The sequence below is a fragment of the Salinibacillus aidingensis genome, from assembly GCF_055393355.1.
Window position 1 is genome coordinate 2,234,740 of the sequence record NZ_AP043759.1, and the last position, 57,671, is coordinate 2,292,410.

54 protein-coding genes, 2 tRNA genes and 1 other annotated feature (2 of these 57 only partly in view) are annotated in these 57,671 nt (G+C 40.0%); of the genes, 5 read left to right on the forward strand and 51 right to left on the reverse strand.

All coding sequences use genetic code 11. The features are described 5' to 3' along the window. The 12 genes from asnB to ACZ5OK_RS12100 form a co-directional block, all read right to left on the reverse strand. Positions 1 to 1,282: the 5' portion of an asparagine synthase (glutamine-hydrolyzing) gene (gene asnB / locus ACZ5OK_RS12045; protein ID WP_343837316.1), read on the reverse strand. 563 nt of this gene lie to the left of the window's left edge; the window shows 1,282 of its 1,845 coding nt (coding positions 1-1,282); it begins with the start codon at positions 1,280 to 1,282; its stop codon lies off the left edge, out of view. Between the two features lie 294 nt (positions 1,283 to 1,576). Beyond that, entirely contained in the window at positions 1,577 to 2,377 is an 801-nt protein-coding gene (minD, locus tag ACZ5OK_RS12050) for a septum site-determining protein MinD (RefSeq protein ID WP_343837317.1), read from the reverse strand. Next, complete coding sequence (minC, locus tag ACZ5OK_RS12055; protein ID WP_343837320.1) at positions 2,370 to 3,056, reverse strand: septum site-determining protein MinC; 687 nt, start codon at positions 3,054 to 3,056, stop codon at positions 2,370 to 2,372. The genes minD and minC overlap by 8 nt, the downstream gene beginning before the upstream one ends. Before the next feature lie 54 nt (positions 3,057 to 3,110). Further along, complete coding sequence (gene mreD, locus ACZ5OK_RS12060) at positions 3,111 to 3,638, reverse strand: rod shape-determining protein MreD (protein ID WP_343837322.1); 528 nt, start codon at positions 3,636 to 3,638, stop codon at positions 3,111 to 3,113. Next, the gene (mreC, locus tag ACZ5OK_RS12065) at positions 3,635 to 4,534 is read right to left on the reverse strand and encodes a rod shape-determining protein MreC (RefSeq protein WP_343837323.1); all 900 of its coding nucleotides are present in this window, start codon (positions 4,532 to 4,534) and stop codon (positions 3,635 to 3,637) included. Before mreC ends, mreD begins: the two co-directional genes overlap by 4 nt. A 31-nt stretch (positions 4,535 to 4,565) precedes the next feature. Continuing rightward, positions 4,566 to 5,591 (reverse strand): rod shape-determining protein, encoded by a 1,026-nt coding sequence (locus ACZ5OK_RS12070; RefSeq protein WP_343837325.1) that lies wholly within the window; start codon positions 5,589 to 5,591, stop codon positions 4,566 to 4,568. Between the two features lie 166 nt (positions 5,592 to 5,757). Continuing rightward, positions 5,758 to 6,435, reverse strand: coding sequence for a RadC family protein (gene radC, locus ACZ5OK_RS12075; protein ID WP_343837767.1), 678 nt, complete (start codon positions 6,433 to 6,435; stop codon positions 5,758 to 5,760). Between the two features lie 50 nt (positions 6,436 to 6,485). After that, positions 6,486 to 7,064 (reverse strand): Maf family protein, encoded by a 579-nt coding sequence (locus ACZ5OK_RS12080; RefSeq protein ID WP_343837328.1) that lies wholly within the window; start codon positions 7,062 to 7,064, stop codon positions 6,486 to 6,488. 264 nt (positions 7,065 to 7,328) lie between these two features. After that, on the reverse strand, positions 7,329 to 8,312 hold the full coding sequence (locus tag ACZ5OK_RS12085) for a hypothetical protein (RefSeq protein ID WP_343837330.1): 984 nt from the start codon (positions 8,310 to 8,312) through the stop codon (positions 7,329 to 7,331). Positions 8,313 to 8,657: 345 nt separating this feature from the next. After that, entirely contained in the window at positions 8,658 to 10,394 is a 1,737-nt protein-coding gene (locus ACZ5OK_RS12090; protein ID WP_343837332.1) for a sensor domain-containing diguanylate cyclase, read from the reverse strand. Between the two features lie 107 nt (positions 10,395 to 10,501). Beyond that, on the reverse strand, positions 10,502 to 11,815 hold the full coding sequence (locus tag ACZ5OK_RS12095; RefSeq protein ID WP_343837334.1) for a bifunctional folylpolyglutamate synthase/dihydrofolate synthase: 1,314 nt from the start codon (positions 11,813 to 11,815) through the stop codon (positions 10,502 to 10,504). 91 nt (positions 11,816 to 11,906) lie between these two features. Then, on the reverse strand, positions 11,907 to 14,549 hold the full coding sequence (locus ACZ5OK_RS12100) for a valine--tRNA ligase (protein ID WP_343837336.1): 2,643 nt from the start codon (positions 14,547 to 14,549) through the stop codon (positions 11,907 to 11,909). Positions 14,550 to 14,714: 165 nt separating this feature from the next. Further along, positions 14,715 to 14,946: a binding site (T-box leader), on the reverse strand. Between the two features lie 125 nt (positions 14,947 to 15,071). On the opposite strand from ACZ5OK_RS12100, the gene ACZ5OK_RS12105 reads away from it, so the two are divergent. Continuing rightward, a complete protein-coding gene (locus tag ACZ5OK_RS12105; RefSeq protein WP_044158395.1) occupies positions 15,072 to 15,260 on the forward strand; it encodes a hypothetical protein in 189 nt (62 codons plus the stop codon). Between the two features lie 8 nt (positions 15,261 to 15,268). On the opposite strand, the gene ACZ5OK_RS12110 is transcribed toward ACZ5OK_RS12105, so the two are convergent. The 8 genes from ACZ5OK_RS12110 to hemA form a co-directional block, all read right to left on the reverse strand. Further along, the gene (locus ACZ5OK_RS12110; RefSeq protein ID WP_343837340.1) at positions 15,269 to 16,267 is read right to left on the reverse strand and encodes a phosphotransferase; all 999 of its coding nucleotides are present in this window, start codon (positions 16,265 to 16,267) and stop codon (positions 15,269 to 15,271) included. A gap of 17 nt (positions 16,268 to 16,284) precedes the next feature. Further along, positions 16,285 to 17,472: a stage VI sporulation protein D gene (spoVID, locus tag ACZ5OK_RS12115; RefSeq protein ID WP_343837342.1), complete on the reverse strand. Its 1,188-nt coding sequence runs from the start codon at positions 17,470 to 17,472 to the stop codon at positions 16,285 to 16,287. 395 nt (positions 17,473 to 17,867) lie between these two features. Continuing rightward, the gene (gene hemL, locus ACZ5OK_RS12120; protein WP_343837345.1) at positions 17,868 to 19,157 is read right to left on the reverse strand and encodes a glutamate-1-semialdehyde 2,1-aminomutase; all 1,290 of its coding nucleotides are present in this window, start codon (positions 19,155 to 19,157) and stop codon (positions 17,868 to 17,870) included. A 24-nt stretch (positions 19,158 to 19,181) separates the two neighbouring features. Continuing rightward, positions 19,182 to 20,159 carry a porphobilinogen synthase gene (gene hemB, locus ACZ5OK_RS12125; RefSeq protein ID WP_343837347.1) on the reverse strand — a complete coding sequence of 326 codons (978 nt, stop codon included), beginning with the start codon at positions 20,157 to 20,159 and terminating at the stop codon, positions 19,182 to 19,184. Further along, positions 20,152 to 20,946: a uroporphyrinogen-III synthase gene (locus tag ACZ5OK_RS12130; protein WP_464758194.1), complete on the reverse strand. Its 795-nt coding sequence runs from the start codon at positions 20,944 to 20,946 to the stop codon at positions 20,152 to 20,154. The genes hemB and ACZ5OK_RS12130 overlap by 8 nt, the downstream gene beginning before the upstream one ends. Next, complete coding sequence (gene hemC / locus ACZ5OK_RS12135) at positions 20,943 to 21,875, reverse strand: hydroxymethylbilane synthase (protein WP_343837352.1); 933 nt, start codon at positions 21,873 to 21,875, stop codon at positions 20,943 to 20,945. Before hemC ends, ACZ5OK_RS12130 begins: the two co-directional genes overlap by 4 nt. A 17-nt stretch (positions 21,876 to 21,892) precedes the next feature. Further along, entirely contained in the window at positions 21,893 to 22,717 is an 825-nt protein-coding gene (locus ACZ5OK_RS12140) for a cytochrome C assembly family protein (RefSeq protein WP_343837769.1), read from the reverse strand. 20 nt (positions 22,718 to 22,737) lie between these two features. Further along, complete coding sequence (hemA, locus tag ACZ5OK_RS12145; protein WP_343837354.1) at positions 22,738 to 24,117, reverse strand: glutamyl-tRNA reductase; 1,380 nt, start codon at positions 24,115 to 24,117, stop codon at positions 22,738 to 22,740. A 284-nt stretch (positions 24,118 to 24,401) separates the two neighbouring features. On the opposite strand from hemA, the gene ACZ5OK_RS12150 reads away from it, so the two are divergent. Then, positions 24,402 to 24,875, forward strand: a complete 474-nt coding sequence (locus ACZ5OK_RS12150; protein WP_343837357.1) for a LiaI-LiaF-like domain-containing protein — start codon at positions 24,402 to 24,404, stop codon at positions 24,873 to 24,875. Positions 24,876 to 24,957: 82 nt separating this feature from the next. Here the strand turns inward: ACZ5OK_RS12150 and yihA are convergent, their stop codons facing one another. The 6 genes from yihA to ACZ5OK_RS12180 all read right to left on the reverse strand — a co-directional run bounded on the left by yihA (position 24,958) and on the right by ACZ5OK_RS12180 (position 34,109). After that, positions 24,958 to 25,545, reverse strand: coding sequence for a ribosome biogenesis GTP-binding protein YihA/YsxC (gene yihA / locus ACZ5OK_RS12155; RefSeq protein ID WP_343837360.1), 588 nt, complete (start codon positions 25,543 to 25,545; stop codon positions 24,958 to 24,960). Beyond that, the gene (lon, locus tag ACZ5OK_RS12160; protein WP_343837770.1) at positions 25,532 to 27,871 is read right to left on the reverse strand and encodes an endopeptidase La; all 2,340 of its coding nucleotides are present in this window, start codon (positions 27,869 to 27,871) and stop codon (positions 25,532 to 25,534) included. The genes yihA and lon overlap by 14 nt, the downstream gene beginning before the upstream one ends. A 132-nt stretch (positions 27,872 to 28,003) precedes the next feature. Further along, positions 28,004 to 29,677 carry an ATP-dependent protease LonB gene (lonB, locus tag ACZ5OK_RS12165; protein ID WP_343837362.1) on the reverse strand — a complete coding sequence of 558 codons (1,674 nt, stop codon included), beginning with the start codon at positions 29,675 to 29,677 and terminating at the stop codon, positions 28,004 to 28,006. Between the two features lie 399 nt (positions 29,678 to 30,076). Then, a complete protein-coding gene (gene clpX / locus ACZ5OK_RS12170; RefSeq protein ID WP_343837365.1) occupies positions 30,077 to 31,354 on the reverse strand; it encodes an ATP-dependent protease ATP-binding subunit ClpX in 1,278 nt (425 codons plus the stop codon). Between the two features lie 316 nt (positions 31,355 to 31,670). Then, positions 31,671 to 32,957 (reverse strand): trigger factor, encoded by a 1,287-nt coding sequence (tig, locus tag ACZ5OK_RS12175; RefSeq protein WP_343837368.1) that lies wholly within the window; start codon positions 32,955 to 32,957, stop codon positions 31,671 to 31,673. 162 nt (positions 32,958 to 33,119) lie between these two features. Beyond that, positions 33,120 to 34,109 (reverse strand): tetratricopeptide repeat protein, encoded by a 990-nt coding sequence (locus tag ACZ5OK_RS12180; RefSeq protein WP_343837370.1) that lies wholly within the window; start codon positions 34,107 to 34,109, stop codon positions 33,120 to 33,122. Between the two features lie 293 nt (positions 34,110 to 34,402). Here ACZ5OK_RS12180 and sda point away from each other — a divergent pair, with 293 nt between their 5' ends. Next, positions 34,403 to 34,588 (forward strand): sporulation histidine kinase inhibitor Sda, encoded by a 186-nt coding sequence (sda, locus tag ACZ5OK_RS12185; protein ID WP_343837372.1) that lies wholly within the window; start codon positions 34,403 to 34,405, stop codon positions 34,586 to 34,588. A 30-nt stretch (positions 34,589 to 34,618) separates the two neighbouring features. Here sda and ACZ5OK_RS12190 read toward each other — a convergent pair whose 3' ends face one another. Together ACZ5OK_RS12190 and ACZ5OK_RS12195 are read right to left on the reverse strand one after the other, a co-directional pair. Continuing rightward, positions 34,619 to 35,314, reverse strand: coding sequence for an abortive infection system antitoxin AbiGi family protein (locus ACZ5OK_RS12190; protein ID WP_343837374.1), 696 nt, complete (start codon positions 35,312 to 35,314; stop codon positions 34,619 to 34,621). 80 nt (positions 35,315 to 35,394) lie between these two features. Continuing rightward, complete coding sequence (locus tag ACZ5OK_RS12195) at positions 35,395 to 35,544, reverse strand: hypothetical protein (protein WP_343837376.1); 150 nt, start codon at positions 35,542 to 35,544, stop codon at positions 35,395 to 35,397. 210 nt (positions 35,545 to 35,754) lie between these two features. Between ACZ5OK_RS12195 and ACZ5OK_RS12200 the strand changes: the two genes are divergently transcribed. Beyond that, complete coding sequence (locus ACZ5OK_RS12200; RefSeq protein ID WP_343837378.1) at positions 35,755 to 36,963, forward strand: S8 family peptidase; 1,209 nt, start codon at positions 35,755 to 35,757, stop codon at positions 36,961 to 36,963. Positions 36,964 to 37,118: 155 nt separating this feature from the next. Here the strand turns inward: ACZ5OK_RS12200 and ACZ5OK_RS12205 are convergent. The 13 genes from ACZ5OK_RS12205 to ACZ5OK_RS12265 form a co-directional block, all read right to left on the reverse strand. Continuing rightward, positions 37,119 to 37,192 (reverse strand) — tRNA-Arg (locus ACZ5OK_RS12205). A 1-nt stretch (position 37,193) separates the two neighbouring features. Beyond that, positions 37,194 to 37,267 (reverse strand) — tRNA-Gly (locus ACZ5OK_RS12210). A 118-nt stretch (positions 37,268 to 37,385) separates the two neighbouring features. Beyond that, positions 37,386 to 37,904 carry a metallophosphoesterase family protein gene (locus ACZ5OK_RS12215; protein ID WP_343837381.1) on the reverse strand — a complete coding sequence of 173 codons (519 nt, stop codon included), beginning with the start codon at positions 37,902 to 37,904 and terminating at the stop codon, positions 37,386 to 37,388. Positions 37,905 to 37,910: 6 nt separating this feature from the next. Next, the gene (locus ACZ5OK_RS12220; RefSeq protein ID WP_343837383.1) at positions 37,911 to 38,516 is read right to left on the reverse strand and encodes an XTP/dITP diphosphatase; all 606 of its coding nucleotides are present in this window, start codon (positions 38,514 to 38,516) and stop codon (positions 37,911 to 37,913) included. Continuing rightward, entirely contained in the window at positions 38,513 to 39,286 is a 774-nt protein-coding gene (gene rph / locus ACZ5OK_RS12225) for a ribonuclease PH (RefSeq protein WP_343837385.1), read from the reverse strand. The genes ACZ5OK_RS12220 and rph overlap by 4 nt, the downstream gene beginning before the upstream one ends. Before the next feature lie 184 nt (positions 39,287 to 39,470). Beyond that, positions 39,471 to 40,574, reverse strand: coding sequence for a GerMN domain-containing protein (locus ACZ5OK_RS12230; RefSeq protein WP_343837387.1), 1,104 nt, complete (start codon positions 40,572 to 40,574; stop codon positions 39,471 to 39,473). A gap of 130 nt (positions 40,575 to 40,704) precedes the next feature. Continuing rightward, positions 40,705 to 41,499 carry a glutamate racemase gene (racE, locus tag ACZ5OK_RS12235; protein WP_343837389.1) on the reverse strand — a complete coding sequence of 265 codons (795 nt, stop codon included), beginning with the start codon at positions 41,497 to 41,499 and terminating at the stop codon, positions 40,705 to 40,707. Positions 41,500 to 41,535: 36 nt separating this feature from the next. Next, positions 41,536 to 41,991, reverse strand: a complete 456-nt coding sequence (locus ACZ5OK_RS12240; protein WP_343837391.1) for a MarR family winged helix-turn-helix transcriptional regulator — start codon at positions 41,989 to 41,991, stop codon at positions 41,536 to 41,538. 168 nt (positions 41,992 to 42,159) lie between these two features. Then, on the reverse strand, positions 42,160 to 42,384 hold the full coding sequence (locus ACZ5OK_RS12245; protein WP_044158440.1) for a helix-turn-helix domain-containing protein: 225 nt from the start codon (positions 42,382 to 42,384) through the stop codon (positions 42,160 to 42,162). Between the two features lie 163 nt (positions 42,385 to 42,547). Continuing rightward, the gene (locus tag ACZ5OK_RS12250; RefSeq protein WP_343837394.1) at positions 42,548 to 42,991 is read right to left on the reverse strand and encodes an acyl-CoA thioesterase; all 444 of its coding nucleotides are present in this window, start codon (positions 42,989 to 42,991) and stop codon (positions 42,548 to 42,550) included. An 80-nt stretch (positions 42,992 to 43,071) separates the two neighbouring features. Beyond that, positions 43,072 to 43,836, reverse strand: coding sequence for a succinate dehydrogenase iron-sulfur subunit (gene sdhB, locus ACZ5OK_RS12255; protein ID WP_343837396.1), 765 nt, complete (start codon positions 43,834 to 43,836; stop codon positions 43,072 to 43,074). 24 nt (positions 43,837 to 43,860) lie between these two features. Continuing rightward, complete coding sequence (sdhA, locus tag ACZ5OK_RS12260) at positions 43,861 to 45,615, reverse strand: succinate dehydrogenase flavoprotein subunit (protein ID WP_343837398.1); 1,755 nt, start codon at positions 45,613 to 45,615, stop codon at positions 43,861 to 43,863. A 34-nt stretch (positions 45,616 to 45,649) separates the two neighbouring features. Next, on the reverse strand, positions 45,650 to 46,264 hold the full coding sequence (locus tag ACZ5OK_RS12265; protein WP_343837400.1) for a succinate dehydrogenase cytochrome b558 subunit: 615 nt from the start codon (positions 46,262 to 46,264) through the stop codon (positions 45,650 to 45,652). Between the two features lie 598 nt (positions 46,265 to 46,862). Here ACZ5OK_RS12265 and ACZ5OK_RS12270 point away from each other — a divergent pair. Then, on the forward strand, positions 46,863 to 47,300 hold the full coding sequence (locus ACZ5OK_RS12270) for a DUF2507 domain-containing protein (RefSeq protein ID WP_343837403.1): 438 nt from the start codon (positions 46,863 to 46,865) through the stop codon (positions 47,298 to 47,300). A gap of 112 nt (positions 47,301 to 47,412) precedes the next feature. Here ACZ5OK_RS12270 and rpsN read toward each other — a convergent pair whose 3' ends face one another. The 10 genes from rpsN to ACZ5OK_RS12320 all read right to left on the reverse strand — a co-directional run. After that, the gene (rpsN, locus tag ACZ5OK_RS12275; protein WP_343837406.1) at positions 47,413 to 47,682 is read right to left on the reverse strand and encodes a 30S ribosomal protein S14; all 270 of its coding nucleotides are present in this window, start codon (positions 47,680 to 47,682) and stop codon (positions 47,413 to 47,415) included. Positions 47,683 to 47,900: 218 nt separating this feature from the next. Further along, positions 47,901 to 49,694, reverse strand: a complete 1,794-nt coding sequence (gene uvrC / locus ACZ5OK_RS12280; RefSeq protein WP_343837408.1) for an excinuclease ABC subunit UvrC — start codon at positions 49,692 to 49,694, stop codon at positions 47,901 to 47,903. A 176-nt stretch (positions 49,695 to 49,870) separates the two neighbouring features. Further along, positions 49,871 to 50,188 carry a thioredoxin gene (gene trxA / locus ACZ5OK_RS12285; RefSeq protein WP_044158457.1) on the reverse strand — a complete coding sequence of 106 codons (318 nt, stop codon included), beginning with the start codon at positions 50,186 to 50,188 and terminating at the stop codon, positions 49,871 to 49,873. Between the two features lie 218 nt (positions 50,189 to 50,406). Then, a complete protein-coding gene (locus ACZ5OK_RS12290; protein WP_343837412.1) occupies positions 50,407 to 51,387 on the reverse strand; it encodes an electron transfer flavoprotein subunit alpha/FixB family protein in 981 nt (326 codons plus the stop codon). Between the two features lie 41 nt (positions 51,388 to 51,428). Next, positions 51,429 to 52,202: an electron transfer flavoprotein subunit beta/FixA family protein gene (locus ACZ5OK_RS12295; protein WP_343837414.1), complete on the reverse strand. Its 774-nt coding sequence runs from the start codon at positions 52,200 to 52,202 to the stop codon at positions 51,429 to 51,431. 21 nt (positions 52,203 to 52,223) lie between these two features. Beyond that, a complete protein-coding gene (locus tag ACZ5OK_RS12300; protein ID WP_425542178.1) occupies positions 52,224 to 52,994 on the reverse strand; it encodes an enoyl-CoA hydratase in 771 nt (256 codons plus the stop codon). Positions 52,995 to 53,012: 18 nt separating this feature from the next. Continuing rightward, positions 53,013 to 53,594: a TetR/AcrR family transcriptional regulator gene (locus ACZ5OK_RS12305; RefSeq protein WP_343837418.1), complete on the reverse strand. Its 582-nt coding sequence runs from the start codon at positions 53,592 to 53,594 to the stop codon at positions 53,013 to 53,015. 172 nt (positions 53,595 to 53,766) lie between these two features. After that, positions 53,767 to 55,482, reverse strand: coding sequence for a long-chain-fatty-acid--CoA ligase (locus ACZ5OK_RS12310; protein ID WP_343837420.1), 1,716 nt, complete (start codon positions 55,480 to 55,482; stop codon positions 53,767 to 53,769). 233 nt (positions 55,483 to 55,715) lie between these two features. Next, positions 55,716 to 56,117, reverse strand: coding sequence for a DUF350 domain-containing protein (locus ACZ5OK_RS12315; protein ID WP_343837422.1), 402 nt, complete (start codon positions 56,115 to 56,117; stop codon positions 55,716 to 55,718). 24 nt (positions 56,118 to 56,141) lie between these two features. Next, positions 56,142 to 57,671, reverse strand: partial view of an endonuclease MutS2 gene (locus ACZ5OK_RS12320; RefSeq protein WP_343837424.1) — the 3' portion only. 822 nt of this gene lie beyond the right edge of the window; the window shows 1,530 of its 2,352 coding nt (coding positions 823-2,352); its start codon lies off the right edge, out of view; it ends in the stop codon at positions 56,142 to 56,144.

Below are 57,671 nucleotides of genomic sequence, written 5' to 3' on the forward strand. Positions count from 1 at the left end.
AGGTTTTGAGGTCTAATTTTCTTTGCCATTCAGGATGTAACAAGGAAATCCTTGAATCCAGCGAAGTCATCCACGGAAATCCTGCATTTTCATTTGTTTCTGGATGGTGGAACCATGGATATCCTCCAAAAATTTCATCCGCACACTCTCCTGATAAACTTACAGTCGTATGTTTCTTTATTTGTTTACAAAACCATAATAACGAGGAATCAATATCCGCCATGCCTGGCTGATCTCTTAATTCTACCGCTTGTTTCAGTAGACTGGCCAACTCATAACCGCTTATGATCTCATTATGATGGTCTGTAGAGAAATGGCTGACCATCTTTTTAATCCACGGTCCGTCACTGGAAGGCTGGAAACGACTAGATTGGAAATGTTGATCATTCCCTTCATAATCCACAGAAAAGGTGGTTAAAGGTCCATTTCCTTTACGTTCAAAATACTGTGAGGCAATGGCAGTAATTGCACTGGAATCCACTCCTCCAGAAAGAAATGTAGACACAGGGACATCGGCGATTAATTGTCTCGTCACAGCATCGATAAATAGTTCTCTTACCCTTTGAGCCGTTTCTTCAACGGAATCATGATGTTCATAGCTTTTGACATTCCAATAACGGGTAATCTTCACACCATCTTTAGTAAATATCAGCGCATGGCCAGGACGTAATTCCTGTATATTTTTAAAGATGCCATGACCTGGTGTTCTCGAAGGGCCTAAGCCAAAAATTTCACTCAACCCATCTCGATCAACTTCAGTTTTCACGTTTGGATGGGCCAATAGAGCCTTTAATTCAGAACCAAACAAAAACTTACTATTTTCATTTAAGAAAAACAAGGGCTTTACACCCAGACGATCTCTTGCCAGAAAAAGTTGTTCTTTTTCTTCGTCCCAAATTCCAAATGCATAAATGCCATTAAGATACTCCACACAATCTTCTTTCCATTCTATATAGGCTGTAAGCAGCACTTCTGTGTCAGAAGTTGTTTGAAATGAGTAACCCTTTTTTACTAATATCCTTCTTAAATCTTCGGTATTATAAAGCTCCCCATTATAAACAAGCGTATAAAGATTCTCTTTAAATTGCTTAATCATTGGCTGTTTTCCACCTTCAAGATCCACAACTGCCAGTCTTTTATGACCAAGTGCAACATGTCTGTTAATCCACACATTTGAGTCATCTGGTCCTCGTAAGCTTAGCGTATCTGTCATTTTTTTCAACCAGAACCGCTCTGATTCTAAATCCTTTTTCCAGTCAATCATTCCTGTAATTCCACACATAAGAGTTTCATCCTTCCCAAGATGCATAAATATTATTTCTGTATAAAACAAGACTTCAATCTGGCACCCTGATGGGCAGCGAAACTTATCAAGCCATTTACGAGCTGTTGATCCCCCACCCTCAACATTTGTTCTACCAATAATTAGAGGTGATAATATTACAACTCGTTATACTGTTATAAAACTATTCTATGATTTGAAATTACATCATATTCCTTTTCGATAACCTAATATTTTATATAAAGCGCTTTCATTTTATGAAGAAAAAAGAGGACTGGCAGGGCCAATCCTCAATTACGATTTCACTCCGAAAAATTTCTTCACTTTTGCCATGATGCCTTTATCATCCTCTAAGGACATCAAGGGTACTGATTCACCAAGAATTCTTCGTGCTATATTACGATAGGAAATAGATGCTTTTGTATCTGGTTGAAACGCTACTGGCTCTCCATGATGAGACGATTTAATCACCTCATCATCATCAGCCACAATACCCAGCAAATCTACGGCCAGTATCTCTACTATATCGCTTATATCCAGCATATCACCTGATTTGACCATATGGGTACGTATACGATTAATGATAAGATGAGGAGATCCAATTCCCTCTTCTTTTTCCAATAATCCGATGATACGATCCGCATCACGCACACTGGATTTTTCCGGAGTGGTTACAACAACAGCTTTGTCAGCCCCGGCAATTGCATTTTTATATCCCTGTTCGATACCGGCTGGACAGTCAATAAGTATATAATCGTAGTCCTGCTTAAGCTCAGCTACGATTCTCTGAATACCCTCAGGTGTTACTGCCGATTTGTCACTCGTTTGTGATGCCGGAAGGAGATGAAGGCAATCAAACCTTTTATCTCTTACTAGTGCCTGTTTTACACGACAGCGCTCCTGAACAACGTCGACCACATCATAAACAATTCTATTTTCCAAGCCCATGACTACATCAAGATTTCGCAGACCAATATCGGTATCAAGCAGACATACTTTTTTTCCTAATAAGGCAAGACTTGTACCAACATTTGCCGTTGTTGTCGTTTTTCCTACACCGCCTTTACCAGACGTTATTACAATTGCCTCACCCATTGATCATTCTCCTCTCTATTGAACCTAAATCAGGTCGAATGGTAGATAATGACTGCAATCTATCAATTAAAATTTTATCTGTATCCTGATTAACATAAGCGCATTCCATATAAAGACCTTCTGTTTCAAAGTCGGGTGATCGACTTAAAAAGCCGGATATTCTCAACTGGGTAGGATTCATATACGCAGCTGCAATAATTGCTTTAGGATCACCTTCAATACCTGCATGGGCAATCCCGTTCAACTTTCCAAGTATGTAGACGTTTCCTGTGGCTGACACCGTGCCTCCGGGATTTACATCACCAATCAACAACAAATCTCCATGTACATGTAACTGCTGGCCTGCTCGTACAATTTTAGTAATCGCAGAGATTTCTAAATCTTTATACCAGTCTTTTGCTTCCTCTTTGGTTATAACATTGGAATAGATTTCGTTAATAACAAGGTTGGGCTTACTCCTGACAATTTCCTGCATCTGTTCCTTCATTTCACTCGTTAAATATCGGTTTCCTGCATCTATATTAACTTTAATCACCGGCTGATCCTGATCGATTACCTTTGAGGAAAGCTTAGATTTTAATTCCTGAAGAATGTGCTCCATTGAACTTGTCTCATCAATGGTAAACGTTAGTCCATCCTTTGTTCCCTTTATTGTAACTGCTTGTTTTTTGTTTTTCACAGAGGTTCACCTCAATACTACTTTTTCGATAGGCACTGCTTAAAATCCTCTTAACTATGTTGAAAATTGTTCATCAGCCCATTTTTCCAATCTTTGGCGAAATATTGGATAAGTAATTAATAAAAATAACATATTGGTCAGGAGTGTTGGAATTAATCGATCATTCAGGTAAGACATCCATGTCATATCTGCATAGCCAATCATAAAATACATTACGTAAATGAGATGATCAGCAAAACAAATCCCCACAACCGTTAATAGAAGCGTGACAATAAAGTTTGGGTGCAGGAGCTTTTTCAGTCCCAGAATGATAAACAGCGTCAAACCATAAGTGAACATATACACACCTAAAATATCGGTATATGTGAAATCAATTAGAAACCCGAAAATAACAGCATATACTAAACCATAAATGGTATGATCCTGATCAAAAAAGATGGTTATTATGATACTGAATATCAGAATCCAGTGGGGAATCGGCTGAATATCAGCTAATAACCACTGTACTGGAATCAAACTGGTTGCCGTACTTTCCAACACCAACAATATTAATAATATAAGAGGAAGAAATAAATGCTTCATGATTCCTCCTCCTCAGATTGATCCGATTCCGGTGAGTTCATATTCCTGTCCACAACCATTACATGATTGATATCATACAAATCAGCTGCAGACTTGACATAGGCAACCTTCGTAAGGCCATAGGAATCCATTTCAACCGATTCAATTTCACCAATAATTAATCCCCTGGGAAACACTCCGCCCATACCAGAGCTTACCACTAACTGCCCCTTACTAATTTCCTTATCGGTTGATTGAATGGTCAGAATAAGAGCTTCCTTTTCCTCATCATAACCCTCTATAAGGCCGAATACATCCTGCTGATTCTCCTTTTCACCATTACTCTGGACGAGTGCAGAAATCCGATTATTCCGATCAAACCCACTAAGCAGTTGAACATCAGAAGTAAATTGATAGGCGGTTTTCACCTTACCAATCATTCCATTTGCTGTTATAACAGCCATATTTGCACGAACCCCGTGCTGTTTCCCTTTATTAATAGACAACTGCTGCATCCACATTGGTTCAGGGCTTCTAGCATTCACTGTTGCATCGATTAGATTATAGCTTTCAAGTATATCTGAATCTTTTTTCTCCAGTAACGCGCGTAATTCTTTATTTTCCTTTTCCAAAGCCTTAACATCATAAAGCAAATCCTTATACTCTGATAAACGTGACTTCAGGACCTGATTTTCCTCGAAAGTATTGGTTAATTCACTCACATCTTCAAAGATTCCACCAACAAAGTCGATGGGAACCTGAAAAATGGATTGTACCGCTCCAATTGTATCCTTTAACAGCTCCTCAGGTAAACTGACATCGTCTCTGTCTCTGATTGAAAATCCAATTAGTGAAACTAAAAGAATAATGCTGATAAGTATAATAATTAAGGCTCTTTTCCTTAAAAAGGACCACATCTATGACACCTACTTCAATAAATTCTAAATATTAACGTTTCCTGTTTGAAATTTTACGAAAGTGATGAAGAAAATCCAATGATTTACCTGTTCCGATGGCTACACAATCAAGCGGATCTTCTGCCACAAAAACAGGCATTTCCGTTTCCTCACTGATTCTTTTATCCAGGTTAGATAACAATGCACCACCACCAGCCAGAACAACACCTTTTTCCATAATATCAGCTGATAATTCCGGTGGTGTTTTTTCCAATGTACTCTTTACGACCTCAACAATGGAATCTACCGTATCCCTTAAAGCTTCTTCAATTTCAGTATTTGAGATTTTTATGGTCTGCGGCAGGCCAGTAACCAAATCGCGTCCTCGTATTTCTATTTCAACAGCCTCATCCACTCGCATAGCTGTTCCCAGTTCCATTTTTATAACTTCTGCTGAATGCTCACCAATTAATAACTTATACTTCTTTTTAATGTACTGAATAATCGCATCATCCATTTCATCCCCAGCAATACGAATAGACTCACTTGTGACAATGCCACCTAAGGAAATAATGGCTACTTCCGTCGTACCTCCACCAATATCTACTATCATACTACCAGTAGGTTCCCATACAGGTAAACCCGCACCTATAGCAGCAGCAAAAGGTTCCGCTATTGGATAGGCTTCCTTTGCACCCGCCTGTCTTGTCGCATCAATAACGGCCCTTTCTTCAACCATCGTTATACCTGATGGCACACATACCATCACATTTGGCTTTCTTGCAAAAGGGGAGCGCCTGCGAAGGGTTTTTCCCATATAATATTTCATCATCATGGCTGTTGTTTCATAATCAGCTATGACACCATCTTTCATAGGTCTTATTACGGAAATATTGCCCGGCGTCCTTCCAATCATCGTCTTGGCACTGTTTCCTACTGCCTCAGTCTCCCCGGTTGTTACATTTTTAGCCACTACGGAAGGTTCACGTAATACAATTCCCTTTCCCTTAACGAATACTAATGTATTTGCTGTACCCAAATCAATCCCAAGGTCCTGTGCAAACCCAAATCGTGCCACCTGAATCTTCCTCTCTGTAATGGTCTAGGATAAAACATAACCTCTTATGTATAGTGTATTACAAAAAATACACTTAATAAGCGCCATCCAAGAATTAACTTGTACAAATGGCGCCCTTTTTTCTTTATTATTCAATTATACGAAAAAAACCAGAAAATAGATAGTGTTATAAGTAGCCTTTTTCCTTCATAGAAACATATTTTCGATCACCTATAACTAAATGATCCAACAGCTCAATTCCGATCATTTTTCCACACTCTGAAAGTCTTTTTGTCACATGAATATCTTCCTGTGAAGGGCTGGGGTCTCCCGAGGGGTGATTGTGGGCACAGATAATAGATGCAGCGGAGCGTTTAACTGCTTCCCGATAGATTTCCCGGGGATGAACTATGGAGGCGTTTAAACTCCCTATAAAAACGGTTTGCTGATGAACTACCTGATTTTTCGTGTTTAAAAACAAAACAAGGAAATGCTCCTGATTCAGATGTCTAAGTTCTTCCATGACAAAATCTGCTCCATCTTCAGGACTTCTGATAGCATATCGTTCAGATGGCTTATAGGAATATACCCTTTTACCGATTTCAAGAGCAGCCATCAGCACAACTGCCTTTGCTTTTCCAATTCCTTTGATAGCTGTCAATTCTTCTACAGTTGCGTCTTTGAGTAACGGGAGGCCTTCAAAGTGTATAAGTAACCGATGGGATAGAGACATCACAGATTCATTTTTTGTACCTGTACCCAATATAATGGCCAGTAAGTCCTGATTTGATAGATGATCAGACCCTAATTGCATGAGCCGTTCTCTTGGCCGGTCATTTTTAGGGACATCCTTGACAAAAACCATTTCATTAGACAATAAACAAACTCCTCTCACATTTTTATATAAATAATAAATTATTGAAATACAGGGAGAATATCGTATTTTCTCAGTTCTTTAACAACAAGCGAAATAGGAAGGCCAACGACATTGTAATAATCACCGATAATTCTTTTTACAAGTATGGATCCAGGTCCCTGAATTCCATAGGCACCAGCCTTATCGAAGGGTTCCCCTGTAGATAAATAGGACTCAATCTCTTCTTTTGAAAGTGGCCAGAACTCGACCTCCGTCTTTTGGGTAAAAACCTCTTCATGCTTACCCGTCCGAATCATAAAGCCTGTCCACACCTCGTGACGTTTCCCGCTTAATAAGGACAGCATATGGTGTGCTTCATCTGTATCGTTTGGTTTTTCAAAAATCTGCTTATTACAGGATACAACTGTATCAGCTGATAAAATCACTTCCTTCTCATCCTTTAGTACAGTTTCTCTGCCTTTTAGGCGAGCGAGCTGCTTTACTTTTTCCTCTGGCAAAACGGAATGAATGGAAGACTCATCGACTTCCGGCTTTCGGATTATAAAAGGAATATTCACCTGTTTAAGTAATTCCTGCCGTCTTGGTGAAGATGATGCTAAGACAAGTTGAAATGACATAATTAAAACCTCCGGAAAACGAATGAACTTGATGATAAATATAGTTTAATCAATTTTGCTCAGCATTACAAAAAGGTAAAATCCCATATCAGCTGATTAGATATAAATAAAACGATCAAACCGGATTCAAAAATTCATTTATTTATTGAGATATAGAAGAGTTTTTTAATTTCGGGGAGTTTTTAGCGGTGTCTGTCACGACCCGAATTTTGTCGAACGTTAAATTGAGAAATGGCTGAATCAGGGATTTGATTCAGCCATTTCTTATTTATTCAAATACTTCTCATAATCGTGAAGGATGCGAATCAGCTGATGCTGTTGCTGCCATTTTTCATCTTGTGAAAGGTTCAGCAGTGACTGAATGGAAACGGATAATGCTTCAGCCTCTTTGGATATGGACTCAGGCTTCTTTTGATACCATTGTTCCATTTTAGTTTTTAATTCTGAGAGATTACTATCAGGTTGTGAAAAAAGCGGAAGAGCTTCTTCCCAGTAACCCATTCCTTCTTTTACCCAGGCACCCTCCGCTTCAGCAGTCTCATGTTCACCGCCGGCTACGTTCCAGGCCTTTACGTACGTATCCTTCTCCGGATCAAATCCAAGGCTGTCCATGCTTGCCTCCACGTTTTTAATATCATCATCTGTCATAGCTACGCCTGCAAATAAATAATACTGATCTTCTCTTTGCCAAATGTATGGATGTACACCTGATTCCTTAAATATTGTCTGTCTTTCCTCAGCTTTAGCCTGTGTTGAATAAACGCCGACCTGAACAACCTGTGGTTCATAGCCATTAAATTGGACGACTGTCCCCTGTGAAGTTTCAGCATCATTAGCAGCAGCTGATGTTTCTTCGGCTGAAGGATTATCTGTATTTTGTGTACCGCCAGCCTCCTCGTTTTCATCAACTCCAACGCCTGAAAGAACTCGTAACATAATAAATCCTAAAAGCGATCCTACAACAATCGCTGATGCGCCGGCAATTAAGAGCCGTTTCACGCTCGGAATCATTGAGAAAACGGATTTCTTTCCTTTGTAATTTCTTTTTAAAACTTCTATTTTTGGCGGTTCAAAGTCATAGGCCGTTTTTTGACCTTCATTAAAGGAGTCTGTTTCACTTGTTTTATCTAAAGCGGCAGCCATTTCTTCTTTTACGTTCTCGTCAACGGAGGATAAATGCTCTTGATCTTGGTCTTCTTTTTCTTTTCCATTAATTCTTATTGAAATATGGTTCTGTTTCTTGTCCATTTTTTCCCCACCTTGACTAGCAAAATTATACAGCATACAAAACTCATCAAAGTTCTTCTCTGATGAGTTATCTTTTTATGCATCTATTACCTTACCACGTCTATGAAAAAAACGTTGTCGGTGATTGTCTAATCCGATTAGAATTTCATCAAAGATTTTCCTGAAAAATCTACATAAAGTGAGACTTCAATTCGTGGGGGGTTCCTTATCCCCCCGCGGATTGTTAGCGAAACTTACCAGGGCCTTACGAGATGTTCACCCACCTCCCTCATTCATCTTACTAATACTCTGAAGAACAGACCTTATTTTTATGGACAAAAAAACACCTGGTATCTGCACCAGGTGTTACATTTGAATGACTTTCTCATAGGTAGCCACTCTGTTTCGTCCATTATTTTTCGCTCCGACATACATGGCACGATCAGCATGACGGATCAATTCACGTGGATCATCACAATCATTTGGAAATGTTGCAACTCCAATACTCGCTGTAACTTCAATCTTGATAGGCTTTCCAATGTCTGAAATATGCTGCTTAAGTTCAAAAGGTTCCTCACTGATCACGCGCCGGATATTTTCAGCATGAAAGAGTGCTTCATCCTTACCCTTTCCTCTCAAAAGAATGACAAATTCTTCTCCGCCGTATCTGGCAACAATTTCATTCGGAAAGGTATTTTCCAAGCGTGCAGCAAGTTCCCGGAGAACCTCATTTCCACTTTCATGACCGTATGTATCATTTACCTGTTTGAAATGATCCAGGTCCAGCAGGATTAAAGATTGGTCCTCATGCAGACCTTTCGCTTCCATATCCTCAAACAGCTGCTGAATATATTCCTCAAAATATCGGTAATTATAAAGCTTTGTTAATGGACACCGTTCACTCTTCTGTTTTGTCGTTTCATAATGACGGGCATTTTCAATGGCTACAGCAAGATAATTGGCCAATATTTCTACTAACATATACTGATATTTTTCATAAGCTCTTTTCCGCTTTGAAGCAACTGTAATGACTCCTACAACTTTCTCATTTCTCCAGATAGGGACGGAAATGATACTTTCAGCGTCATGTGGCAAAGAAGGATCAGGAAGAATCATATCCCACTTGGCCCGATTTTTATAATATAAACCTTCTCCTCCACCATAAACGGTTCCACTGATTCCCTGAAACTTTTTCAAATGGAATGAAGTATGGTGTCCTTGCGGGGTATCCCCCATTACCCGAATGAGAGTTAAACTTTCATTTGAGTTCAATACATCATAAATGTAAGCATAATCAACATACAACAGCTTACTTACTTCCTCTACAAATATATCCAAGACCTCTTTTACATTCAGTTTCCCCGTTAACTTATGCCCAATTTGACTCGTTCTTCTCATATAATTATTCATTCTTTGGGAAGAGAAATAGTTCTGAATAATGACAGAAAACGTGACAAAGGGAATTCCAACAAAATAGATGGCTCCAGCTCCCAGTTCGATATACAGCAAATACAGTACATATCCAACAGGTATCGTTAATCCGGAAGTCAGCATGTCCCAAAATAAGGACTTGGAAAAAAACCTTTCCCGCTGTGATGTCATATACATTTTGAGCAGGTGCAATAATACCTGATTCGCAAAAATAATCGCTAAAATATATCCAATGATAGGAAACTGCTGCTCAAAAGTAAAATCCACTATTTTTTGATGAGTTCCGCCTAATAAATAATATATGGCCGCCCCAATAATAGAGGTTAATAGAAACAGAGTTAAGTTGGCAGGTATACGAAATAATTGATCCTTACCAGGTCTAAGCTTAGTGAGCAGGACACATACGGCTATTTGTGTTAATACAATTTCTGCAAATAAACCAAAGTGTAAGAAAACCGCAAAGCTTATTCCATGAATGAAGAATATGGGAGTGCCTCCAACAATGATGGGAAAAAGGGATACGATACACATTAGAATGCCAAATGAAACAATATCAAACCATCTGCCATCCAGGTTCATTATGGGGGCAGTTACTTGATAAATGTAGAAAATCAGAGATGGCCAGATAAGGAGCCAAAGAATCCAAATCAATAATTTTTTCTGTTTTGTCATATACAGCATCTCCCAGACCCTTTTTTACAAAACCTTGCTAACAAAACCCCGAATTCGATCCTTTAAATAATCAAAAATCCTGAATTCAATGTTTTCAAATATTAAAATTATTTTATCATATTTTTTGAAAAATGTTCAAAATGTTGTCTAACTTTTGAAATAAAATATAAAGAGCCTGAGATAATGATCAATTCATGAGCCGGATCAATACGGCCGATTTCCTGTCTGATCGCTTCCTTCCAATCTGCTCTATATTCCTTTTTGGGGTGCTGACTCAGATGATATAAATGGTCTGCTTCTGAAGCACGATCAAAAGAAAAGGATGTAAACACGATTTTCTCAAAACTTTTATCCAATAAAGGCATGACAGCATCCAGGGATTTATCCTTCATCATGGAAAAGATCAGATTTTTCTTATGGTTGGGATAAAACCGCTGAAGCGTCTGGATGAGTGAAACCACCCCTTCCCTATTGTGTGCCCCATCAATAATAACAGGAGGTTTACTGACCAGAACTTCAAATCTTCCTGGCCATTTTGTTCTCTTTAAACCCTCTCTAATTAAGGCAATATCCGGTTTAATGGAATTCCTGGAACATACGTTTAAAAACGTCTGTAAAGCAAGGACTGCATTTTGAACCTGATGATGACCTTTCATCTGAATCATTAGCTCAGGAAAGCTGTGTTGTTCTGACTGAAAGGTGAACACTTCTCCTTCCTTATGTACATGATCATTTCCTATATAGGTGAATGCCTCTCCAAGCTGACTTATTGGTGCATTCATACTTTCAGCCTTTTCTTTAATAACCTTAAGTGCTTCTGTTTGATCAACAGAAGATATCAGGGGGACATTCCTTTTTATAATCCCTGCTTTTTCAGCGGCGATTTGTTTATAGGTATCACCAAGGATATGCGTATGATCAAGTCCTATATTCGTTATAACCGTAGCAATTGGTTGCACAATATTGGTCGAATCCAGTCTTCCTCCCAAGCCCGTTTCCCATATTACGAAGTCGAGGGATTGGTCTGAAAAATAACTAAATGCCATTGCCGTAATCACTTCAAATTCGGTGGGAGGACCCCATTGCGTCTTTTCCAGGTCTTCACAAAGTGGCTTTATTTTCTCAACGAGCTTAACCATTTCCTTATCGGTTATCGGGATTCCGTTTACACTTATACGTTCATTAAATTTTATCAGATAGGGTGAGGTGAAGGTTCCTACTGAAAAATGATGTGCTTCAAATAAATTTCGCAAAAATGACAGCGTCGATCCTTTACCGTTCGTTCCAGCGATATGAATACTATTGATGTGCTGTTCAGGATGACCCAATTTCTCCATCAGCCACTCCATTCGTTCAAGACCAGGTCTGATTCCAAACTTTGTACGTTCACGGATCCATTCAATTGCCTCATTATACTCCATGGTCATTCCCTCACTTTATGTGGATTCAGTAACTGCAAAAAAAATAAATAGAAAGCGGGAGCCCCAATAATCGGCTCCCACTGAAGAATAATCAGGATTGCAAGTCCTTTAGTCTTTGTTCAACCTTTTCTCGTTTTTCTTTATAATCTCTGCCCTTTTCTCTTTCCTGGTCCACAATATCCGCTGGTGCGTTTTGAACAAATTTGTCATTCGCCAGTTTCTTTTCAACCCGTTCAACTTCAGAATTCCACTTTTCCCATTCCTTCTTCAGCCGATCGATTTCTTCTTCAATATTAATTAAACCTTCTAAAGGAAGATAAACCTCAGCCCCTGTTACAACTGCACTCATGGCTTTTTCCGGCACATCAACGTCTGTATCAATCGTCAGGTCACTCGGGTTACAAAAACGTTCAAGATAATGACGGTTCTTTTTCAGCCCATCCATAATGTTTTCATCACTTGCTTTAATGAGCATTTGGATTTCTTTGGACATTGGAGTATTTACTTCAGCTCTGATATTTCGAATGGAACGAATAATATCCACAAGCAGCTTCATTTCTGAGGATGCCTGTTGATTTGTAAATTCAGGTTTTACAGATGGCCAATCTGCAACTGTGATGGATTCCCCTTCATGTGGTAAATGCTGCCATATTTCCTCGGTAATAAATGGCATGAATGGATGAAGCATACGCATCGTCTGATCAAGAACATAAACTAAAACCGATTTTGTAGTATGCTTTGCCTGTTCATCCTCTCCATATAAAGGTAGCTTGGCCATTTCAATATACCAGTCACAAAATTCATCCCAGATAAAGTTATACAAATGACGACCCGCTTCCCCAAAATCATATTTATCAATATGCCGGGTTACCTGCTCAATGGTTTCATTCAGACGGGTAAGAATCCATTGATCTGCAACCGATTTTTCTCCGGTTAAATCAACATCTTCATACTGCATATCATCCAGATTCATCAGCACAAAACGGGAAGCATTCCAGATTTTGTTCGCAAAATTCCAGGTAGCCTCAATTTTTTCCCAATGGAAGCGTAAATCCTGTCCGGGTGAAGAGCCGGTTGCTAAGAAATAACGCAGAGAGTCCGCACCATATTTTTCTACAACATCCATTGGATCCACACCATTACCCAAGGACTTACTCATTTTCCTTCCTTCCGCATCACGTACGAGTCCATGAATGAGGACATCTTTAAATGGTCTGCGGTTCATGAATTGCTTGGATTGGAAAATCATACGGGATACCCAGAAGAAAATAATGTCATATCCTGTTACAAGTGCATCCGTCGGAAAATAACGGTTCAGGTCTTTATTGTTTTCATCCGGCCAGCCTAAGGTTGAAAATGGCCATAAAGCTGAAGAGAACCATGTATCGAGAACATCTTCATCCTGCTCCCAGTTTTCTGCATCCTCGGGTGCTTCCTTTCCAACATAAACTTCTCCTGTTTTTTTATGATACCATGCAGGAATGCGGTGCCCCCACCAAAGCTGGCGTGAAATACACCAATCTCGAATATTTTCCATCCAATTTAAATAAGTTTTCTCAAAGCGGCCAGGAACAAAATTGACTTTGTCATCAGTCTCCTGTAAATCAATCGCACCTTTGGCCAGCGGCTCCATATGAACAAACCATTGAGTGGATAAATAAGGCTCAACAACCGCTCCGCTTCGCTCGGAATGCCCAACTGAATGTGTATGTTCTTCAATGTTAAACAATACCCCTTCTTCCTGAAGATCTTTTACCAGCTGTTTCCGGCATTCGAAGCGGTCCATCCCCTGATATTTCATGGCGTTTTCATTCATGGTACCATCTTCGTTCATTACGAGAATTCGCTCTAAATCATGACGGTTGCCGATTTCAAAATCATTTGGATCATGTGCAGGGGTGATTTTAACCGCACCAGAGCCGAATTCCATATCTACATAGTCATCTGCAACAATTTCGATTTCCCGCTCAGTAATTGGTAAAATAACCTTTTTCCCAATTAAATGCTTATATCTTTCATCTTCCGGATGGACAGCTACTGCCGTATCGCCCAGCATCGTCTCAGGTCGAGTGGTAGCAATTTCAATGTGGCCTGAACCATCCTTTAACGGATATTTCATATGATAGAAGGCACCCTGAACCTCCTTGTAGATAACCTCGATATCAGAAAGGGCTGTCTGAGTATCTGGGTCCCAGTTAATGATATATTGTCCGCGGTATATCAGCCCTTTTTCATATAAGGAAACAAATACTTCCCGAACAGCATTGGAAAGACCCTCATCAAGGGTAAAACGCTCCCGGGAATAATCCAGTCCTAAACCAAGCTTTTCCCATTGCTTTCGAATAAAGGAGGCATATTCTTCCTTCCAGTCCCATACCTGGTCAATAAACTTTTCCCGACCAAGATCGTACCGGTTTTTTCCTTCTTCCTTTAATTTTGCTTCAACCTTTGCCTGTGTGGCAATTCCGGCGTGGTCCATTCCCGGCAGCCATAAAACATCGTAGCCCTGCATACGCTTATAACGTGTAATAATATCCTGTAAAGTTGTGTCCCAGGCATGACCCAGGTGGAGCTTACCTGTAACGTTTGGCGGCGGGATAACCACAGTAAATGGATTTTTGCTCTCATCATCCTTTGCTTCAAAGAACTTCCCATTTACCCAGTAATCATACCGGCCTTTCTCCACCTCATTCGGATCGTACTTTGGCGGCATTGAAACCTCTTTCTTCTCCATTTCACTTCCTCCTTACTTTTTATCATCATGAACATAAAAGGGCATCCGTCAGTTTGGAAAGCCCGAATTTCCCCGGCAATAGAGAAAATCGATGCTTTTTCTTTTCCTTTAAGAGGGCAAGCTTATACTTTCTTAAAGGATAATAAAAAACCCTTTTCATCCTGTCAAAAGGACGAAAAGGGTTACTTTCGCGGTACCACCTTTATTTACAGCAGAGCATCATTGTCTGACTGTACACTTCATCAGAATAACGGTTCAACCGGCTTCTTCTACTCATGATTCAAAGAAGCTGCATCCAGGGCGACATTCCAAGGTAAGGATCCTGGAAAGCGTCTCAGCCTATCGCTTTCCTCTCTGAAGGTCTTATCCTTGTACTCCTCCCTATCCAAGCATTTCGAGTATTCATTTTATAGTATATATTTTAGCCATTCAAAACGTAAAAAGTCAAATGTCTTTTAACACTTTTTCCAATATCTATTCATATTATACGAACAAACGGTAAAAAAGTGAAGGAGGATCCATATGGCAAGGTTTTATCGTTACAAGCTTCCACCGTGGCTGAGACACATTATTTTTACAATTGAAAAATGTACATTACCGCTTATGATTTATCAAATTGTACGAACGCTTATCATTCCAACAACGCTCGATGTGTTATTAACCGGTGTATTTGTCGGGTTGTTCTTTGCCTTTTATTTAGAATGGATTTAAGTCAGATTTTAATCATCCGTAAGCATCAGATCATTTTTGATAAACTCCTGAATGTCCAGGACATGTTCAAAATAAAACTGATAGCGCTGGAAAACTTGAATCCATTCTACTTCTGTAAGATGATTTGGGGCTTTCACATATTGCTGAACGTCAAGCAGAAAATCTTTTACATTCAGCAGATGTATCGCTAACAAAGCCATATCGCTTTTCGTATAGCCTGCATCTTTAAAATAAACAGGTAAGCCTTCTTTGATAAGACTCAGTGGTGTATCATGCTCCTGACAAATCGTTGAAAAAAACATGGAAAGGTCTCTGGAAGGATGACCATAAAAGGCTTGTTCCCAATTTATGAACATCACACCGTTTGAAGTCAAAACAAAATGGGAAGGTGATAAATTCCCATGACATAAGCAATATTTCATCTCTTTTTCCTCTTCCATATGAGCCCGCCACTCATCATACCAGTATTCCAGAAGGTGAGACATTTGTCTGACCATACGATAGGAATGACAGATTAATAAAGCAGTGGGAGACATAAAATGCTGGGCCTCGAACAAATCAATCCAATTTTCAAACTGATAAAAGTTTTTCTTAATTTTTTCCTTTTGATTTTGGGACCACTCATTTAATTGCTGAATTTCAATTGGTTTTGTGACGGACGTTTTTCTATGAATATGGGCTAATTCCCCTAAAAAAGGATGAAGGGATGATGTTAATGAACTCCCCTCTTTCTCTTTAAACCAGGGAACTACATAATAAAAATGGTGCCTCCCCTCTATGTACGGCCTGCCCTTCTCTGTTAAATAGAGGGGAGCGATGGAGGTTAAATTTTTCTCCTTTGCTTCATGATATACAAAACCGAACCTTTGAGTCAGATGTTTTTCCCTGGACTGTTTGACGGCAATATACCTGCTTCCTGTAAAAACCTTGATAACCTTTTTTGTTATCTTTTCACCCTGATAAGGATACATCCCATATGGATGTAAAATTCGACTGATTTTAGCCAATGTCGCTCATCCTTAACTTATGTTGTGGATGGATCAATCTGTTTTTTTCTGACAGGAATATAAAGAATGTCGCCTGCATTTAATTCCTGTTCCTCAAGACGGTTATAACGGATTAATTGGGCGGTTGATGTCTCATACCGTTCTGCAATGGATTCAATCGTATCCACTTCCTGTACAATACACATGCGAAGTTTTGTATAAGAATCTTCCTCTTTGTGACTAAACATATTTACTAAATAACCAGCATCTTCACGACTTTCTTCGTTTGAAGACTCAGCCTGTGCATCCACATTATATTCCACCTGAGGGCTTTCATTATGAGCTTCTTCATATGGACTATCCTCGTAGGAGCTTTCCTCCTGCTCTGTGTTTTGTTCCTCCTGTTGGTTTTGACCAAAGAACTCATCAAAGGATTGTGTTTTTTTCTTAAACCATAAATCCCGGCCTTTCTCCTCTTCTCCGGATTCGGTTTCTTCCTCCTCTTCCGGCTGAGGCTGTTCTGTAACTGGTTCCTCGTAGGAAGAATAGGATTCTGTTTCCGGACGGTCTTCTTCGTCTTCTTCGTCTTCTTCGTCTTCTTCATTTATTACAACAGACGACTCGGACTGATAGCTTGAAGCTTCAGACTCTTCCTCTTCTTCATCAAATTTCACATCAAACGAAAACGGCTCATTCATTTCTTCCCAGCTGTTCTTATCCGTTGTTGACTCCTCCGTTTCATTTCGATTTTCCTGAGGTTCCTGTGTTAAAACCTCCTCCTCCTCGGCAATGCCTGAAATCGAGACATTGGACTGAAGTTTAATTTGTGATGGATCAGGAATTTCATAGTCAAAATAATCAATCTCAACCATAACGTCATCTAAATCCGTGATTCGATGTTTCGGAATGGTAATTTCAACCGGAATATTATAATAAAATTCATTTAAGCCATCTTCAAAGGAACGAACGTCATTGATAATGTTTTGGGATGTACGATCCTGAAAATTTAATATATCTTCTTGTTTGTCCTCTTTACTGTCTACTGAAGGCATGTATTCACCGGTTAGTTCTATAACCCCCCTGACCGATACATACTCACCAGAATCCTGAATTGAAATATTCGGTTCAAGGGAAATTCCGATTAACTCTTGCAATTCCTGTCCCTTTTGAAACCATAGCTGCTCATTTAATTCAAACCGAAGTACATTTTCATCATCCTGATTCAAAAAAACTCCTCCTTCCCAAAAAAGTTCCAATCAAATCTATCCCTAAAATATATGAAAAAAAGAAAAGAATTATAACCAGAAAAGCGAAGGGGCCTCGTCCAGACCCGACTGTGTAAGCAAGCCCCATGGAGCGGCTCCAGCCGCGCAGTGGGGATTGCCTACATCAGCGAGGGTCTAGGCCCCGTAGCTGGACAATAGAAAAGCGAAGGCGACCGGTTAGGCCCGACGGCATAAGCAGAATATTCGGAGTGGCCGCTTTTTGGTCACGGAGGAAATTCTGCTTATGACCGCTTGGGCCTGGGAGCCGTAGCTGGACAGAGAAAAGCGAAGGCGACCGGTTAGGCCCACAAAAAAACAGCAAGCACAACGAAATTCATGTGCTTGCTGTTATTCAGTTATTTAGAAATTTTTTCAAATGTCTTTCTGAATGCTTCCAGAGTTTTATCGATATCTTCATCTGTATGAGCCGTTGATAGGAAAATTCCTTCAAATTGAGATGGAGCCAGGAAAACTCCTTCTTCTGCCATCGAACGATAATATTTGGCAAACAAATCAAGGTCCGCTGATTTGGCTGTTTCAAAATTTACAACGTCTTCATTTGTAAAGAATAAGCCCATCATTGCACCTGCACGGTTAATCGTATGCGGGATGTTAAATTCATTGGCCAGCTGTTCGATTCCTTCAGCTAAGCGATCTACTTTTTGGTTTAACTCTTCGTAGGCACTTTCAGTCATCTGTTTTAAGGTTTCATAGCCTGCTGTCATTGCAAGAGGGTTTCCTGATAATGTACCTGCCTGATAAATCGGTCCAGAAGGCGCAATTTGCTCTATGATTTCCCGTTTACCACCATACGCACCTACAGGGAGACCACCGCCAATCACCTTTCCTAAACAAGTTAAATCGGGTGTAACCCCAAAGTGCCCCTGAGCGGAATGATAACCCACACGGAAACCTGTCATCACTTCATCAAAAATTAACAAAGTATCATTTTGTTCCGTTATATCACGAAGCTTCTGTAAAAAGTTGTTCCGTGGAGGTACGACACCCATATTACCGGATACAGGTTCCACTATGACGGCAGCTAAATCATCTCCGTACTGTTCAAATACATATTCGACACTCTCAACATCATTGTAAGGGACCGTAATTGTATTTTTAGCGATAGATTCCGGTACTCCCGGGCTATCCGGCAGACCAAGTGTAGCTACACCAGAACCAGCTTTGATCAATAAGGAATCGCCATGTCCATGATAGTTCCCTTCAAATTTCAGGATTTTGTTACGTCCTGTATATCCCCGGGCAAGGCGTAACGCACTCATCGTTGCTTCGGTACCTGAATTCACCATTCGAACCATTTCAATGGAAGGTACCCGGTCAATAATCAATTGGGCCAGTTTGTTCTCAATCTCAGTTGGAGAGCCTAGACTTGTTCCGTTTTCGACCACACTTTTTAAGGACTCAACCACTTTCTCATGGGCATGTCCCAGGATTAATGGTCCCCAGCTCAGGACATAATCAATGTACTCATTGCCATCGATGTCATAAATCTTTGACCCGTTCCCTTTTTCCATATAAACCGGATTCATATCCACTGATTTAAACGCCCGTACAGGAGAATTCACTCCGCCTGGCATTAACTCAACAGCTTCTTTATAAGCCTGAACCGATTTCTCGTTCTCACGCATGTTAATCATCCTTTCTATTATTTTCTATTCACTCAGCCATTTGGCTACATCTTTAGCGAAGTAGGTCATAATCAGGTCTGCACCTGCGCGTTTCATGGAGAGGAGTTTTTCCATGACGATTGCTTTTTCATCTACCCATCCATGCTGGGCAGCTCCTTTAACAAGAGAGTATTCTCCGCTAACGTTATAGGCGACGACTGGTACATCGTGACGATTCCGAATATCTCTTACAATATCCAGGTAAGATAGAGCCGGTTTTACAATGAGAAAGTCAGCTCCTTCTTCCACATCGGAATCGGCTTCACGGAACGCCTCAAGACGATTGGCCGGATCCATCTGATAAGCCTTGCGATCCCCTTCCTGAGGTGCACTCTGAGCGGCATCACGGAATGGACCATAGAATGCAGACGCATATTTAACAGCATAGGACATAATCGGAATGTTTTCATAGCCTGCTTCATCCAAACCTTTTCGAATTGCAGTAACAAAGCCATCCATCATATTGGATGGGGCGATGATATCAGCACCTGCTTTCGCCTGACTTACAGCGGTATCAACTAAAAGACCTAAAGATGGGTCATTTTGAACATAGCCATTTTCTAATACTCCGCAATGTCCATGTGAGGTATATTCACACAGGCAGGTATCTGCAATAACCATAATCGATGGGGTTTCTTTTTTAATCACACGTATCGCTTCCTGAACAATACCGTGATTATGAAAAGCGCCTGTCCCCTGTTCGTCCTTTTCATTAGGAACACCAAACAAGAGAACAGATTTAATTCCCAGGGCTTCTACCTCTTTCATCTCTTCAACTAAATGATCAAGAGACAATTGATAGATACCGGGCATAGAAGGAATTTCTTTTTTTACGTTTTCTTCTTCAACTACAAATAAAGGATAAATCAAATCTTCTTTATGTAAACGGGTTTCTCTTACCAGGCTGCGCATACTTTCGTTGACGCGGAGTCTGCGGTGACGCTTAAACTCTAAATCATTCATGAGTCTTCCTTCCTTTCTCAACATACGTATTCAGCTTTTTAATCATATTAGCTGCTGTATACTCTTCTGGTGTGATAATGTTTCTGAAGCCTCTGTTTTTCGCTTCTGCTTCCGTAGTAGAACCTATACATACACAAATACTGTCTTCAAGATGATCTTTTCTGATTGCCTCTCCTCCAAGGGAGAAAAAAGCACCGATGGTTGATGGACTTGTAAATGTAATCGCGTCCAGTCGCGTCTCCTTTAAATGAACTTTTAAATTCTTCTGCTCATCTGCTTTAACTTTGGTCGTATAAACCGTGATGGATTCAAAAGGAATGTCATTTTGAGTAAAAAATTCAGGAAGAACATCTCTGGACCGATTTCCTCTTACCAGGAGAACCTTTTCCGGATGATAATCTTTCAGGAATTCTTCCGCCATTGCTTCAGCTGTATAGTGACCAGGTTCAAAGTCAGCGGATAGTTGATACCGCTCTAATGATTCACTTGTTTTTTTCCCCACTGAACCAATGGATGCTTTCTTTAAGTTATCAAAAGCCTCCGGATATTGATGAAGGCTTTTCATAAAGAATCGCACCCCATTCCCACTGGTGAAAAAAATCCAGTCAAATTGCCCTAAATGACGGAAGATTTGATCATGGTTATCAGCATGGGACCATTCAAAAGTTAACAAAGGAACTTCAATCGGAGTCCCGCCTGATTCCCTGATCAATTGTGATAAAAAACCTGCCTTACTCCGCTCCCTTGTTACTAATATATTCATTCCCTCTAATGGATCAGCCATCATTGATCAAGCTCTTCCTTTGCTTCATCAATCAGCTCTTTTCCTCCTTTAGCAAACATGCGTTCAGCAGCTTCATTCCCTACTGATACTGGATCTTTTCCTCTCACCATTTCGTGAAGAACGGTTGATCCATCTGATTTAGCAATTAAGGCACTTAGTACGACTTCTCCACCTTCAAGATAAGCATATCCAGCAATTGGAACCGAACAGCTTCCCTCCATACGGTTTAAAAAAGTGCGCTCTGCTTTGACAGTAAATGCTGTCTTCTCATCATTAATTTTTTCCAGTAACTCTCTAAGCTCCGTATCATCTTCTCTGCATTCAATGGCCAATGCCCCTTGTCCTACCGCAGGCACACAGACATCCGGCTCCAGGTACTCTGTAACAATCTCTCCCGACCATCCCATTCGCTTCAACCCGGCGGCAGCCAGTACAATAGCGTTATAGTCTTCCTCTTTCAGCTTACGTAATCTTGTTTCAATATTTCCCCGGACTGACTTGATCTTTACATCCGGACGGACAGCCTTTATCTGAGCGGCTCTTCTTAAACTTCTGGTCCCGACTATCGCGCCATCTGCCAAATCTTTTAAGCCCGTTTTTCCGTCCTCTGAAATGAATGCATCACGATGATCCTCTCTTTCAGGAACAGAAGCAATAACCAAACCACCTGGCATTTCAGAAGGCATATCTTTCATGCTATGTACGGCCAAATCGATGTCTCCATCATACATTTCTTTCTCAATTTCTTTTACAAATAACCCTTTTCCCCCTACTTTTGAAAGAGTGACATCAAGAATTTTATCTCCTTTTGTCATAATTTTTTTGACTTCAAATGTGTAAGGAAGATTCAGTTGCTTTAATTGTTCAACCACCCATTCCGTCTGAGTTAAAGCCAGGTTACTCTTTCTTGAGCCAATAACAATATTCCTCATTCATTAAGCCTCCAATACTAAAAGTGAAAGTCCGATAGTGTACTAAATAAAAAGTAGTTCACAAGCAAAAACAGGAATGCATAAACGTTAAAATTTGCAAGCTTTCGTCCCTTTAATCCTCTTACTGTTCTAAAAAATAAAATAACGGCATATACCATTAAAACAATAAAAGACCCTACAGTTTTTGTATCCTGCCAAAGAAAAAGTTCACTGGATGAGTACCCCCAGATTATACCCAGGATTATAGCAATTAACAAAGTAGGAACACCAAATAAAATAGAATAAAATGAGAGTCTTTCCAGTTGGTCAAGATTCCCTAATCGTTTCAGGCGTAAGGTCCATTTTTTTCTTTTTAACAATCGATACTGCAAAAGATACATACATGAAAAAATAAATGACAAAGCAAAAAATCCATAAGAAATCATAGCCAGGGTAATATGAGTAATAAGCATTTCACTTACCAGATCAATCGGTTCCGCTGCATACTGATTCTGGGATTTTGAAAAAATATACATCATCATGAAAAAGAAACCCAATACATTGGTAAAAAGGACAAAAAAATCGACACGAAACAAACGATTTATGATTAAAGAAAACGTAATCAAAATCCATGTATAAAAATAAAGACCATCATAAATCGATAAAATCGGGAACCGGTTATTTGATAAAGCCCTACTAAACAAAAAAAAGGTTTGTAATACCCAAACCGTAGTGAGCAACCAGAAGGCCACACGATTGACCCTCCGGTTATGCTGTATAAAATCAAAAAAATAGCCAATAATGCTTAAGGCATAAATTCCTGTTATCAGTTCATACATCCATTTTACATCAAACTGAACCATATCTCTCAAGTCCTCTCATATTATGAGTGATCCGACGATCTCCTTCCTATTGCAGGAAAAGAAAATTTCGTCTTTTGGTCCTTTGATAAATGTTGGTTTAACTTCGCACTTTTCTCTTCTATTTCCTTTTCCACTTCATCTTCTATCCCGAAAATTTTCACAAATAAATCCAGGGACTCTTCACGATCTTCTTCACCTGCAAGTTCTTTCGCCTGAGAAATTGGCTGTTTGAGCAATTGGTTAATAATGCTCTTTGTATGTTTATTCAGCACTTTTCGTTCTCTGTCAGTTAAATCCGGCATTTTTCGTTCAATCGATTTCATCGTCTCGGATTGAATCGATAAGGCCTTTTGTCTCAAGGCTGAGATAACAGGAACGACTCCGAGCGTCTGCAGCCACTCCTCATACTCATCCATTTCACCGGCAATCATAGCTTCAATCTCTGCGGCAGTCTCTTTTCTAGCTTCAAGGTTGGCATCGACAATTCCCTGTAAATCATCGATGTCATAAAGGAATACGTCCTCTAAATCATGTAAAGCAGGATCAATATCACGAGGTACAGCTATATCCATGAGAAACAGCGGTCCTGCCTTCCGATTTTTCAGCATTCCCTGCATGTTTTGATGAGTAAGAACATATCCATCTGCACCTGTGGAACTGATTAGAATATCAGCAGATTGAATGACTTGATCTAATTCATCTAAAGTATAGGACTCACCTTTAACCGTTCTTGCCAAATCCTCTGCTTTTTCTTTCGTACGATTCACAACCGCTATAGAATCAACGCCGGAACCCCGAAGATTTTTTACGGCTAATTCTCCCATTCTGCCTGCACCGAGAATAGCAACTTTTTTCTTCTGCAGATCACCAAAAATCTTCTTTGCCAGTTCAACAGCAGCATAACTGACAGAAACAGCATTTTCGCCGATTTCTGTTTCTTTATGGGAACGCTTAGCCACAGTTACTGCCTGTTTAAATAGTTGATTAAAGATGGTACCTGTTGTCCCGTATTTCTGTGCAGTTAAAAAGGATTGTTTCACTTGTCCCAGAATCTGCGTTTCACCAAGGACCATGGATTCAAGCCCACAAGTCAGCCGGAAGAGATGATCAATGGCTTCATCTGCCTCCCTGATTTCAATATAGGAAGCAACTTCATCCAGCTCCAGTGAAAACCATTCTGCTAAAAAGCGTTTTATATAATAACGTCCAGTATGGAGCTGATCCACAACTGCATAAATTTCCGTTCGATTACAAGTAGAAATAATAACATTCTCCAATATGCTTTTTTCATCCTTAAGCATCGTCATAGCCTTAGGGAGTTTCTCCTCAGAAAATGTCATTTTCTCACGTATTTCAACAGGTGCTGTTTTATAATTTACACTAATGACTAGTGTGTGCATGGAACTCACCCTCCATCATCCAGTCACATTTAAAAATGCCTACTATTTATTAGTATAACACGAAACATCCCATAAAATTTTTAAGTAAAAATGAACATATTTTGAAATATATGATACGATACAAATAACCTTCAAAAATGGTATACTCAATTGCCGGGAAAGAACAGCGACTTCGTGTTACATAGATTTATTAGTCAAATTTTACTACCTTTTGTACCTTACCATATTTCAAACTTTTAAGTAAAGAAAAGTACTGTTTTCAGCATGAAAGGGAGAGATAACGTTTGAAAAAGCAAAATCTTTTTATCAGTACATTTTTAATTGGGATGGGACTCTACTTTTTATTACAGAGTCACTCTGTACCTATGCTGTCCTCTTTCCGCAGCTGGCCGACCATATTGATGATTTTAGGGGCATCCTTTTTGGCCGAAGCATTCATTGGCCGAAAAAAAGATCATATCTTCCCGGGTGTTCTGATTCTCGGTTTTGGTATACATTATCATGGTTTATTAACGTATGAATTCTGGTTTCAACACTGGAGTATTTATTTATTGATTATTGGTCTGGCTTTTTTCTTCAAGAATCAGGGTGGACGCAAGCTTGGCATCTTATTATTGATTATTTCCGGGCTGTTTATTCTCCTGCAATGGCAGCCTGCCTGGTTTCAAAGCCTGCCATCCTTCTCATTAGACGGAATTACACTGCTGCCACTACTTTTAATTGGGTTTGGGCTATATCTTTTGTTTTTCAGTAAATAGTTTGTCATAAAAGGGGGGACTGCTTGTATACGCAGTCCCCCCTTTTATTTCTAAAGCGAATGGATTGGTCCCGGACAACCCTTTATACATTCATGTACGAACGTATGGCCTTCCATGCTTCCTCTTTCCCTTCTCCACTTTCAGCTGAAAATGGAACGATTCGATCTTCAGGTTCAATATCCAGCGTTTCAGAAATAACCTTTAATTGCTTTTGTCGCTTGGACTTCGGTACCTTGTCCATTTTCGTGGCAATGATAAGCACAGGGATGTCATAGTATTTAAGAAAATCATACATGAGAAAATCATCTTCGGTCGGCTTATGCCTTAAATCAACGATGAGCACCGTAAGCTTTAATTCCTCACGACTGGAGAAATAGGTTTCCATCATCGTGCCCCATTTCTCTCTTTCCTTTTTAGAAACCTTTGCATAGCCGTATCCAGGCACATCAACAAAATAAAAATTTTCATTAATAAAATAGAAATTTAAGGTCTGGGTCTTCCCTGGTTTTGCAGAGGTTCTGGCCATACTTTTCCTTTGAATCATCCGGTTAATAAATGACGATTTCCCCACATTAGAACGACCTGCAAGAGCAATCTCCGGGAATGGATCATTAGGATATTGCTGCTCCTTAACCGCACTAATCACAAGTTCTACACTATTTACTTTCATTTTCCGGCTCCTCCATTAGTGCATGCTCCAACACTTGATCCAGATGATCGACTTTAATAAAGTTCAAATCCTTCCGTACACTATCAGGCACATTTTCCAGATCTTTTTCATTTTCTGCTGGAATAAGGATCGTCTTCAGCCCGGCGCGGTGGGCACTTAAGGATTTTTCTTTCAAGCCGCCTATTGGTAACACCCGTCCTCTTAAGGTAATCTCTCCTGTCATACCTACCTCTTTACGTACTGGACGTCCAGTTAATGCGGATACGAGTGCCGTAGCCATGGTAATTCCTGCTGACGGTCCATCCTTAGGTGTTGCTCCTTCTGGTACGTGAATATGGATATCATTTTTATCATGAAACTCAGGGTCAATATTTAATTCCTCCGCACGTGAACGGATATAACTGAATGCTGCCTGAGCAGATTCTTTCATGACATCTCCCAATTTACCTGTTAGGGTAAGCTTTCCTTTGCCTGGATAAATCGACACTTCGATGGATAGCGTATCCCCACCTGCAGTGGTATATGCAAGTCCGGTGGCTGCACCAATTTGATCTTCCTCTTCTGCCTGACCATAACGAAAACGTGGCTTACCCAGCATTTCCTCAAGCATTTTTTCTGTTACAATGACACGCTTTTTCTCATCTGAGACAATCATTTTTGCACCTTTACGGCAAATCGAAGCCAGTGTGCGTTCAAGGTTTCTTACACCTGCTTCTCTTGTATACATACGAATGATTTTGAGCAGGGCTTCATCCCGCACTTGAATTTTACCTTTTGTTAACCCATGCTCCTTAATTTGCTTCGGTAACAGATGCTCTTTGGCAATATGAAGTTTTTCAATCTCTGTATACCCTGCAATCGAAATGACTTCCATTCGATCCAGCAGTGGTCCTGGTACCGTCTGCAGCGTATTGGCTGTAGCAATAAACATTACATTGGATAAATCATAGGTTTCTTCTATAAAGTGGTCACTGAATGTGCTGTTTTGTTCAGGATCCAGTACCTCTAACATAGCTGAAGATGGATCTCCTCGGAAATCATTGGACATTTTATCAATTTCATCAAGTAAAAATACCGGGTTGATGGTTCCCGCTTTCTTCATTCCCTGAATGATCCGACCAGGCATTGCGCCCACATACGTTCTGCGATGCCCTCTTATTTCTGCTTCATCACGAACACCACCAAGTGAAGCACGCACGAATTTCCGGTCAATGGATTTAGCTATGGACTGGGCGAGAGAGGTTTTCCCTACTCCAGGCGGTCCCACTAAACATAAAATAGGGCCTTTGATACTTTCCGTTAATTGCTGTACGGCTAAGTATTCCAAAATACGTTCCTTCACCTTGTCTAAACCATAGTGATCTTCATTCAGAGTTCGTTCAGCTCTTATGATGTCTAAAATATCCTCTGTTTCCTCGGTCCACGGAAGAGCGATTAGCCATTCAATATAATTGCGAATCACAGAGCTCTCTGCTGAATTATTCGGTACCCTTTCATATCGGTCAAGTTCTTTATTCGCAACCTTTTCAATTCGCTCAGGCATGTTGGCTTCCTCAATTTTTTCACGTAATTGAGCGACCTCACCTGTTTTGCCATCCTTATCACCTAATTCTTTCTGGATAGCCTTCATCTGTTCCCTTAAATAGTATTCCTTTTGTGTACGCTCCATCGACTTTTTGACACGCTGACCGATTTTCTTTTCGAGGTTCAGGACTTCTTTTTCGTTATGAATTAATTCAATGAGATGATCAAGACGTTCTTTAACATTGATCATTTCCAGTATGTTTTGTTTATCTTTCATTTTTAATGAAAGATGGGAGGCTACAATGTCCGCCAGACGGCCAGGCTCATCAATATCCGAGACACTGGAAAGCGCCTCCTTGCTTGTCTTTTTTGACGCTTTTATGTATTGCTCAAAGTATTCCAGAAGGGTTCGCATTAATGCCTCTTCTTCTACTTTGTCCTCGTGCGTTTCCTCTATTTCCTCCACATCCACGAGAAAATAGTCCTCTTCCTCATCTTTAAACTGAAGTAATTCAGCCCGTTCCAGTCCTTCCACCAGTACCCGAATCGTACCATTGGGAAGCTTCAGCATTTGTTTTACATTAGCGATGGTACCGATTTGGTAAATATCGTCTTTCCCAGGCTCATCGATATTCACTTCTTTTTGTGAAGCCAAAAATATTCTGTTATCTTCCACCATTGACTGCTCCAGTGCCTTAACTGATTTATCACGGCCAACATCTAAATGCAGCACCATTGAAGGATAAACAATTAAACCGCGCAAAGGCAGGAGGGGAAGCTGTGTAATCGTATCTTTTGCCATAATCTGTACACCTCCAGTACTTCCATATTGTACTATCATCATAAAGAAATCCATTTCGTTTGTAAACAAATTACTACGAATGCTGCCCGGCCGGAAAATGAAAAGCACCCCGGAAAATCCGAGGAGCAACGTTTAAATGGATTTTCGTTGAGGATAGGTATATTCCTGATTCTGGGTAATCGAACGAAACTCACCTGTTAGCACATGATCCAGTACTTCGGCAAATTCCTGTACTGGTATAACCTCAATTCCATCAATCTGATCAAGTCCCGCCTGGCGATTCTGATAAGGAATGAATACCTTTGTCGCCCCGGCCTTTTTGGCACCCTTAATCTTCGGCAATATTCCTCCTACCGGTTTAATTTTTCCATGAATGCTGACTTCACCAGTAAGAGCAACATCGTTTTTTACCGGTACTTTATGAATGGCAGAGAAAATCCCAATAGCCATAGCGACTCCAGCAGATGGCCCATCTACAGGCATTCCACCAGGATAGTTAATATGCAGATCATATTGATGAACAGGTACCCCGATGGTTTTAAGCATGGTTAAGACATTTTTTACGGAATGGTTAGCCATACTTTTTCTGCGTATGGTCTTACTTCCCTGATTAAACTCCTCCTCATCCACAATACCGGATATACTTACATCGCCTTCGTCCCCGTCTGTTACGGGTAAGGCCGTTACCTCGATTTCCAGTAAAGAGCCTGTATTGGGGCCAAAGACGGCTAAACCGTTAACAACACCGACTCCTGGATGCTCTGGTACCTTTGGCGTTAACTTCGGTGTCAGCTGACTGGATTCAGCTACCCACTCAATATCCTTAATTTCTATTTTATCTTTTTGCTGCTTCTTAACAATACCGACACAAATTTGAACAATATTTACGGCTTCCCGTCCATTTCTGGAGTAAACAGCAATACGATCCAATGCTTCACGATCAATGCTCACATTGACTTTATCCGCTGCTTTTTTGGCTACTTCTATTAAATGTTCTGCCTCCAAATCTTTAAAAAAGATTTCCAGACATCTGGACCGAATCGCTGGAGGTATCTCCTCCGGGTTTCTGGTGGTTGCGCCAATCAGGCGAAAATCAGCCGGCAACCCCTGCTGGAAAATTTCATGAATATGCAAAGGAATTTTATCATTTTCCTCACTGTAATATGCGCTGTCAAAAAATACTTTTCGATCTTCTAATACTTTTAATAACTTATTCATTTGGAGCGGATGCAATTCACCAATTTCATCTAGGAATAATATTCCTCCATGGGCATTTGTGACAGCTCCTCTTTTCGGCTGAGGAATCCCGGCCTGCCCCATGGCGCCTGCACCTTGATAAATCGGATCATGAACAGAACCAATTAATGGATCCGCAATACTACGCTCATCAAATCTGGCGGTTGTCGCATCCACCTCTACAAATGCAGATCCTTCACGAAAAGGAGTTTCCGGTCTCTTTTTTGCTTCTTCAAGGACCAATCGGGCTGCTGCAGTTTTTCCCACTCCAGGCGGACCATACAAAATGACATGCTGCGGATTCGAACTGCAAAGCGCTGCCCTCAGTGATTCGATGCCATCCTCCTGTCCAATGACTTCCTCCATTTTATTTGGCCGTACCCTCTCAGATAGAGGTTCTGATAAAGAAACCGAACGCAATCTTCTTAAATCCTCCAATTCTTTCTTTGATTCCTTTTCAATAGTAACTTTACTCGTTCTGTTATTCTTTAACATATTCCAAAAATATAATCCAACCACTATTCCGACCAGCAGCTGGATAAATATTGCTACTCCGGCAATTCCACTCATCCTAAATCCTCCCATATACAAATTACATTATCCCTAGTATTTCCTGAAAAAACATGGAATAAACGCAGAAAAGCGGAGGCGACCGCTTAGGCCCGACGACATAAGCAGAATATCCGGAGTGGCCGCTTTTGGCCATGGAGGGTATTCTGCTTATGACCGCTTGGGCCTGGGAGCCGCAGCTGGACAAAGAAAAGCGGAGGCGACTGATTAGGTCATGCGGGATAAGACGAAGACATGGAGTGGCATGGGTTTGGCCACGGAATGGCTTTGGCTTATATCCGCCTTGACCTAGGAGCCGCAGCTGGACAGAGAAAAGCGGAGGCGAGCGGATAGGCCCTAAACGAAAAAAGCCCCGAATGTCACCTTACTGGTAACATTCGGGGCTTTCTTCTGCTAAGCTTATGCACTTTCTTTCGGTGATTCATCATTCTGATCCACAACAGAACCGTCTGTCATGACCAGTTTTGGTTTACCGTTTTCGAGTTGAACAGTATCCTTGGTGATAATACACTTATCAACATCATCACGGGAAGGAAGCTCATACATAACATCCATCATAATTCCTTCTATGATTGAACGTAAACCACGTGCTCCTGTTTTACGTTCAATCGCTTTTTGAGCAATGGCCTGCAGTCCTTCATCTTCAATTTCAAGCTCTACATCGTCAATTTCAAATAACTTCTTATACTGCTTAACTAGTGCGTTTTTCGGTTTTGTCAGGATTTCCACTAATGCATCTTCATCTAACGGTTCCAATGCTCCAATAACAGGAAGACGTCCGATAAATTCAGGAATTAATCCGTAACGAAGCAGGTCTTCAGGTAATACTTTGGATAATAATTCCGCTTTATCTAAATCTTCACCGTAATTGTCTGCACCAAAGCCGATGACACGTTTACCTAAACGGCGTTTAATAATCTGCTCGATGCCATCAAAGGCTCCGCCCACAATAAATAATACATTACTGGTATCAATTTGAATAAATTCCTGATGTGGATGCTTACGACCACCTTGTGGCGGTACACTTGCTACTGTTCCTTCAAGAATCTTTAACAGGGCCTGCTGTACCCCTTCACCAGAAACATCCCGTGTAATCGATGGGTTTTCAGACTTTCTGGCCACTTTATCAATTTCATCAATATAAATAATTCCTTTTTCGGCTTTCTCTACATCGTAATCGGCAGCCTGGATCAGTTTGAGCAGAATATTTTCCACATCTTCCCCTACATATCCGGCTTCCGTTAAGGATGTAGCATCCGCAATTGCAAATGGAACATTCAGAATGCGTGCAAGGGTTTGAGCCAATAATGTCTTACCGCTTCCTGTAGGTCCCATAAGTACAATATTACTTTTAGATAGTTCAATATCATCACTATTCTGGCTGGAATTAATTCGCTTATAATGATTATATACAGCAACCGATAGGGATTTTTTAGCATTTTCCTGTCCGATCACATAATCACTTAAAATTTCGTTAATTTCCTTTGGCTTAGGAACCTCTTTAAATTCAACTTCTTCTTCGTTCCCTAATTCTTCCTCCACAATTTCCGTACAAAGTTCAATACATTCATCACATATATAAACACCAGGGCCTGCTACTAATTTCCGAACCTGCTCCTGTGTTTTCCCACAGAAAGAGCATTTCAAGCGTCCCTTTTCATCATTAAATTTAAGCATTCAATCACCTCACCAATAAATCTGTATCTCTTTACCATAAATTCAGTTCTTCTCTTGTTAGTCTTTAGCACATCATATCAAATATGTGTGTGTGGAAGAAAGTAATAAACATCTACATTTGATTACCTTTTTATAAAGATATGTAATCATTATGTACGTCATGTCTTTATAAGTCAATGATAATGAAACCCTTATGTTTATTTCGGTCTCAGGAGATACAGTATAGCCTATATGTATGCAGCATATACTAAACCTGTTCAATCATTTTATGTATGTATAAAACAAGGTACGATTTCTCGCACCTTGTCTTCAATAATTATGCGGTTTTACTTTGATCGACTAAGAAATCAATTGCTTTTCTAAGCTTCAGTTCATCCTTAAGCATGTCTGTGTTTCCGCCAAGAGCCTGTTTAATCTGTTCTACTTCCATTTGATAGGATTTAGCCATATTCTCAAGCTCTTCATTTATGTCTTCCTCAGTTGCTTGAAGGTTTTCCGTTTCTGCAATGGCTTCTAATGTCAGGTTGGTCTGAACACGTTTTTTCGCATCTTCTCTCATTTGTTCTTTTAGCTCATCCTGACCCTGGCCGGAGAACTGCTGATACATATCCAGCGTCATTCCCTGCATTTGCAGGCGCTGTTCAAACTCCTGAAGCATACGATCAAGCTCGGATTCAACCATTGCATTAGGAATATCCACTTCAGCATTTTCACTGGCTTGTTCCACTAAGCTTTCACGTTTTTGATTGTCAGCATCCTGTTCCTTTTGCTCTTGAAGGCGTTTCTTAGTTTTTTCCTTCAATTCATCAAGAGATTCTGCTTCATCATCTGCGTCCTTTGCAAATTCATCATCAAGCTCAGGAAGTTCCTTACCTTTTACTTCATGAATTTTCACTTTAAAGGTTGCCGGTTTACCTGCAAGATCCTCAGCATGATAATCTTCCGGGAACGTTACTTCAATTTCACTTTCTTCTCCTGCTTCCTTACCAATTAGCTGATCTTCAAAGCCTGGAATAAATTGACCGGAGCCAACTTCAAGGGAATGGTTTTCAGCACTGCCGCCTTCGAATGGTTCGCCATCCATAAATCCTTCAAAGTCGAACACTACTGTATCGCCTTCCTCAATTTTACCGTCTTCTTTAACAACGAGCTCGGCATGACGTTCCTGAAGCTGTTTAATTTCATTTTCAACATCTTCGTCGGTAACGCTGGTATCCTGCTCTTCTACTTCAAGACCTTTATAGTCTCCAAGTTTTACTTCAGGCTTAACCGTTACTTTAGCAGTGAAAATAAGATCTTTTCCTTTTTCAATCTGCTCAATGTCAACGTCCGGCTGATCAACAGGTTCAATTCCCGCTTCATCAATCGCTTTTGTATAAGCCTCAGGAAGAACCAGGTCTACAGCATCCTGGTAAAGAGCCTCTACTCCGAAACGCTTTTCAAAAATTGGACGTGGTACTCTTCCCTTTCTGAATCCTGGAATTTGTACATCTTTTACAACTTTTTTGAAGGCTTGATCTAAAGCAGAATCAAATTCTTTCGCATCTACTTCAAAGGTTAGTACTCCTTCATTGCCTTCTTGTTTTTCCCATTTTACTGACATAGAATTCCCTCCAACATCTATTATTCAATTAATGAACTTTAATGAACTAAAATTTAATTTTAAGATAGTAGTTCAATTATATAAGTACGAATGCATAATGCAACCATTATATTATAACATATTCTTTACACCTTTCAACAAATTTACCAACACTTCGAACCGCTATTCAATTTGGGAAAAGTACTTTTTTTCTAACTCCTGTATCTCATTTTTCCAATATTCCCGTTCCTCACTGTCTTCGTTCTCCATCGAATATTCATCATCCATTTGCAGGTACTCTAAAGCCAGCGATAATATTGCTTCTGTAATGACTGTCTGATCCTTTTGCCCCGGTACAAATGGAAAATAAATATAAAGAAAGCGGAAGAGTATCTGTCTGGTAAATTCAAACAAAGTAGGATCCTGCTGTTCCACCCAATCCAGGGAATTCATAACTTCCTTTGCAAACGTCTGGTCCATAATATCGTCCAGTTCTGTCGGGTTTACAATCTTTATCTGATTAAATTTATCCACTTCTATATCTTTATTGATTTCCTGTTCCATAAACCATTGTAAAAGTCCAGTCTTCATGACCGGGTTTAACTCTGAATCACCAAAAAAGGGAATGAAATCATCCACATAATCCTTCAGAGGCTTCTTTCTTAATAAGGATAATAGACGCCATTGTTCCTGAAAGCTTCCCCCATCTAAATTATGAAGAAAATATTCAATTTCCTTATCATTGTACTTATTATGATCCTGATCCTGGTTGAAATTTTGACTTAAGTCGTAAATCTGCTGAAATTGTTCCCGATATGTATAAGGGACATCCTCAGTCGCAAAAATCTCATCTAACAAACTGGTGATTTCCCCATACTGACTGGTTTGAAATAAAACCGTTATATAAATATGTAAGTATTTATAATAGTTATCCTCATCTTCCTTCATGAGCTTTCGGCATAGGGCGATTGCTTCATCAAAACGGCCTAACTCTATATAACAAATCACCTTTCCTGTTAAAATTTCATAGGATGCAGCTTCAAATTCCTCCAGAAGCAAAATTTTCTCTAATGCATCTTCATATCTTTTCTCCTTTAATGCCTCAAGACCGTCCTGCTCTAATTGTCTTTTCCATCCAGGAAATATGACAACATCTTGATGTTTCTTTTTCATAAACACCTTCCTGTTCTTTTATGCTGAGGTTGTTGTATTTATTATTCATACCCTGTAACAACGATTTAAAACTTCATTGTATGTCCATTTTATGATGACTTCCCACAATATACCATAATGAAACCTTTTTGATAACTCCCTGCTACGAGCCTTCCTTTCTTAAGTTTAAAATTATTTTGAACGGGAAGAACTTTAATAAGTATTTAGGCTGAATACAATTAAGAAATTTCTTTCTGTTAAAAGAGCCGCGAATATACGGGGAAGTCTTATAAATTTTACCGCTATTCGTAGGAGTGATACTTATTCGTTTTGCATTTTTAACAGATGAAAAATTATTGGATGCTTATCAAAAAGCAATAGAGTTACAATTATCCAGCCAATTTATTCAAATTCTGGAGGAGGAGCTTCAAAAACGGAATCTTAAACAACACACCAGTACTTTTAATATAAAAGTGGATTTTGGTGCGGTCGAGCAATAAAATTTGCTTGACCACCGCAAATCTATATGACTAAATATTTTCAATAAGATCCCAGCTTAGAACACTAATATTAAGAAACCCTTCTCCTTTTAGATATTCACTTATTTCATTCACATGATCTTTCGGTACAATAACCGCTTCGACATCCTCATTTGTAAATGAAAAATCATCCAGACACCTCCACTCTCTTTCGCCATAAAAGGAATCATCATAATCAGAATCAAAATGTGTCAGTTTCAGGAAGTTTACGAGTGGATTATTTTGATTGATTCCCAATAACTCCAGGAAATCCATCTGATTTTCAGTGCCTTTCTCTTTTACTTCTCTCTGAACTTGTTTCGGCTGCATTTTTAACATTTTAGTCGGATAAGGCTCAAAATATAATACAGGATGGAAATTTTCATGAATTTTCCTGGCATTAAATCCGATGGCATAATCACCATAATACTGACGGTGGAATACTAGATCCTTTAATGGGATGTCACAGACACAGCAAAATTCATCGGTTTCTACCTTTTCCAGAACCTTTTCGGTCGTCGTTGCCTGTAAAACCTTACTTTGAAGGATATTTTTTAAATTTCCCATTGCTCTTTCGGGATGTCTTAACGTAGTATTTTCCTTCACTTCTCTTAAACAACGGAAGTGATGCCATACCTCGGAACCATCCTTTGAAACAGGACCCCCGGTGAAGTGCCAGTAAATGTTGGAGTAAAAACGAGGTTTCATCTAATTCCCCTTTCTGTACCTTTCACCCTCATAAGCAAACAAAAGCATTAAGCGTCAATCAGCTTAATGCCCATTTCATTTCATTCTAATGTTTGAAGCGTCTCTTTAAACTGATTAAATTCTTCATCAGTCAGGTTTTCATTCAGCACCACAAGCAAATTATCATGCTGAATAGTCTTTGTTAAAATGCTGTCCGCTTCTCCTTCAAGGTTACCAAAATAATCTTTCATATCGTTTCACAATATACGGTAGCCTTTTTAGTATGACCAGAACCCAATAAAATACTCACCATTTATTAAATCAAACTTCAAGCCCAGAAATATAATAATATAGTGCAAAAGTTTCTCATTCGGCACGTGAAATTTTGAACCCTTTTTCCCAAAGGAATCAACACCTCTTTTTCAGAAATAGTTATGTATATTCTGAAAAGGAGGAATAATATGAAAAAGGTAATTTGGTATGCAGTAGCTGCGATTTTTGTTTTAACAGCTTTTCCCGTTATGGGAGCCGCAGCTGCAAGTGCAGAGACCCCTATTAAGGATAGTCAAAATTCTGTCCAGCCAGTAGGAAATGCAGGCGATTATGTCAAAGGGGAAGTCGTTGTTAAATTTAAGGAAAACACAACGAAAGAAAGACTGAAGCAAGTTGCAAAAAAAGCAGGTGCAAAAGTCGCCAAAGAAGAGGATATTGTAAAATCTCCTTTTAAAGTACTTAAAGTTGGCAATGTAGAAGCGGTAGTCAGAGCATTAAACAAAAATCCCAATGTCGAGTATGCAGAGCCCAATTATAAAATGAGTGCTACGTGGACTCCCGATGATACCTATGCAAACCCTTCCTATCAATATGGACTATTTACAACAAATACAGATCATGCCTGGGATATTGCCCGTGGAAGCAGTAACCAGGAAATTGCGGTTATCGATACTGGTGTAGATTATCAGCATGAAGATCTAAATAACAAAACAATCTTGGGCTATGACTTCGTTCAAAACGATTATGACCCAATGGATCGTAATGGACATGGCACTCATGTAGCTGGAACTGCAGCAGCGGAAACCAATAATGGAACTGGTGTTGCTGGTATGGCACCGGAAACTAATATTTTAGCCGTTCGTGTACTCGATTCAAGAGGCAGTGGTTCGCTGGCTGACATTGTGGATGGTATTCGTTATGCGGCAGACTATGGCGCTGAAGTCATCAATTTATCCCTGGGATGTAACTGTGATACCCAGGCTTTAGAGGATGCTGTCAATTATGCCTGGAATCAAGGTTCAGTAGTTATCGCAGCAGCTGGAAATGATGGCGTATCCACGACATTTGAACCTGCTTCCTACGAAAATGTAATTTCAGTAGCCGCTGTGGATAGCAGTAACCAGCTGGCAAGTTTCTCGAACTATGGATCATGGGTCGATGTAGCTGCACCAGGTGTTGACATTGCCTCTACAGTCCAGCGTGATGGCTATGCCTATATGTCTGGTACATCCATGGCCTCGCCACATGTTGCAGGTCTGGCAGGACTATTGGCAGGACAAAATCGAAGCCACTATGAAATTCGTTCGGCCATTGAAAACACAGCAGCCCCTATTAGTGGAACCGGCTACTATTTTGAACATGGCCTCATCGATTCTTACGCCGCTGTTAACTATTAATACTATCCTAAAACGGCCTCAACAGGTTATCCTGTGAGGCCGTTTTATGTCTCATGCTTACAGTGAAGTCCTATCAGACATGTGATCCAGGTTCAGAATAAAAAAACCTCAATCTCCTAACAAGCACTTTAAGAGATTGAGGTCTTTTTCGATAACGTCCCAGGAGAGATTCGAACTCCCGACCCACAGCTTAGAAGGCTGTTGCTCTATCCTGCTGAGCTACTGGGACATGGAGCGGGTGATGGGAATCGAACCCACGACATCAGCTTGGAAGGCTGAGGTTTTACCACTAAACTACACCCGCAACAGACAAAACCTATTATAAGAAGATTTGATGTTTATGTCAATAAGTTTTACGAAAAAAATTTTAAAAACCCTCTATCACCGGAGAAATTTCTCTCCTGGTGATAGATCGGTTTATATTATAAATGAATAGCTGTTGTGGCTTCAACTTCTCCCTGGAGATTTAAAAATTCAACCTGAAGCTCATTCTGTCTCTCCCATCCTAAGCGTACATAAGTGGGCGTTGTACCTGCAGCCCCGCCCCGAGGCTCACGAATACTTCCAGGATTAATAAATAACGTATCCTTTACTTTTTCAGCCCCTGCCAGATGAGAGTGTCCAAAGCAGGCGATATTGGAACCTGTTTCTTCTGCTCTGTACGAGAGTGGCATTAAACTAGTCTTAACCTGATAAAGGTGTCCATGGGTTACGAAAATCTTCTGACCATCCACCGATAATTGCGTGTCTTCAGGATAATTCTGATCAAAGTCACAATTCCCTCGAACTTTATAAAAGGAACTCATTTCCTCTGAATGATAATCAAGTTCTGAATCCCCGCAATGCACAAAAGCATCTGCTTCATGCTGATGACGTTCTTTAATCACATTCAATTCTTCGGTTAAGCCGTGACTATCACTGGTAATGATAACAACAGACAACGTCAATCACTCCATTATTTCATTCGTTTTCATGTAATCCAGCATCCTGTCAATCGCATGACGACGATGACTAATACGGTTTTTTTCATCTGGAGAAAGTTCAGCAAGGGTTCGATCCATATTTTCAGGATAGAAAATAGGATCATAACCAAAGCCGTTCTCCCCTTTTTCTTCAAATCCAATGTATCCTTCACAAGTACCCCGTTTTGCAATGGTTTCTTTTTCAGGCCGGGCTAACGCAAGTACACAAACAAAGCGGGCGGAACGTTCTGGCATCTCCACTCCTTTTAACTCCTCCAAGACTTTTTCAAGATTCTTCTGATCATTTTTTTCGAGTCCGGCATAACGGGCAGAATATACACCAGGACTCCCATTTAAGGCATCTACCTCAAGACCGGAATCATCACTCATCACAGGCAGTGAAAAGCGCTTTGAGATTTCTTCGGCTTTAATTCTGGCATTGGCTTCAAACGTATCCCCTGTTTCCTCAATTTCCGGAATGGTTTCGTCTAATTCAGGTAAACTGACAATTTCGATCCCGATGCTTGAAAAAATGTCCTTAAACTCAGCAGCTTTACCCTGGTTCCTGGTAGCAAGAATGACCTTTTTCATTCCTTCTTTTCCTCCTGAGGCGATTTTTGTTTTTTCAAAAGTTCTTCATGCCATTTTCCAACCGCTACCCGTTGAATTTCAAAAATCTCTTTTAAGCCGTCATCGGCCAGCTGAAGCATTTTATTCAGTTCCTCATATGTAAATGTGTCCTCTTCACCTGTTCCCTGAATTTCAACAAACTCACGACTGCCATTCATGACGATGTTTAAATCAACTTTAGCCTCTGAATCCTCACGATAACAAAGGTCAAGAATTTCTGATCCACCTGGTAAAATTCCAACAGAAATAGCTGCTAAATAATTGTTAATCGGAAATTCCTTGATGGATTTCGTTTCGATTAATTTTCCAAAGGCCTGAACCATCGCTACAAAAGCTCCGGTAATGGAGGCTGTACGTGTACCACCATCTGCCTGTATTACATCACAATCAATCCAGACGGTACGCTCACCGATTTTATCCAGGTCAACGACAGCCCTCAGTGAACGACCGATTAAACGCTGGATTTCCATTGTACGACCGGAAACCTTTCCTTTGGATGACTCCCTGATATTCCTTTGTTCAGTTGCTCTGGGCAACATGGCGTATTCTGCTGTAATCCAGCCCTTTCCCTGACCGCGTAAAAAGGGAGGAACACGATCTTCTATACTTGCATTACAAATGACCTTGGTATCTCCTACACTAATAAGAACGGAACCTTCCGGATGCTTTGTAAAATTGGTTTCAATATGTATTTTTCGTAGTTCATTTGCTTCTCTGCCATCTGTTCTCATTGAATTATCCTCCTTCTGAGACTTTACCTTATCATTTTACTCTTATAATAACAAATCTTAAATGGGCCATGCTTCTTCTGGTTTTCTTATCCACAAATCATTTATTTAATCATTTCACCGGCCACAAAAAAGAGGCTGATGACCAGCCCCTATCTGACATATGTTATTATATACATCTTTTGGATTAAATACCACTAGGTTCAGAAACATCCTCCCTGGTTACCGGCTGAGAATAGGCTTCACCGTTTTCATTGAATACCTGCTCTGTTCCCTCCACCTTGATTTGTACAGATTCTACGTTGGGATGCTCGGTTAATGTCAGCACAATAGAACTCAGTACCGGATCAGAAATCGTCTGGTTCTTCTCATCATTAAAGATCGACTTATTAAAGGTTAGCGCTAATACCCCATCCTGATTCACCGGCTTCTTCGTCAGCTCTACGTCATTCTGGAACACATTTACGAGACCTGTAAGTTCATAGTCAGGGCCTTCAACAAGCTGATTAATTACACTCTCATATTTGCTATCACTTTCGCCTTCTACTCTTGTTGTAACAGGAACATAATAATAATGCTCTTCCTGCTGGGCAGGGTAATAAACCGTCACAGACTCACTATTCATTAAATCCGCAACGTCCCCAACGTGTAAATTAATCCCATCTGAACGTGCATACCCATTACCAATCGGAGTACCATTGACAGGCATGACATTCTGTTCGACTCCATCTATTTGAAGTTTAATCCGATCGACCGAATCAAATTGTGTCAGGGTAAACGTCATTGCCTGAATAATTTTCAGTTCATTTTCTGCCTTATACTCTTTGAACTCTTTTGAAACGTCTACAACTAATGTACCATTATCCTGTAAATTCAGACTGTTGATGTTGGTACCAGCTGGTATGACAGCCTGAAAACCATTAGGCAGAATATCAGAGACCGGCCCATCCTTTACTAAGTATTCCAGGGTCTGTTTTGCAACTTCCTTTGAATCTGCCTGAGGAAGTGGTAATGTCTGCGAAACCACCATACCGTTCTCATCTATTAAATATAGTTCTCTGTTTGTTGTTTCAGTGGTTTTTGCATCTTTATTATTTGTTGTTTCCTCACTTTCCTTCTTATTTTCCGACGCTTCCTTTTTGTTCTCTGCATTATCTAAATCATTGACTGTCTGAACATTTTGAGGTGGATCCATCAGTTCCTCCAATGATTGTTCTCCCTGCAAACAGCCTGATAGCAGTACAATACTGGATGCCAATGCCGTTCCTATCCAGATTGATCGTTTTTGCATGCTTTTCCCTCCCATGATGGTTTGTACTATTATTTATACGAGCTATTTTTAAATTTAGACCAAAAAATATAGGGAAAAGCTTTGGATAATCAAAAAACTTCCCCAATGGTATGAGGAAGTTGGCTTATTCTTATAATTTAATACTTTGCACAAACGCAAGGGGATACCCGAACCATACTTTAGCGATCTGTTCAAAAAGTTTTAAATTACCAGTTGTGTAAAATTTATGCTGAGGAATGCGTTCCCCCTGATATAAAAGATTGTTGTAGGACAGAATCGTACTCACTTCTCTGGCAGTTTCATCCCCTGAAGAAATCACAGACACCTTTTCTCCCATCACTTCCTGAATGAGTGGCTTCAAAAGAGGATAATGGGTACAGCCCAGGATTAACGTATCAATATTCGTGTTTAACAGCGGTGATATAGAATCATAAACAGTCTGGCGGGCATTGTCCCCCTCCAATACCCCGCTTTCTACAAGAGGTACCAGAGCTGGACATGCTAAGCTGTATACATAAATGGATGAATTAATCTGTTTCAGCACATCTGGATAAGCTCCACTTTCAATTGTTCCTACTGTACCAATAATTCCGACGTTTAAATTATTGGTCGTTTTAATAGCGGCTCTGGCCCCTGGCTGAATAACGCCAATAACGGGGACCTCAAGCTCCACTCTTAGTTCCTCTAACACAAATGCCGTAGCCGTATTGCATGCCACAACTAACATTTTTATATCTGAATGAATTAAGTACTGAACCATTTCCCACGTATATTGTCTGACCTGTTCTTCCGGTCTCGGGCCATAGGGACACCTTAATGTATCTCCAAGATAGATAAATTCTTCTTTAGGCAATTGACGGATTAATTCCTTTGCAACCGTTAATCCTCCAACCCCAGAGTCTATAATTCCAATTGGTTGTTTCACAGTGAATCGCCTTTCTGTTCTGGATTTAAGATAATGCTAAGATTTATTCTGGTAATCAGAAATGTCATTATTTAATTGACTTAACACATTTTTTAATGTATGAACCTGATTCTGGTCATAGCTTTGTAAAACCTCTTGTAAATATTGCTGGCGTTTAGAAATAACTTCATCAATGATCGTTCTTCCTTTTTCCAGTAAATGAATCCGGACAACTCGACGGTCATTTGGATCAGGAACACGTTTAACAAGCTCACTTTTTTCCAGACGATCGACTAAGTCAGTCGTCGTACTAAAAGCTGAAAATAATTTTTTCGATAACTCGCCAATGGTTAAATCTCCTTCATCTAATAACCATTGTAATGCAATAAACTGTGGGGTTGTGATTGGATAATGTGTCAGAATTTCCCTTCCCTTTTGTTTAAGGATATAGGAAATATTGCGCAAATCCTTTTCTAAATGTGCAATCGTTTCTGCATCTATAGTTTTAGCCACTTCTTTTCCCCCTACATATTCGTCGACGTGCTTATGCTGTCACCCTAAACGGTCGCCTCCGCTTTTCTATTCTATTTTCTATGTTTTTTTTGAAAATATCAAGTTACGTTTTTGTTGCAGGTAGAAAAAGAGGCTGATGCCAAGGTGTCCCTGGATCAGCCTCAAAGTTTAAAGCTTTAACTCCCCCATGCGAAGGAGCTCGACAACTGCTTGTGAACGCCCCTTTACACCAAGTTTTTGCATTGCATTGGATATATGGTTCCGAACCGTTTTTTCCGAAATAAACAGCTCTTCAGCTATTTCTTTCGTTGTTCGGTCCTGAACCAGCAATTCAAAAACTTCTTTTTCCCGTTTTGTTAGTAGCTGCTTCGTGTTATAATCCTCATTATTCAATCGGGAACCCCTCCTTGCTGTACATGAGCCACAAGGAATAAGGGGAATTATTTAGTCACTGTATAGTATGTATATCGCAAAACTGCCGTGCCCTCATTTGAGCATAAAACCACGTATATTCAGAAAAATGGTCATATGTTTAAATGGCCATGAGAGCTGGATTTTATTTGTTTAACTTTTCCAGTTCCTTTTCCGTGAAAGGTACTGGCGTTCCTGAATCCGGATGAATCTTGACAATACGTCCACGTCCGGTGAAACACACGTCTTTATCCTGGTTGATTCCTAAGTAATGAATGTCGACAGAAGTATTTCCCACATGATTGGCCTTCACATACAATTTCAGTGAATCCGTAAAATAAATTTGTTTATGATAATCACATTGCAGATCCGCTACAACCGGGATTCCGTCCTGTGGATCACTCAAGTCCTGGAATACTCCAATATGACTAAAAAAAGCAATACGGGCTTCCTCAAAATAAATAAATGGGGACACATTATTCACATGCCCGAACATATCTGTTTCAGAAAAGCGAATTTTTACCGGAATATAAAAAGAGAACTCCCTCTGCCACGTTTCCTTAACTGATATATAATTAACCGTCTTCACATTCCTTCCTCCTATTACTAATAGTTCGTACGTGTATACAAATTGAGCCTCTTCTTAATAATAGAAGAGGCTCAAATCTATTAGTTGATGTTGTCACTGCCAAAAAAGCTCTTGAATGACTGCAGAGTTGCCTCACGGTTAAGGGCCGCAATGGATGTCGTTAATGGAATACCTTTAGGACAGGACTGAACACAGTTTTGGGAGTTCCCGCAGTTGGCCAGTCCTCCATCACCCATAATCGTTTCCATACGTTCACTCTTGTGGAACTCACCAGTTGGATGGGAGTTAAACAGGCGAACCTGGGACAATGGTGCAGGACCAATAAAGTTTGAATCACTGTTAACGTTCGGGCAAGCCTCCAGACAAACTCCGCATGTCATACACTTGGATAATTCATAGGCCCATTGACGTTTGCTCTCAGCCATACGTGGTCCAGGTCCTAAGTCATAGGTTCCATCGATAGGAATCCAGGCCTTTACCTTCTTCAGTGAATCAAACATACGACTGCGGTCAACAGCCAAATCTCTTACAACCGGGAATGTCGTCATTGGTTCCAGACGGATTGGCTGTTCCAATTGATCGACCAATGCTGTACAAGCCTGTTGTGGTTTGCCGTTAATTACCATGGAACAGGCACCGCATACTTCTTCTAAACAACCCATTTCCCAAAATACCGGTGTTGTTTTTTCCCCTTCTGCATTTACCGGATTTCGGCGGATTTCCATTAAAGCCGATATCACATTTAGATTTTTTCTATATGGAATACTGAATTTTTCTTCATATGGCTTAGAATCGGGGCTATCCTGACGAGTTATAATCAGATCAATCTTCTTTGTATCACTCATGGTTCTCCTCCCCCTAACTTATGCTTAATGTTTTTTCGTATAGTCTCTCTTTCTTGGCTCGATGAAGGAAACATCAACATCTTCATAATATAAGTCAGGTTGATTGTTTTCCGCATCATATTTTGCCATGGTGGTTTTCAGGAATTCCTCGTCATTACGCTCAGGGAATTCAGGCTTATAGTGTGCCCCACGGCTTTCATTACGATGATAGGCACCCTGTGTAATCACTCGGGCCAGCTGCAGCATGTTCTTAAGCTGTCTGGTAAACATTGCACCCTGGTTGCTCCAACGGGATGTATCATTGATATTAATATTCTCATAGCGTTCCAGCAATTCCTGGATTTTTTCATCTGTTTCTAACAGTTTTTTATTTTCACGAACAACCGTAACATTATCCGTCATCCATTCACCCAGCTCTTTATGAATCTGATAGGCATTTTCATTACCGCTGTTCATTCCCATAATTTTTTCAAAGTTCTCTTCCTCTTCTTTTACCTTCTGTTCAAAGAATTGAGAAGAAATTTCGTCTGCTGTCTTATCCAGACCTTCAGTGTATTCCACAGCATTTGGACCGGCAACAAGTCCACCATAAATAGATGATAACAGGGAATTTGCACCAAGACGGTTGGCTCCATGCTGAGTAAAGTCACATTCACCTGCAGCAAATACACCAGGGATATTCGTCATTTGGTTGTTGTCAACCCACAGACCACCCATAGAGTAATGAACAGCAGGAAAAATCTTCATTGGAACTTTTCTTGGATCGTCACCAACAAACTTCTCATAAATTTCAATGATTCCACCAAGCTTAACATCTAATTCCTTAGGATCCTTATGAGACAGATCCAGATAAACCATATTTTCCCCATTAATACCGAGCTTCTGGTTTACACATACATCAAAAATCTCACGGGTAGCGATATCACGAGGAACCAGGTTACCATAAGCAGGGTATTTTTCTTCTAAGAAATACCAAGGTTTTCCGTCTTTATAAGTCCAGACACGTCCACCTTCACCTCTTGCGGATTCACTCATGAGTCGTAATTTATCATCACCAGGAATAGCTGTTGGATGAATTTGAATAAACTCTCCATTTGCATAAATCGCACCCTGCTGATATAGAGCAGAAGCAGCTGAACCAGTATTAATAATAGAATTGGTAGATTTACCAAAGATAATTCCCGGTCCGCCAGTAGCCATAATGACGGCATCACCTTTGAAGGCTTTAATTTCATGGGAATGTAAGTCCTGGCCAATCACACCTCGGGCTACGCCTTCATCATCAACCATAGCTGATAAGAATTCCCAATTTTCATGCTTTGTTACTAAACCGTTTACTTCATGACGGCGAACCTGCTCATCTAACGCATAAAGCAGCTGCTGACCTGTGGTTGCTCCAGCAAAAGCTGTACGGTGATGCTGAGTTCCACCGAAACGACGGAAATCAAGCAATCCTTCTGATGTACGGTTAAACATAACTCCCATACGATCAAACATATGAATAATTCCTGGCGCGGCCTCACACATCGCTTTAACAGGAGTCTGGTTTGCTAAAAAGTCGCCACCATATACGGTATCGTCAAAATGAATCCAAGGAGAATCGCCTTCCCCCTTTGTATCAACGGCACCATTGATTCCACCTTGTGCACATACAGAGTGGGAGCGTTTCACGGGTACAAGTGAAAGGAGGTCAACGTGTACACCAGCTTCTGCTGCCTTTACTGTTGCCATTAGTCCAGCTAGTCCGCCGCCAACAACAACGATATTACGGTTACTCATAAAATTCACTCCCTGTTCAATAAAGATTCTTTCCTTAACTTACGAAAGCAAATAATGTACTTACACCAACATAGGATAAAGCTACGAATATAATCATGGTCACGTATGTAACAATACGCTGTGAACGTGGTGTAATGGTAAGTCCCCAGCTTACAAAGAAGGACCATAAACCATTAGCAAAATGGAATACTGCTGAAATTACACCAATAATATAGAACCAGAACATGAAAGGATGATCCAATATATTAACCATCATGTCAAAGTTAACTTCGGTACCATAAATCGCATGCGCAATTCTGGTTTCCCAAACATGCCATACAATAAAGATTAAAGTAATAATCCCGGTTATACGCTGTAAATAAAACATCCAGTTACGAAAATATCCATACCTTGATACGTTGTTTTTTGCTGTAAAAGCAATATAGACACCGTAAACCGCATGGAAAATGAGCGGAAGGTAAATAACGAAAATTTCCAGAACAAGAACAAATGGAAGGTTTCCCATAATTCCAGCTGCTGTGTTAAAGGATTCAGGACCCCATCTGGCAAACTGGTTTACCATTAAATGCTGAACCAAAAATAAACCTATTGGGATAACCCCTAATAATGAATGTAGTCTCCGATTAAAAAACTCACGATCCTGCGCCATCTTAACCCCCCTCAATTGATGAAAGTATTGTTTGGATCAAAAATAGTAAGTAAAGCGCTTTTATTTTTCCAAAAAAAATATATTTTCTGGAAAGTCCCCCTTCTCGCTTTAAAAAATCCTTTCATAACATTTAATATTTTACTCCTACCCATTCATAGCGTCAAGGAAACTTCTGGGTAAAGTCAAATTTATTCTAATTTTCCAGCAAATTTTATAAAGTGAAACTTCCATCAGTGGGAGTTTTCTCCATCCCCCACTGATTTGGCCGGCTGCGGCTCCCAGGTCAAGGCGGATATAAGCCAAAGCCATTCCGTGGCCAAACCCATGCCACTCCATGTCTTCGTCTTATCCCGCATGACCTAACCGGTCGCCTCCGCTTTTCTTGTTAGTTGAACTTATCAGAAATTTACTGGCCGTTTATCCCCCACTTAGTCTTGTTGGGTTACGCTCAAGTCTTGAAGTGGGGGTATTACGGCCAGTTAAAGCGTGATTAATTTCCGGAAATCCTTTCCATAATTGTAATGTTTTTTTACGAAAATATAAGTATTGCAATATTCATGAATCCCTATGATAATGATAATAGAAAGGGATGAGCACAGTGGGAAAAGAGAAATCTTTACTTCAAAATGAAAGCCTCAGAGACATCCAAATTCCCGCACTTGGGTTTGAAATGATGAGGCAGCTTACCATACCTGAAGTTTTAGGCGAGGATACCAGTTTTGTATTGTATTATTTGGGGAAAAAGTTAGCCAGACAATATCCATTACAGAAAATAGAGGATATTCAGGTCTTTTTTCATAATGCAGGTTTTGGTCACTTAAATCTGGTGAAGCAAAAGAAGAAAAAGCTGGAATTTGAATTGACAGGACCATTAATTGAAGAGCGCTTTTCCTATGAGGAGCCTGTTTCCTATCGGTTAGAAGCCGGGTTTATTGCCCAGCAGCTATCCTTAATCTTTAATGATGAAATCGAGTGTATTGATGAAGAAAACAGACGAAAGAAGCTGATTTCTTTTTATGCTGTTGAAACGATATGAAGTGAACCTTCACTAAGTGGGATTTTTCGGACGCTTTCACCTGAATAAAAAATCCATTTTAAAAGGCTGATTCAAATGGAACCATTGAATCAGCCTTTTTCCGCCTAAAGATTTACCAGCTTGCTTTTCTTACACCAGGAACCTGTCCTTTATGAGCATATTCCCTGAAAGCTATACGCGACATACCAAACTTTCTCATATAGCCTTTAGGACGACCGGTGACTTCACAACGACGATTGACACGTGTTGGGGAAGAATCCCTCGGAAGCTTACGCAGTGCCTCATAATCCCCCTTAGCTTTCAACTCTCTTCTAAGGTCAGCATATTTTTGCACCATCTCTTCCCGTTTCTTTTCCTTAACAATCTTTGACTTTTTAGCCAATCAGGTTACCTCCTTTATATTTAATCATTACCTGCAGTGAACTCATAAAAAAAGATCTATGCTATTTCATATAAATGCTTCATGAAGGAATACTTATTTATTTTATCGTAATCATTACGATTTGTAAATGGTAATGATTACATTTTACGAGTAATGTCCGCATCTTATACCAAGAAAAAAGTATCCGATCAAGCGGATACTGGAAATAAATTCATATATTATTCTGTTGAGTCTGCTTCTCCCGCCTGCAGTGCATCCAGAATTTTTTCTGCAACAGGGTGAGGTATCCCTAATTTTGTTAATTCCTCAATGTCTGCCTGACTTATATCATCAATAGACTTAAAATGACGGAGCAACAGGCGCTTTCTCTTTTGTCCAACTCCTTCTACTTCATCCAATTTGGATTGGAAAGAGCTCTTTCCTCTTAATTGACGGTGGAACGAAATGGCAAATCGATGTACCTCATCCTGAATTCTTTGTATTAAATAAAACGGCTGAGATTTTCTGTCCATATTCACGACTTCAGGAGGATCTCCATACAACAGCTCACTCGTACGATGTTTTTCATCCTTGGCAAGCCCGCATAAAGGTATATCCAGACCAAGCTCATTCTCCAGAACATCGAGAGCAGCACTCATTTGCCCTTTACCCCCGTCAATCAGAATTAAGTCCGGTAAGGGGAGATTTTCCTTTAAAACCCGTTTATATCTTCTTCTCACAACTTCTCGCATCGTATCGTAATCGTCAGGACCCTCTACTTCCTTAATCTTATATTTCCGGTAGTTCTTCTTGCTGGGGCGGCCGTCGATAAAGACAACCATAGCTGATACAGGGTCTGTCCCTTGGATATTGGAATTATCAAATGCTTCAATTCGATGGGGAGTTTCTATATTTAACAGCTCGCTAAGTCCTTCCACCGCCTTAATCGTTCTCTCTTCGTCCTGTTCAATAATAGAAAATTTCTCTTTCAAGGCAATTTTGGCATTTTGCATACTTAATTCTACAAGTTCTTTTTTTCTTCCGCGCATTGGAATTTTTACATGAATCTTCAGCAAATCTTCCAGTAATTCTCTATTCGTCCCAAGCGGAACAAGAATTTCCTTAGGCTTTGGATGATTCTGGTGAAGATAAAAACGGCCAATATAGCTCAAAAAAGTATCCTCAGGGTCATCAAAAAACGGGAATAAGGCTACGTCCCGCTCGATTAACTTCCCCTGCCGAATAAAGAATACCTGTATACACATCCATCCCTTATCATAATCATAACCAAAGATGTCCCGGTCCTGCTTATCATTAAGCGTCATTTTCTGCTGCTCCATAACAGCCTCAATATGCTCAATTAAATCCCTGTATTCCTTAGCTCTTTCAAATTCAAGGCTTTCTGAGGCTTCCTGCATTTTATTTTGAAGATCCTTCTTAATTTCACCATGTCCTCCACCCAGGAATCTGGTTATGCTCCGGACAATTTCTTCATTGGTTTCATCTGATACATGGAATTCACAAGGGCCTAAACATTGATGGATGTGATAATAAAGACATACCCGATCCGGCATTTTATTGCATTTTCGTAAAGGGTAGAGTCGATCCAGCAGCTTTTTTGTTTCACGGGCAGCGGAAACGTTTGGATAAGGGCCAAAATACTTCCCTTTGTCCTTTTTCACCTGTCGTGTAATTATAAGTCTTGGCTGTTTTTCAGCTGTTATTTTTAGGTAAGGATAGCTTTTATCATCCTTTAAAAGTACATTATACTTGGGATCATATTTTTTGATTAAATTCATTTCAAGGATAAGTGCTTCAATTTCTGATGACGTTACAATATAATCAAAATGGTCAATTTCCTGAACAAGCCGTTGGGTCTTCGTATCATGAGCCCCGGTAAAATAGGAACGAACACGATTTTTAAGCTTTTTGGATTTCCCAACATAGATAACTTCTTCATTCTTATTTTTCATTAAATAACACCCTGGCTGATCAGGGAGAACCGCTAATTTATCCTGAATGGCTTTATTCATTTTCGTACACTCCTAATCATTCACTACAGTTCCTATTATATTCTAATGGGAGATGTTTGAAAAATAACCTACTCATTCATACTCTGGAATACACATTAATATACTATAAAGCCGCCAAAACAAAATCCCCTGTCATTCACAAAAATGACAAGGGACAGTTCTCTGTTTATATCAGATTAAGATGCATGTTTATTTACAAGTTCAACTAGTGCTTCTTTAGGTTGATAGCCTACAACCTGGTCAACAACTTCTCCATCTTTAAAAAGAAGCAAAGTAGGAATACTCATTACTCCATATTTCTGAGCAGTTTCCTGGTTTTCATCTACATCTAATTTTACGATTTTTACTTTTTCAGACATTTCACTGTCCAATTCCTCCAAGACAGGTGCAATCATTTTGCAAGGTCCGCACCAGGTTGCCCAAAAATCTGCGAGTACGAGCCCTTCTGAAGTTTCCTGACCGAAGCTCTGGTCATTTGCATGTGCAATTGCCATTTTTCATTCCTCCTAGTGAAGCTTATTTCATTCATTTGTAAGTATATCACCTAGTAACTAATCATTGCCAATGGTTTGTTTGTTATTACTATTTCCATAAAAATATTGCTCATACACCTTTTTATGACAGCTGTTTTTCTGTTTTTCCATTGTTTTTTGTCAGGTAAAAATCATATTACAATGCCAGAAACCTTTAAGAAAGGCTCCTGGCATACAAATTATGCATTCACTTTTAGATTTTTGATTTCCTCTGTTAATTTAGGAACCACATCGAACAGATCGCCTACGATTCCATAGTCAGCTACGTTAAAAATGTTGGCTTCCGGATCCTTGTTAATCGCTACAATAACTTTGGAGTTGGACATCCCGGCCAGATGCTGAATAGCTCCGGAAATTCCACATGCGATATATAAATCCGGGGTTACAACTTTTCCTGTCTGACCAATTTGCAGGGAGTAATCACAATAATCTGCATCACATGCACCACGAGAAGCACCTACTGCACCGCCCAGTACATCTGCAAGCTCCTGCAGCGGTTCAAAGCCTTCTTTACTTTTTACGCCACGTCCACCTGATACAACTACTTTGGCCTCAGAAAGGTCGACTCCATCTGTCGTTTTACGCAACACTTCTTTTATTACAGTACGGAGATCTTTAATTTCCACGTCCTTGCTTGACACATCTCCGCTTCTGCTGTCATCCCGGTCAAGCGCTGCAATATTATTAGGACGGATGGTAGCAAAAATCATACCATCTGTCACAATTTTCTTCTCAAAAGCCTTCCCTGAATAAATAGGTCTGGTAAAAACAACATTATCCCCAGTTACTTCGATATCTGTTACATCTGATACTAAACCGCTTTCAAGCTTGCTTGCCAACTTTGGTGTTAAATCCTTTCCTGCAGATGTATGACCCATTACAATACCATCTGGATTCTCGTCGTCAATGACTGCCAAAGCAGCCTGGGCATATCCTTCAGAAGTATACGTTTCTAATTTTTCATCTTGCACCGTTACAGCACGATCTGCACCATGGTAAATCATTTCATTCGCAGCTTCATCTAAACCATCTTTGCCAAAAACAGCGGCTGTAATTTCACCGTCTTCACTGATTTTACGGGCGAATGCAATCGCTTCAAACGAAACATTACGAAGCTCACCATCACGAACTTCACCAAATACAAGGATATTTTTACTCATTATTTATTCCCCTTTCCGAAGATGTTCAGTTTTCAATTCTCTTATATCACTTTCGCGTCATTACTTAACAGATCTACTAATTCTTTCACCTGGTCATCTATTTCACCCTCAAGTATTCTGCCTGCTTCCTTTTCAGGAGGGAGAAATACTTCAATAGTTTTTGTTTTCGCTTCTACATCATCTTCATCCAGGTCTAAATCATCAAGCTCCAATTCCTCTAAAGGCTTTTTCTTTGCTTTCATAATACCAGGCAGAGATGGGTATCGTGGTTCATTTAACCCCTGCTGGCAGGTGACAAGCAATGGAACCGGTGCATCTACTTTTTCCACATCTCCTTCAACATCCCGTTCTATATGAGCGGTTTCTCCGTCAATTTCCAGATTTGTAATCGTTGTCACATATGGGATATCCAAACGTTCTGCTAAGCGTGGGCCAACCTGACCACTTGCCTGATCGATAGCGACATTACCGGCAAGTATAATGTCAGCATCTTTGTCATCAAAAAATGCTTCCAGAACCTTAACTGTTGTGTACTGGTCACTTTCCTCAACATCTTCTTCTGTATTAATAAGAACAGCTTTATCTGCGCCCATAGCAAGTGCAGTACGCAGCTGCTTTTCTGCATCTTCGCCACCAATCGTTACTACGGTGACTTCTCCATCATGTTCATCACGCAGCTGGATGGCCTCTTCAATGGCATACTCATCATAAGGATTGATAATGTATTCAGCACCTTCATCATCGATTCGTCCATCCTCAATAATGATTTTCTCTTCTGTGTCAAAAGTTCTTTTCATTAATACATAAATGTTCATATGATTACCTCCTCTAATCTATTAATCTTTAAAATTGGGCTTCCTTTTTTCAATAAAGGCCTGAATTCCTTCTTGAGCATCATCTGTTCCGAAAATCTGTCCAAATTGCTTCGCTTCTTCTTCAACCCCTCCCTGAAATTGAGAGGTATGTGCGTAAGGTAATAATTTCATGACAGCCTGAACAGATGGCCTACTTTTGTCTACCATTCTATTAACCAGGTTCTCTGTATATGACTCTAATTCCTCTTCAGAAACCGCATCATTGGCCAGCTGCCACTGAACCGCTTCTTCGCCACTAATTGGTGTACCTGTTAAAATCATTTCATAAGCTTTAGGTAAACCAACATAGCGTGGTAAGCGCTGGGTTCCTGCAAAACCAGGAATAATGCCAAGCGTTGTTTCCGGCAGCCCTAATTTTGCATTTTTCGTAACAACCCGGAGATGACAGGCCATGGCTAATTCCAGACCTCCCCCTAAGGCTGCCCCATGAATCGAGGCAATAACCGGAACGTGAAAGTGTTCAATTCGATGAAAGATACTTTGACCATTTCTGGCTAATGAAGCATGGTCCTCTGCTGTTTTTACTTGTGTAAATTCTTTAATGTCAGCACCTGCAGAAAAGAATTTCCCTTCCCCACGAATGATAACTGCCTTTACTTTTGGATCTTCCTCAATCTGATCCAAAGTCTGTGACAGCTCCTCCAAAAGCTTTGAGGAAAGGGCATTTGCAGGTGGACTATTAAAGGTAATAAATCCTTTATTCCCATCTTTCTGATAAGATAAATAATCCACCATTTCCGCCCCCTCTTGCTATTTTTTTAATCCATTCGTAATTAGATAGTGTACAGCATCTGCCTGTGAAATAAGATCATATTTCTCTTCCTTCATCACCCAATTCGTAACAACCTCGTCTAATGTGCCAAAAATCATCTGGCGTACGAGCTTAATATTTAATTCGGGATGAAAGAGGCCTTCTTCAATGCCTTCTTTAAGTATTTCGTCAATGACAGCCAGATATCCTTTTAAAACTTCATTAATTTTCTGACGAAGGTCTTTATTGGATTGCCTTAGCTCCAGCTGCGTTACAACAGCCAGATGATAATTATTAGCTAAGCGGCTGAAATGCATTTCAATAAGGGTACGAAGCTTTTCATCAGCATTAGACTTTTGCTCCGTATCCTCTTTAATCCTTTCAATGAAATTTCCCATTTTCTCCTGAAACAAGGAAACCAAAATATCTTCCTTGTTTCGAAAATATAAGTAGATTGTTCCATCGGCTACTCCTGCTTTTTTAGCGATTTTGGAAACCTGTGAAGCATGATAGCCATTTTCAGCTATAACTTCTACTGCTGCATCAATGATTTGTTTGTACTTTGGTTTGTTTTTTTTCATAATGTTCTCCTTCATTTAAGAAAAGTGCATGTGATTTCAACGTAATATTACTAGAATTACAAACACTTTTCAAAAAACTGAATGAATAGTCATTCATTTTAACTACATTTTAATTGCATTTGATTTCCATGTCAATAATAAGGGGAATATTTCTGTAAAGGTATGGTTCATTCTAAATGGACTGTTGTTTTTCCTGCTTTGCTTTTGCTTTATCTTCTTCAACTAATTGTCTCCTTAAGATTTTTCCAACTGCAGTTTTTGGCAATTCATCCCTGAACTCATATATTCGCGGCACTTTATAGGCAGCAAGGTTTTTCCGGCAGAACTTATCCAATTCCTCTTCGGTTACCCCGCTTCCTTCTTTTATGACAACATAAGCTTTTACCGTTTCTCCCCGGTATGGATCAGGAATCCCTGCAACGGTAGCTTCCTGTACGGCTTCATGTTCATATAACACTTCCTCAACCTCACGTGGATAAATGTTATAACCGCCCGCGATAATCATATCCTTCTTACGGTCAACGATATAGAAAAAGCCTTCTTCATCCATATAGCCCATATCTCCAGTGAACAGCCAGCCATCCTTTAATACCTGATTGGTTTCTTCCGGACGATTCCAATAGCCCTTCATAACCTGAGGACCTTTTACAGCCAGTTCGCCAACTTCATTTATCTTCATTTCTTCCATATTGTCTGCACTGTCAAAAATTTTCGCATCCGTATCAGGCCACGGGAGTCCAATACTTCCATTGACACGCTTATCCCAAAGAAGATTTGCGTGAGTAACAGGGGAGGATTCCGTTAACCCATAGCCTTCTACCAGTTTTCCGCCTGTTTCTTTTTCAAATTGCTCCTGTACTTCTACAGGTAAAGGGGCTGAACCACTAATGCAGGCTTTGATCGATGATACATCATAATCCTTAAGCTTGGGATGATTCAACAGACCAATGTATATGGTTGGCGCACCTGGAAACAAGGTTGGTTTTTCTTTTTCAATCGTCTTCAAAATTTCCTCAGCTTTAAATTGCGGGATTAAAATCATTTTTGTTGCCATCATGATGGATAAGTTCATAACGGCAGTCATCCCGTAGACATGGAAAAATGGAAGCACGCCCAGGGTTATATCTTCACCCTCCTTAATTTTATACATCCATTGCTGTGACATTTGTGTATTAGCAACTAAATTAAAGTGGGTAAGCATTACACCTTTAGGATATCCGGTGGTTCCTCCAGTATATTGGAGCAGGGCAATATCCTCTTTTGGATCTATCTCCACTTTTTTGACATCGCGTCCTGCCTCTTTTAATATATTTCCCCATTGATGTACATGACCTCCATAGCTGTTATGAGCAGGCTTTTCAAATTTTCCATACTCTTTTTTCTGGATAAATGGATAAGCCATGTTCTTAGGAAATGGAAGATAGTCTTTTATTCCTGTTACAATGATATGCTCTACATCTGTTTTATCCTTCACCTTTTTTACTCTTGGGAACAGAACGTCCAGACAGATAATCATCTTGGCTCCGGAATCTTTTAACTGGTATTCGAGCTCTCTTTCCGTATAAAGCGGATTCGTCTGAACAACAATTGCTCCGGCCATCATCGCTGCATAATAGCCAATGACTGACTGGGGTGTATTCGGCAGCATAATGGCTACACGATCCCCTTTTTGTAACCCTAATCCCTGTAAATAATTCGCTGTTTTTTCTGTCTGAAACAATAGCTGATGGAAGGTTAATTCTTTCCCCATAAAATGAAGCGCTTGCAGATTTGGGTACTTTTCCGTGGTGTTCTGAAGAAATTCATGGAGTGGTTTTTCGTCATAATCAATAGATGGAGCTATTTCCTCCGGATAATGCTGATACCATAACTTAGTATCCTTCCCCATTTAAAAACCTCCTTTTTTAATCTCCAACTCCTATTATATACAAATTGCAAGATAATTTAAAATATTTTCATTAAAAAAGAGATACACAAACCCGCGTTTGGTATCTCATCTCCTTATACCTATTTTTAACTGACAGATCTTTAGGCAGTTACGAGGTATACAACACCTACTGCAAGAAAGATTATCCCCACAATCATTAATACGATGGCTAATTGTTTCATCCTTGCCTCTCCTTAAATGATATTTGCTCCCACAACAAAAGATAAACCGACTGATATAATTAGGGAAATAAATCCGACGGCCCGATTGTCATTTTTAATTTCTTCATCGATTTTAAATGTTGGGGTTAAAAACTCATAAATAAAATATCCGATTAATAGCAGAACAAAACCGTAGATTCCCCAGCCGATACTTTCAGCCAGGGAGTCATTATGTTCAATTGAAAAGCGAAAGATATTTACAATCCCGAACATCTTCCCTCCAGTTGCCATGGCAACCGAAAAATTCCCTTGTTTGATTTCTTTCCAGTTATTATATTGGGTTACTAACTCAAAAACAGCCATGAAAACAATTAAACATAGTATGACTACACTGTAGCTGGCTGCTGTTTCCACTAATGGATTTTCCCAAAACATAATAGGTGTCCTCCTCATCCCTCGCTATCCAAGTTCCAGCACGGTAACACCTGATCCACCTTCACTCATTCCGCCTAAACGCTGGTCTGTAATGGATGGATGGCGTTCTGCAAATTTCTGTACACCCTTACGTAAGGCACCTGTCCCTTTACCATGAATAATGGAAACCCGGGGATAGCCTGCCAGCAAGGCGTTATCTACATATTTCTCTAATTCCTGTAAGGCATCCTCATAGCGTTTTCCGCGTAAATCAAGCTCTGTTTTTACGTGGTAGGTTCGGCCCTTCACACTGGTTGTCGGCTTTTCCTCTTTAGGTGGCTCCGGACGTTTAATGAACACAAGGTTCTCCCGTTTTGCCTTCACCTTCATCATTCCAAGCTGAACCTGATATTCCTTTTCACTGATCTTTTCAACAATGGATCCCTGCTGGTTCAAGGATTTAACCTTTACCTCATCTCCCGGCTCAAGCTCTTTCGTATCCTTCTGTTCGATTTCCTGCTTCTGATGACTGCCTGTTAAATTCACATTCGCTTCTGATAGCTGCTTTTTCGCATCAATTAATTCATGCTCTTTAATTTCAGCACTGTTTTTCATATTTTGTAATTTATCTATGATTTCTTCGGCTTCTTTTCTTGCCCTCTTTACTTCCTTTTCTGCTTTTTGTTCCGCCTTTTCCAGGAGCTTTTCTTTTCGCTGTTCAAATTGACGCCATTTTTCTTCTAACTCTTTTCTGAGCTGATAGGATTCTTTCAGGATTTCTTCTGCCTGTTCATAGTCTTCATCCGCTTTTTTACGAGCTTCTTCAAGTGAGGCAATCATATTTTCCACACTCTGTGAATCCTGTCCAGTCAGAGATTTAGCCTGGTTAATGACCTTTTCTTCTAAACCAAGTCGTCTGGAAATTTCAAACGCATTGCTTCGTCCTGGAACACCTAATAATAATCGGTAGGTAGGACGCAGGGTTTTTACATCAAATTCGACAGACGCATTCATAACTCCTTCCCGATTAAATCCGTACGCCTTTAATTCAGGATAGTGAGTAGTTGCTATGACTCTTGCTCTTCTGGAGATTACTTCATCTAAAATAGCCATTGCCAGTCCCGCCCCTTCCTGCGGGTCAGTCCCGGCTCCAAGCTCATCAAACAGGACAAGAGTCTTTTCATGCACACCTTTTAGTATCTCAACAATATTGGTCATATGAGAGGAGAAGGTACTTAAGCTCTGCTCTATGGATTGTTCATCGCCGATATCCGCAAATACATCATCAAACACAGCCAATTCACAGCCATCTAAAGCAGGGACCTGTAAACCCGATTGAGCCATAAGGGTACATAGGCCAATCATTTTTAAAGTAACGGTTTTTCCTCCCGTATTAGGGCCTGTAATAACTATGGAGGTGTATTCCTTGCCAATTTCCACATCATTTGGAACAACTTCATCCGAATCAATGAGGGGATGGCGTGCCTGCCTCATTTTTATATAACCCTGATCATTCATCGCGGGTTTAGCCGCATCCATTTCTTTACTGAACTTCGCCTTTGCTGCCAGGAAGTC

Excerpts from the sequence above, each read along its gene's own strand:
- ACZ5OK_RS12105 (WP_044158395.1), top strand. The coding sequence starts at position 15,072 with ATGGCAAGGTTTTATCGTTACAAGCTTCCACCGTGGCTGAGACACATT.
- uvrC (WP_343837408.1), bottom strand. The coding sequence starts at position 49,694 with ATGAATAAAGCCATTCAGGATAAATTAGCGGTTCTCCCTGATCAGCCA.
- sdhA (WP_343837398.1), bottom strand. The coding sequence starts at position 45,615 with ATGAGTAACCGTAATATCGTTGTTGTTGGCGGCGGACTAGCTGGACTA.
- sdhB (WP_343837396.1), bottom strand. The coding sequence starts at position 43,836 with ATGAGTGATACAAAGAAGATTGATCTGATTATAACTCGTCAGGATAGC.
- lonB (WP_343837362.1), bottom strand. The coding sequence starts at position 29,677 with ATGAGTGGAATTGCCGGAGTAGCAATATTTATCCAGCTGCTGGTCGGA.
- ACZ5OK_RS12315 (WP_343837422.1), bottom strand. The coding sequence starts at position 56,117 with ATGTTTTGGGAAAATCCATTAGTGGAAACAGCAGCCAGCTACAGTGTA.
- ACZ5OK_RS12180 (WP_343837370.1), bottom strand. The coding sequence starts at position 34,109 with ATGAAAAAGAAACATCAAGATGTTGTCATATTTCCTGGATGGAAAAGA.
- ACZ5OK_RS12080 (WP_343837328.1), bottom strand. The coding sequence starts at position 7,064 with ATGTCATTTCAACTTGTCTTAGCATCATCTTCACCAAGACGGCAGGAA.
- radC (WP_343837767.1), bottom strand. The coding sequence starts at position 6,435 with ATGGTTTTTGTCAAGGATGTCCCTAAAAATGACCGGCCAAGAGAACGG.
- mreD (WP_343837322.1), bottom strand. The coding sequence starts at position 3,638 with ATGAAGCATTTATTTCTTCCTCTTATATTATTAATATTGTTGGTGTTG.
- ACZ5OK_RS12220 (WP_343837383.1), bottom strand. The coding sequence starts at position 38,516 with ATGAAAAAGGTCATTCTTGCTACCAGGAACCAGGGTAAAGCTGCTGAG.
- ACZ5OK_RS12090 (WP_343837332.1), bottom strand. The coding sequence starts at position 10,394 with ATGACAAAACAGAAAAAATTATTGATTTGGATTCTTTGGCTCCTTATC.
- yihA (WP_343837360.1), bottom strand. The coding sequence starts at position 25,545 with ATGAAAGTAAATAGTGTAGAACTTGTGATTAGTGCGGTTAAGGAGCAG.
- ACZ5OK_RS12140 (WP_343837769.1), bottom strand. The coding sequence starts at position 22,717 with ATGGTTCAGTTTGATGTAAAATGGATGTATGAACTGATAACAGGAATT.
- ACZ5OK_RS12305 (WP_343837418.1), bottom strand. The coding sequence starts at position 53,594 with ATGAAAAAAAACAAACCAAAGTACAAACAAATCATTGATGCAGCAGTA.
- trxA (WP_044158457.1), bottom strand. The coding sequence starts at position 50,188 with ATGGCAATTGCACATGCAAATGACCAGAGCTTCGGTCAGGAAACTTCA.
- ACZ5OK_RS12085 (WP_343837330.1), bottom strand. The coding sequence starts at position 8,312 with ATGGACAAGAAACAGAACCATATTTCAATAAGAATTAATGGAAAAGAA.
- ACZ5OK_RS12195 (WP_343837376.1), bottom strand. The coding sequence starts at position 35,544 with ATGAAAGATTATTTTGGTAACCTTGAAGGAGAAGCGGACAGCATTTTA.
- ACZ5OK_RS12290 (WP_343837412.1), bottom strand. The coding sequence starts at position 51,387 with ATGAGTAAAAATATCCTTGTATTTGGTGAAGTTCGTGATGGTGAGCTT.
- minD (WP_343837317.1), bottom strand. The coding sequence starts at position 2,377 with ATGGGTGAGGCAATTGTAATAACGTCTGGTAAAGGCGGTGTAGGAAAA.
- ACZ5OK_RS12100 (WP_343837336.1), bottom strand. The coding sequence starts at position 14,549 with ATGGAGAAGAAAGAGGTTTCAATGCCGCCAAAGTACGATCCGAATGAG.
- lon (WP_343837770.1), bottom strand. The coding sequence starts at position 27,871 with ATGGCAAAAGATACGATTACACAGCTTCCCCTCCTGCCTTTGCGCGGT.
- ACZ5OK_RS12230 (WP_343837387.1), bottom strand. The coding sequence starts at position 40,574 with ATGCAAAAACGATCAATCTGGATAGGAACGGCATTGGCATCCAGTATT.
- ACZ5OK_RS12190 (WP_343837374.1), bottom strand. The coding sequence starts at position 35,314 with ATGAAACCTCGTTTTTACTCCAACATTTACTGGCACTTCACCGGGGGT.
- hemB (WP_343837347.1), bottom strand. The coding sequence starts at position 20,159 with ATGAATGATTTAGAGTTTAAGCGTCACCGCAGACTCCGCGTCAACGAA.
- ACZ5OK_RS12295 (WP_343837414.1), bottom strand. The coding sequence starts at position 52,202 with ATGAACATTTATGTATTAATGAAAAGAACTTTTGACACAGAAGAGAAA.
- ACZ5OK_RS12130 (WP_464758194.1), bottom strand. The coding sequence starts at position 20,946 with ATGATGGCTGATCCATTAGAGGGAATGAATATATTAGTAACAAGGGAG.
- ACZ5OK_RS12095 (WP_343837334.1), bottom strand. The coding sequence starts at position 11,815 with ATGGAGTATAATGAGGCAATTGAATGGATCCGTGAACGTACAAAGTTT.
- clpX (WP_343837365.1), bottom strand. The coding sequence starts at position 31,354 with ATGCTTAAATTTAATGATGAAAAGGGACGCTTGAAATGCTCTTTCTGT.
- hemA (WP_343837354.1), bottom strand. The coding sequence starts at position 24,117 with ATGCACACACTAGTCATTAGTGTAAATTATAAAACAGCACCTGTTGAA.
- ACZ5OK_RS12265 (WP_343837400.1), bottom strand. The coding sequence starts at position 46,264 with ATGGCGCAGGATCGTGAGTTTTTTAATCGGAGACTACATTCATTATTA.
- ACZ5OK_RS12200 (WP_343837378.1), top strand. The coding sequence starts at position 35,755 with ATGAAAAAGGTAATTTGGTATGCAGTAGCTGCGATTTTTGTTTTAACA.
- rph (WP_343837385.1), bottom strand. The coding sequence starts at position 39,286 with ATGAGAACAGATGGCAGAGAAGCAAATGAACTACGAAAAATACATATT.
- tig (WP_343837368.1), bottom strand. The coding sequence starts at position 32,957 with ATGTCAGTAAAATGGGAAAAACAAGAAGGCAATGAAGGAGTACTAACC.
- ACZ5OK_RS12310 (WP_343837420.1), bottom strand. The coding sequence starts at position 55,482 with ATGGGGAAGGATACTAAGTTATGGTATCAGCATTATCCGGAGGAAATA.
- hemC (WP_343837352.1), bottom strand. The coding sequence starts at position 21,875 with ATGAGGAATATTGTTATTGGCTCAAGAAAGAGTAACCTGGCTTTAACT.
- mreC (WP_343837323.1), bottom strand. The coding sequence starts at position 4,534 with ATGTGGTCCTTTTTAAGGAAAAGAGCCTTAATTATTATACTTATCAGC.
- hemL (WP_343837345.1), bottom strand. The coding sequence starts at position 19,157 with ATGCGTGAGAACGAGAAATCGGTTCAGGCTTATAAAGAAGCTGTTGAG.